The organism is Caballeronia sp. LjRoot29 (assembly GCF_964252755.1).
GTDB lineage: Bacteria > Pseudomonadota > Gammaproteobacteria > Burkholderiales > Burkholderiaceae > Caballeronia.
In genome coordinates, this window is record NZ_CAXUPU020000004.1 from 1 (window position 1) to 56558 (window position 56558).

53 protein-coding genes (1 of these 53 running past the window's edge) are annotated in these 56558 nt (G+C 59.9%); 32 read left to right on the plus strand and 21 right to left on the minus strand.

The window, feature by feature from the left end:
* The first annotated feature begins 742 nt into the window (after window positions 1–742).
* On the plus strand, window positions 743–1252 hold the full coding sequence (locus ACSQ83_RS05790) for a fimbrial protein (RefSeq protein ID WP_414954310.1): 510 nt from the start codon (window positions 743–745) through the stop codon (window positions 1250–1252).
* Window positions 1253–1367: 115 nt separating this feature from the next.
* On the opposite strand, the gene eutC is transcribed toward ACSQ83_RS05790, so the two are convergent.
* The 3 genes from eutC to ACSQ83_RS05805 all read right to left on the minus strand — a co-directional run bounded on the left by eutC (window position 1368) and on the right by ACSQ83_RS05805 (window position 5034).
* Window positions 1368–2120 (minus strand): ethanolamine ammonia-lyase subunit EutC, encoded by a 753-nt coding sequence (eutC, locus tag ACSQ83_RS05795; protein WP_436227496.1) that lies wholly within the window; start codon window positions 2118–2120, stop codon window positions 1368–1370.
* Between the two features lie 74 nt (window positions 2121–2194).
* Window positions 2195–3487 (minus strand): IS701 family transposase, encoded by a 1293-nt coding sequence (locus ACSQ83_RS05800; protein WP_436227497.1) that lies wholly within the window; start codon window positions 3485–3487, stop codon window positions 2195–2197.
* 167 nt (window positions 3488–3654) lie between these two features.
* Window positions 3655–5034 carry an ethanolamine ammonia-lyase subunit EutB gene (locus ACSQ83_RS05805; RefSeq protein WP_436227498.1) on the minus strand — a complete coding sequence of 460 codons (1380 nt, stop codon included), beginning with the start codon at window positions 5032–5034 and terminating at the stop codon, window positions 3655–3657.
* A 334-nt stretch (window positions 5035–5368) separates the two neighbouring features.
* Between ACSQ83_RS05805 and mnmH the strand changes: the two genes are divergently transcribed.
* Window positions 5369–6460 carry a tRNA 2-selenouridine(34) synthase MnmH gene (gene mnmH, locus ACSQ83_RS05810; protein ID WP_414954313.1) on the plus strand — a complete coding sequence of 364 codons (1092 nt, stop codon included), beginning with the start codon at window positions 5369–5371 and terminating at the stop codon, window positions 6458–6460.
* 41 nt (window positions 6461–6501) lie between these two features.
* Window positions 6502–7557: a permease gene (locus ACSQ83_RS05815; protein WP_436227499.1), complete on the plus strand. Its 1056-nt coding sequence runs from the start codon at window positions 6502–6504 to the stop codon at window positions 7555–7557.
* Window positions 7558–7678: 121 nt separating this feature from the next.
* On the opposite strand, the gene ACSQ83_RS05820 is transcribed toward ACSQ83_RS05815, so the two are convergent.
* From ACSQ83_RS05820 to ACSQ83_RS05830, 3 genes are read right to left on the minus strand one after another with little or no spacing between them, the layout of a single operon-like run.
* Window positions 7679–7849 carry a hypothetical protein gene (locus ACSQ83_RS05820; protein WP_414954315.1) on the minus strand — a complete coding sequence of 57 codons (171 nt, stop codon included), beginning with the start codon at window positions 7847–7849 and terminating at the stop codon, window positions 7679–7681.
* The gene (gene cydB, locus ACSQ83_RS05825) at window positions 7827–8828 is read right to left on the minus strand and encodes a cytochrome d ubiquinol oxidase subunit II (RefSeq protein ID WP_436227500.1); all 1002 of its coding nucleotides are present in this window, start codon (window positions 8826–8828) and stop codon (window positions 7827–7829) included. Before cydB ends, ACSQ83_RS05820 begins: the two co-directional genes overlap by 23 nt.
* A 1-nt stretch (window position 8829) precedes the next feature.
* Entirely contained in the window at window positions 8830–10242 is a 1413-nt protein-coding gene (locus tag ACSQ83_RS05830; protein WP_436227501.1) for a cytochrome ubiquinol oxidase subunit I, read from the minus strand.
* A 451-nt stretch (window positions 10243–10693) separates the two neighbouring features.
* Between ACSQ83_RS05830 and ypfJ the strand changes: the two genes are divergently transcribed.
* Both ypfJ and waaC read left to right on the plus strand, forming a co-directional pair.
* Window positions 10694–11605, plus strand: a complete 912-nt coding sequence (ypfJ, locus tag ACSQ83_RS05835) for a KPN_02809 family neutral zinc metallopeptidase (RefSeq protein ID WP_436227502.1) — start codon at window positions 10694–10696, stop codon at window positions 11603–11605.
* Window positions 11606–11964: 359 nt separating this feature from the next.
* Complete coding sequence (waaC, locus tag ACSQ83_RS05840; RefSeq protein ID WP_436227503.1) at window positions 11965–12975, plus strand: lipopolysaccharide heptosyltransferase I; 1011 nt, start codon at window positions 11965–11967, stop codon at window positions 12973–12975.
* Window positions 12976–13005: 30 nt separating this feature from the next.
* Here waaC and ACSQ83_RS05845 read toward each other — a convergent pair whose 3' ends face one another.
* Complete coding sequence (locus ACSQ83_RS05845; RefSeq protein WP_414954320.1) at window positions 13006–13656, minus strand: DsbA family oxidoreductase; 651 nt, start codon at window positions 13654–13656, stop codon at window positions 13006–13008.
* A 150-nt stretch (window positions 13657–13806) separates the two neighbouring features.
* Here ACSQ83_RS05845 and ACSQ83_RS05850 point away from each other — a divergent pair, with 150 nt between their 5' ends.
* A complete protein-coding gene (locus ACSQ83_RS05850; RefSeq protein WP_158934984.1) occupies window positions 13807–14025 on the plus strand; it encodes a hypothetical protein in 219 nt (72 codons plus the stop codon).
* A 227-nt stretch (window positions 14026–14252) separates the two neighbouring features.
* Here ACSQ83_RS05850 and ACSQ83_RS05855 read toward each other — a convergent pair whose 3' ends face one another.
* On the minus strand, window positions 14253–15593 hold the full coding sequence (locus ACSQ83_RS05855; RefSeq protein ID WP_436227504.1) for an NAD(P)/FAD-dependent oxidoreductase: 1341 nt from the start codon (window positions 15591–15593) through the stop codon (window positions 14253–14255).
* A 192-nt stretch (window positions 15594–15785) separates the two neighbouring features.
* Here ACSQ83_RS05855 and ACSQ83_RS05860 point away from each other — a divergent pair, with 192 nt between their 5' ends.
* From ACSQ83_RS05860 to ACSQ83_RS05870, 3 genes are all read left to right on the plus strand, one after another.
* Window positions 15786–16217 (plus strand): OsmC family protein, encoded by a 432-nt coding sequence (locus tag ACSQ83_RS05860; protein WP_436227505.1) that lies wholly within the window; start codon window positions 15786–15788, stop codon window positions 16215–16217.
* A 503-nt stretch (window positions 16218–16720) separates the two neighbouring features.
* On the plus strand, window positions 16721–17812 hold the full coding sequence (locus tag ACSQ83_RS05865) for a calcium:proton antiporter (RefSeq protein WP_414954323.1): 1092 nt from the start codon (window positions 16721–16723) through the stop codon (window positions 17810–17812).
* A 248-nt stretch (window positions 17813–18060) separates the two neighbouring features.
* Complete coding sequence (locus ACSQ83_RS05870) at window positions 18061–18210, plus strand: hypothetical protein (RefSeq protein WP_213762224.1); 150 nt, start codon at window positions 18061–18063, stop codon at window positions 18208–18210.
* Between the two features lie 169 nt (window positions 18211–18379).
* Here the strand turns inward: ACSQ83_RS05870 and ACSQ83_RS05875 are convergent, their stop codons facing one another.
* The 3 genes from ACSQ83_RS05875 to ACSQ83_RS05885 form a co-directional block, all read right to left on the minus strand.
* Window positions 18380–19774, minus strand: coding sequence for an NCS2 family permease (locus ACSQ83_RS05875; RefSeq protein WP_436227506.1), 1395 nt, complete (start codon window positions 19772–19774; stop codon window positions 18380–18382).
* A 339-nt stretch (window positions 19775–20113) separates the two neighbouring features.
* Window positions 20114–21853: a gamma-glutamyltransferase gene (ggt, locus tag ACSQ83_RS05880; RefSeq protein WP_436227686.1), complete on the minus strand. Its 1740-nt coding sequence runs from the start codon at window positions 21851–21853 to the stop codon at window positions 20114–20116.
* 355 nt (window positions 21854–22208) lie between these two features.
* Window positions 22209–23138 carry a LysR substrate-binding domain-containing protein gene (locus ACSQ83_RS05885; RefSeq protein WP_414954325.1) on the minus strand — a complete coding sequence of 310 codons (930 nt, stop codon included), beginning with the start codon at window positions 23136–23138 and terminating at the stop codon, window positions 22209–22211.
* Window positions 23139–23644: 506 nt separating this feature from the next.
* Here ACSQ83_RS05885 and ACSQ83_RS05890 point away from each other — a divergent pair.
* From ACSQ83_RS05890 to ACSQ83_RS05915, 6 genes are all read left to right on the plus strand, one after another.
* On the plus strand, window positions 23645–25345 hold the full coding sequence (locus ACSQ83_RS05890; protein ID WP_436227507.1) for a peptide ABC transporter substrate-binding protein: 1701 nt from the start codon (window positions 23645–23647) through the stop codon (window positions 25343–25345).
* Between the two features lie 92 nt (window positions 25346–25437).
* Complete coding sequence (locus ACSQ83_RS05895; protein WP_299709629.1) at window positions 25438–26358, plus strand: ABC transporter permease subunit; 921 nt, start codon at window positions 25438–25440, stop codon at window positions 26356–26358.
* Window positions 26359–26388: 30 nt separating this feature from the next.
* Window positions 26389–27291 (plus strand): ABC transporter permease subunit, encoded by a 903-nt coding sequence (locus ACSQ83_RS05900; protein WP_299709631.1) that lies wholly within the window; start codon window positions 26389–26391, stop codon window positions 27289–27291.
* Window positions 27292–27296: 5 nt separating this feature from the next.
* Window positions 27297–28295 carry an ABC transporter ATP-binding protein gene (locus ACSQ83_RS05905; protein WP_414966728.1) on the plus strand — a complete coding sequence of 333 codons (999 nt, stop codon included), beginning with the start codon at window positions 27297–27299 and terminating at the stop codon, window positions 28293–28295.
* Window positions 28288–29271 (plus strand): murein tripeptide/oligopeptide ABC transporter ATP binding protein OppF, encoded by a 984-nt coding sequence (oppF, locus tag ACSQ83_RS05910; RefSeq protein WP_436227508.1) that lies wholly within the window; start codon window positions 28288–28290, stop codon window positions 29269–29271. Before ACSQ83_RS05905 ends, oppF begins: the two co-directional genes overlap by 8 nt.
* 300 nt (window positions 29272–29571) lie before the next feature.
* Window positions 29572–30978, plus strand: coding sequence for an OprD family outer membrane porin (locus tag ACSQ83_RS05915; protein WP_436227509.1), 1407 nt, complete (start codon window positions 29572–29574; stop codon window positions 30976–30978).
* A gap of 76 nt (window positions 30979–31054) precedes the next feature.
* Here the strand turns inward: ACSQ83_RS05915 and ACSQ83_RS05920 are convergent, their stop codons facing one another.
* The 5 genes from ACSQ83_RS05920 to ACSQ83_RS05940 all read right to left on the minus strand — a co-directional run bounded on the left by ACSQ83_RS05920 (window position 31055) and on the right by ACSQ83_RS05940 (window position 35881).
* Window positions 31055–31954 (minus strand): ABC transporter permease, encoded by a 900-nt coding sequence (locus ACSQ83_RS05920; RefSeq protein ID WP_414966726.1) that lies wholly within the window; start codon window positions 31952–31954, stop codon window positions 31055–31057.
* Window positions 31951–32781, minus strand: coding sequence for an ABC transporter ATP-binding protein (locus ACSQ83_RS05925; RefSeq protein ID WP_436227510.1), 831 nt, complete (start codon window positions 32779–32781; stop codon window positions 31951–31953). The genes ACSQ83_RS05920 and ACSQ83_RS05925 overlap by 4 nt, the downstream gene beginning before the upstream one ends.
* Before the next feature lie 201 nt (window positions 32782–32982).
* A complete protein-coding gene (locus tag ACSQ83_RS05930) occupies window positions 32983–34044 on the minus strand; it encodes an ABC transporter substrate-binding protein (RefSeq protein ID WP_414966724.1) in 1062 nt (353 codons plus the stop codon).
* 55 nt (window positions 34045–34099) lie between these two features.
* On the minus strand, window positions 34100–34975 hold the full coding sequence (locus ACSQ83_RS05935) for a TauD/TfdA dioxygenase family protein (RefSeq protein WP_436227511.1): 876 nt from the start codon (window positions 34973–34975) through the stop codon (window positions 34100–34102).
* 216 nt (window positions 34976–35191) lie between these two features.
* Window positions 35192–35881, minus strand: a complete 690-nt coding sequence (locus ACSQ83_RS05940) for an HD domain-containing protein (protein ID WP_414954334.1) — start codon at window positions 35879–35881, stop codon at window positions 35192–35194.
* A 275-nt stretch (window positions 35882–36156) separates the two neighbouring features.
* On the opposite strand from ACSQ83_RS05940, the gene ACSQ83_RS05945 reads away from it, so the two are divergent.
* Both ACSQ83_RS05945 and ACSQ83_RS05950 read left to right on the plus strand, forming a co-directional pair.
* Window positions 36157–37128 (plus strand): GlxA family transcriptional regulator, encoded by a 972-nt coding sequence (locus tag ACSQ83_RS05945; RefSeq protein WP_436227512.1) that lies wholly within the window; start codon window positions 36157–36159, stop codon window positions 37126–37128.
* Between the two features lie 147 nt (window positions 37129–37275).
* Window positions 37276–37716 carry a hypothetical protein gene (locus ACSQ83_RS05950; RefSeq protein ID WP_436227513.1) on the plus strand — a complete coding sequence of 147 codons (441 nt, stop codon included), beginning with the start codon at window positions 37276–37278 and terminating at the stop codon, window positions 37714–37716.
* A 17-nt stretch (window positions 37717–37733) separates the two neighbouring features.
* Here ACSQ83_RS05950 and ACSQ83_RS05955 read toward each other — a convergent pair whose 3' ends face one another.
* The 4 genes from ACSQ83_RS05955 to ACSQ83_RS05970 are packed head-to-tail and all read right to left on the minus strand — an operon-like array spanning window position 37734 to window position 40760.
* Window positions 37734–38513 (minus strand): amino acid ABC transporter ATP-binding protein, encoded by a 780-nt coding sequence (locus ACSQ83_RS05955; protein ID WP_414954337.1) that lies wholly within the window; start codon window positions 38511–38513, stop codon window positions 37734–37736.
* A 2-nt stretch (window positions 38514–38515) separates the two neighbouring features.
* On the minus strand, window positions 38516–39181 hold the full coding sequence (locus ACSQ83_RS05960) for an amino acid ABC transporter permease (RefSeq protein ID WP_414954338.1): 666 nt from the start codon (window positions 39179–39181) through the stop codon (window positions 38516–38518).
* A gap of 31 nt (window positions 39182–39212) precedes the next feature.
* On the minus strand, window positions 39213–39959 hold the full coding sequence (locus tag ACSQ83_RS05965; RefSeq protein ID WP_414966721.1) for a transporter substrate-binding domain-containing protein: 747 nt from the start codon (window positions 39957–39959) through the stop codon (window positions 39213–39215).
* A 60-nt stretch (window positions 39960–40019) separates the two neighbouring features.
* Window positions 40020–40760 carry an IclR family transcriptional regulator gene (locus tag ACSQ83_RS05970; RefSeq protein ID WP_436227514.1) on the minus strand — a complete coding sequence of 247 codons (741 nt, stop codon included), beginning with the start codon at window positions 40758–40760 and terminating at the stop codon, window positions 40020–40022.
* A gap of 229 nt (window positions 40761–40989) precedes the next feature.
* On the opposite strand from ACSQ83_RS05970, the gene ACSQ83_RS05975 reads away from it, so the two are divergent.
* The 15 genes from ACSQ83_RS05975 (at window position 40990) to ACSQ83_RS06045 (ending at window position 56116) form a co-directional block, all read left to right on the plus strand.
* Window positions 40990–41886: a LysR family transcriptional regulator gene (locus ACSQ83_RS05975; protein WP_414954341.1), complete on the plus strand. Its 897-nt coding sequence runs from the start codon at window positions 40990–40992 to the stop codon at window positions 41884–41886.
* Between the two features lie 124 nt (window positions 41887–42010).
* Window positions 42011–42433 carry a MarR family winged helix-turn-helix transcriptional regulator gene (locus ACSQ83_RS05980; RefSeq protein ID WP_414954342.1) on the plus strand — a complete coding sequence of 141 codons (423 nt, stop codon included), beginning with the start codon at window positions 42011–42013 and terminating at the stop codon, window positions 42431–42433.
* Window positions 42434–42496: 63 nt separating this feature from the next.
* Window positions 42497–43597 carry an HlyD family secretion protein gene (locus tag ACSQ83_RS05985; RefSeq protein ID WP_436227515.1) on the plus strand — a complete coding sequence of 367 codons (1101 nt, stop codon included), beginning with the start codon at window positions 42497–42499 and terminating at the stop codon, window positions 43595–43597.
* Entirely contained in the window at window positions 43594–45168 is a 1575-nt protein-coding gene (locus ACSQ83_RS05990; RefSeq protein WP_436227516.1) for a DHA2 family efflux MFS transporter permease subunit, read from the plus strand. Before ACSQ83_RS05985 ends, ACSQ83_RS05990 begins: the two co-directional genes overlap by 4 nt.
* Before the next feature lie 8 nt (window positions 45169–45176).
* Entirely contained in the window at window positions 45177–46580 is a 1404-nt protein-coding gene (locus ACSQ83_RS05995) for an efflux transporter outer membrane subunit (protein ID WP_436227517.1), read from the plus strand.
* Window positions 46581–46652: 72 nt separating this feature from the next.
* Window positions 46653–47582 carry a LysR family transcriptional regulator gene (locus ACSQ83_RS06000; protein ID WP_436227518.1) on the plus strand — a complete coding sequence of 310 codons (930 nt, stop codon included), beginning with the start codon at window positions 46653–46655 and terminating at the stop codon, window positions 47580–47582.
* A 104-nt stretch (window positions 47583–47686) separates the two neighbouring features.
* Window positions 47687–48880: a CaiB/BaiF CoA transferase family protein gene (locus ACSQ83_RS06005; protein ID WP_436227519.1), complete on the plus strand. Its 1194-nt coding sequence runs from the start codon at window positions 47687–47689 to the stop codon at window positions 48878–48880.
* A gap of 93 nt (window positions 48881–48973) precedes the next feature.
* Window positions 48974–50323 carry an MFS transporter gene (locus tag ACSQ83_RS06010; protein ID WP_414966716.1) on the plus strand — a complete coding sequence of 450 codons (1350 nt, stop codon included), beginning with the start codon at window positions 48974–48976 and terminating at the stop codon, window positions 50321–50323.
* A gap of 541 nt (window positions 50324–50864) precedes the next feature.
* Window positions 50865–51242: a hypothetical protein gene (locus ACSQ83_RS06015; protein WP_436227520.1), complete on the plus strand. Its 378-nt coding sequence runs from the start codon at window positions 50865–50867 to the stop codon at window positions 51240–51242.
* A gap of 85 nt (window positions 51243–51327) precedes the next feature.
* On the plus strand, window positions 51328–51612 hold the full coding sequence (locus ACSQ83_RS06020; RefSeq protein WP_414952843.1) for a hypothetical protein: 285 nt from the start codon (window positions 51328–51330) through the stop codon (window positions 51610–51612).
* On the plus strand, window positions 51609–51893 hold the full coding sequence (locus ACSQ83_RS06025; RefSeq protein ID WP_436227521.1) for a DUF6723 family protein: 285 nt from the start codon (window positions 51609–51611) through the stop codon (window positions 51891–51893). The genes ACSQ83_RS06020 and ACSQ83_RS06025 overlap by 4 nt, the downstream gene beginning before the upstream one ends.
* Window positions 51894–52194: 301 nt before the next feature.
* Window positions 52195–52398 carry a cold-shock protein gene (locus ACSQ83_RS06030; RefSeq protein ID WP_031362000.1) on the plus strand — a complete coding sequence of 68 codons (204 nt, stop codon included), beginning with the start codon at window positions 52195–52197 and terminating at the stop codon, window positions 52396–52398.
* A gap of 414 nt (window positions 52399–52812) precedes the next feature.
* Window positions 52813–53037, plus strand: a complete 225-nt coding sequence (locus ACSQ83_RS06035) for a hypothetical protein (RefSeq protein ID WP_414952845.1) — start codon at window positions 52813–52815, stop codon at window positions 53035–53037.
* A 606-nt stretch (window positions 53038–53643) separates the two neighbouring features.
* Complete coding sequence (locus ACSQ83_RS06040) at window positions 53644–55350, plus strand: methyl-accepting chemotaxis protein (RefSeq protein WP_414952929.1); 1707 nt, start codon at window positions 53644–53646, stop codon at window positions 55348–55350.
* A 301-nt stretch (window positions 55351–55651) separates the two neighbouring features.
* The gene (locus tag ACSQ83_RS06045; RefSeq protein ID WP_414952846.1) at window positions 55652–56116 is read left to right on the plus strand and encodes a DUF4126 domain-containing protein; all 465 of its coding nucleotides are present in this window, start codon (window positions 55652–55654) and stop codon (window positions 56114–56116) included.
* Between the two features lie 87 nt (window positions 56117–56203).
* Here the strand turns inward: ACSQ83_RS06045 and ACSQ83_RS06050 are convergent, their stop codons facing one another.
* Window positions 56204–56558, minus strand: partial view of a response regulator gene (locus tag ACSQ83_RS06050; RefSeq protein WP_414952847.1) — the 3' portion only. Its footprint extends 107 nt past the window's final position; only the last 355 of its 462 coding nucleotides appear in the window; its start codon lies beyond the right edge, outside the window; the stop codon is at window positions 56204–56206.

The following is a 56558-nucleotide window of genomic DNA, read 5'->3' on the forward strand; positions in this document are numbered from 1 at the left end:
GTGCCGGATTGCTTATACGCTGCCGAAGAAAGATGCGAAGGCTTATAACCCCGGGTATTTATCGTTGCAGTCGCATTGCGTGTTGGGAAGTGAAATGGCGATTTCGAAAAGTACGACGGCGGGTGCAACGATCCCTGTGCATGTGGAGCGTTGAAGTGTGCGATTAGTGGGGGCTGAATTGCCAGGCTAACCGCCTCTCGATTCTCTTTTTAGAAGACTCATCCCATGTTGAAGAAACTCTCGTTACTTGTATTTCTGCTGCTGCAGCTACTGTTCGGCGTAACTGCAGCAAATGCTGCCCCCACTCTATGTACCATCGCGGGCGGCACCAACTATGCGCCAGCCGTCACGGCAAATCTGTTTCCACGTGACACCCGATAGGCACACAAAGCCCGCCTTACTCGACCCTGGTGCAAATCAGCTGCGTCTCCGATGTAACCGCGTACTCGATGAGCGTATATACAAACGCTCCTACCGGCGTAGAGGTGCCTGGATTTACTAACTACTATCAAACGAATATTCCTGGCATTGCGGTTCGATACATCGCGGAAATGGACCAAATACCTCTTGCTCACCTTATTCGGGAGGCTGGCCGTCGCCAATACTAACAATAACTCGAACGATCTCCTGCACGGTGAAAGCGTCAGCGACCGGAGAGATACAAACGTTTGGCTTGAACTACACGGCTTACTTCATAAAGGTCGGCAATGCAGCGGTTGGAAATCTTACGACAATTCCAGCAGTGAGTATTTGGCAATACATTCCGCTCAAAGGTGCTGTGGCTAACGTGTTTTCCGGTTCGGCAACCGGCACATTCGCCGTCGCCGCCTGCACGGTCACGACACCGGCCATCGCCGTAACGATGCCGAAGACCTACACCTACCGATTACCGAAGGTCGGATCCACCGATGGTGAAACGAGCCTGGCAACAGGGCTGAATTGCGACCCGGGCGTCAAGGTGTACACAACGCTAACCGACGTAAGCACGCCCTTGAATACCACGACAACGCTGTCGCTCAGTCCGGATTCGACCGCGCAAGGTATCGGTTATCAAATTCTCTATAACGCTACGCCCGTCAATTTCGGTGTTGACTCGTCGGTACCGGGAAACCCGGGTCAGTTTGTGTTGATGCCCGTGCCGACCACGGGCGGCGTGCTTAGCGTTCCGCTAACGGCCCGATACATCCGCACTGGCAAGATCGGCAGCGGATCGGTGAATGGAAAAGCGACCTTCACCATGTCGTATCAGTGAATGATATAAGCCGACAAGGTCTATCCGCCAGACCGGTGGAGCGAAGCAACGGTATCGCGCAACGACGCCCCTGCATGCGCCGCGTGCGATGACCGCCGCCTCGCTGCCCTTCGCCTTAACGATCCATCATCGAGCCCGATTCCTCCGCTGCAGGCAACAACGCGTCGCTATCGTCTTTGAGCTTCACGCCCGTTAGCTTCAGACGCGTTGCTTCAGTCAGCAAGTAATGCAGCTTGAACGCTGCGGGATCGTAGGCAAGACCTTCGGGGCGCACGTTCGAAATACAGTTACGCTCCGCATCGCTTTTACCAATGCGCGGTTCATACGTCAGGTAGATGCCGAGGCTGTCGGGCGAACTCAAACCCGGCCGTTCTCCAATCAGCATCACCACGATGCGCGCCCGTAAAATCTCGCCAATACCATCGCCGAGCGCGACCCGCGCCTGCCTTGCGACGACGATCGGACCGATGTTCAGGCCCGCCAGCTTCGAGCGCATGCGCTCGAGCAGCGGCAAGGCATGACGCGCAGCGGCGTAGGCAGACAAACCATCGGCGACCACGAACAGGACATCGAACGCCGCGGCCGCTGCGGCCGCGTAATCATGCATTCGCGAGGTACTTTCGTCGTTCAGCTTTCGTCCCAGGTCAGGTCGCCGCAAGTAGTGCTCGCGATCAGGCGCGGCGCTTTCCACGTCGAGCGTTTCAAAACCGGCGGCATTCAGCAATGCATGCAGCGCAGCCACATCGAGCGGTTGATGCACGGCGTCGCGGGCTTGCGCATGCGAAAGATTAAACGCTAGCAGAGGCGCCGTCGGCAGGCTGCTGCCCGCTCGTCCTAATCTTACTGTGTCATAAATGTAACTTAACATCCCAGCAGCATGGACACCGGCTGAGTCTGTGGATGATGGCGCGAGCGATGAGTAGCCGCAGCGTCGAAATCGAGTCAGGCACGTGGCGCTGGACCCGTCCGGCTGCCGCGAGGGAGGTAACCTTCGGGTAGGGAAGCCGCTTCTGGTTGAGCGCGGTTTTTTTTTGCGCCGCCCTGACTGAGCCGCTCGGTGACGAGAAAGGCGTAAGCCGCAATACACAGCGTGGCATGGTGATGGAAGCCGCGCCAGCCGCGGCCCTCGTAATGCGCGAGGCCGAACTCCTGCTTGAGCTCCTGGTAGTCTCGTTCAATACGCCAGCGCATCTTGGTGACGAAGACCAGTTGTTCCAGGGTGGCCTCGGACGGCGCCGTGCAGAGGAAGTATTTCGCCGGCTCGGCTTCTGCCTCGGGCCACTCGATCAGTAGCCACTCCTCGGCGCGCATCTCGGTGCCCAGGTAATCGCGGTGAGCAGGACGAACCCGCACAGCGGCGAAACGCGAGGATAGATCCGTGTTGGTACCTTCGCGCCAGGTGAGCGCGCTATAGGCCTCTTGCGGCAACTCCATGGCCAATGCCTTGATCGACACCGGCTCGTGACCCGGCTCACGGCGCAGCTTCGTCGGCCGTATGCCGCGACCGCTCCAGGGCTTGGGTGGCAAGGGTGCGGTGCCCGGCGCCCATACCGTGGTTGCCGGCCTGATACCGACGGCATACAGCATGCCCAGTTCAGTAATGCCATCGCGAAAGGCGGTTTCATCGCCATACCCGGCATCGGCCAGCACCACGCCCATGGGCACGCCCGAGGCGAGCGCCTCATGCATTTGCGCCAGAGCGATTTCAGGCTTGGTAGCGAACGTCACACCGTCGGGCACCCCGGCTTTCTTCCGGCGCTCGAGGTCAGCCGCCCAGTCCTTGGGCAGATACAGTTGATAGCCAACCGGAAGACTGCCCTGAACGCTGGCCAACGACAGGCTGACGGCCACCTGGCAGTTATCTTGTTTCCCGAGCTGGCCACAATATTGCCGCGCCACCCCGACCGAGTGCTTACCCTTCTTCGGGAATCCTGTGTCATCAACGATCCAGTAGCAGCCACTGTCCAGACCAAGGTGCGGCACAACCCAGTCTCGGATGCGCGTCATCACGGCGCTGTCGGACCATCCGGCCTTGGCCACGAAGTGATGCAGTGACTGATGCTTGGCTGCGACGTGCAGCGGATCGGTATGCGCTGCCAGGGGCTCAACGCTCTTGCGATGGATCGGCAGCATCAACCCGCGACAATAGTCCTGCAATCCGGCGTTTCGATCCTTATGCTCTAACCCTGCGCACAGATGCTCAATGTAGCGATCGAACTTCTCCAGATTTTCCATTGCAGTCCGCCGGTAGATATGGAATCCTTATTATCTACGATAATGCAGACGAATATCGTTATTTTTATGACACAGTAAGACTAACGCAATGCGCGCGTTGGTGAAACGACGCAGCGTGTCCCATGGGTTGGTGCTGACGGAAGAGGGAGGATCGTAGAAATCGGCCATCAGGCACTCATCCATTCGAGCAGCGGTTGTGATGCGGACTGGTTCAGCAAAGCGCCTTGTGGACCGGCAATTCGCATCGCCTCAAGCCACGCCTCGAACTCCGGCGCGCGCCGCAAGCCGAGCACATTGCGAACATACAGCGCGTCGTGGAATGACGTGCTTTGATAGTTCAGCATGACGTCATCGGAGCCGGGAATGCCCATGATGAAATTGACATTGGCCACGCCCAGCAGCGTGAGCAGGTTGTCCATGTCGTCCTGATCGGCCTCAGCGTGATTCGTGTAGCAGATGTCGCAACCCATGGGAACGCCGAGCAGCTTGCCGCAGAAGTGATCTTCCAGTCCCGCGCGAATGATCTGCCGGCCATCGTACAAATACTCGGGGCCGATGAAGCCGACCACCGTGTTGACCAGTAGCGGGCTGAACTTGCGCGCGACCGCGTAAGCGCGGACTTCGCAGGTCTGCTGATCGACACCGTGATGAGCGTCGGCGGACAACTCGCTGCCTTGGCCAGTTTCAAAATACATCAGGTCGCGGCCAACGGTGCCGCGTTTTAGCGACAAACCCGCTTCATGCGCTTCCTGAAGCAGCGCCAGCGAGACACCAAAACTGCTGTTCGCTTTCTCGGTACCCGCAATCGACTGGAACACGAGATCGACGGGCGCACCTTTCTCGATTGCAGCAATCGTGTTGGTCACATGCGTGAGCACGCATGATTGCGTCGGGACTTCATAGCGTTGCCGGAAGTCGTCGATCATCACGAGCAGCGTCGTGATCGCACTCAACGAATCCGATGCCGGATTGATACCGATCATCGCGTCGCCGCAGCCGTACATGAGGCCGTCAAGCATTGACGCGGCAATGCCCTTGACGTCGTCGGTCGGATGGTTCGGCTGCAGGCGCACCGACAAATGTCCGGGCAAGCCGATCGTGTTGCGAAAACGCGTGATGACCGGCCGCTTTTTCGCGACGAGGATCAGGTCCTGGTTGCGCATGAGCTTCGATACGGCCGCGACCATCTCCGGTGTCAGTCCCGCCGTCACGCGGCTTAGCGCGCCGGAATCGGTGGTGTCTGCCAGCAGCCAATTGCGGAAATCGCCCACGGTGAGATGCGAAATCTCGGCGAAAGCTTGGCAAGAATGATCGTCGACGATCAGACGCGTGACCTCGTCAATCTCGTAGGGGATCACGGTTTCGTTGAGGAAGGCGCGCAACGGTACTTGCGCCAGCGCCATCTTAGCCGCCACGCGTTCTTCTTCGGTATGAGCTGTCACGCCTGCCAACTGGTCGCCGGAACGCAGCGGGCTGGCTTTCGCCAGCAGCGTCTTCAGGTCGTCGAAACGGTAAGTCCGCAGACCGATGGTCTCGTTATAGCTCATTGCGTGATCCTTGTTCCAAGGCCCCTCCAGGCACTTACTCCGCGCTCGCTGGCCGGCTCGACGAATCCGGCATCTGGCATCCGGCAGGCGTCTTGCGCGGGTTGAGCCGCGTCCTTCGCTGGCGATCGGCGCCCGCGGTCGATCCGGGCGTTAACCCGAAGTATGCGGCGAAACAATTAACGGTCAAAAATGCGGACGCGGTAATTTAAACGAATCAGACGGAGTGTCCTTGCCGAATATCCGATCTGGGCCGCGCGCCCGGGCGCACCGTTGCCCGATTTCCCGCGTGCGATAATCCCGCTTTCCCAATCCGGGCATTTTCGCGCGCCGCACCTTGAAAAACCTGCTTGTTTCCCTCGATCGCCTGGCGGATTTCGACGAGATCATCGACGTCCGCACGCCGCTCGAATTCGCGGACGATCATATCCCCGGCGCGCTCAATGCCCCCGTGCTGAGCAATGAGGAGCGGGTGCTGGTCGGTACGATGTACAAGCAGGTGTCGCCGTTCGAGGCGTCCCGCGTGGGCGCGGCGCTGGTCGCGCGCAATATCGCGCAGCACCTCGACACGACCTTTGCCGGCCGGCCGCGCAACTGGCGCCCGCTGATTTATTGCTGGCGCGGCGGTACCCGGTCCGGTTCCGTCACCACCGTGTTCAGCATGATCGGCTGGCAGGCGCGGCAGCTGGAAGGCGGGTATAAAACCTATCGGCGCTCAACGCTCGATACGCTCGATAATTTGCCCACCCGGTTCCGGTACATCGTGCTCACTGGCCCCACCGGGAGCGGCAAAACGCGTCTGCTGCACGCATTGCACGAGGCTGGTGCACAGACGCTGGACCTGGAACAACTGGCGGCGCATCGCGGCTCCTTGCTCGGTGCGTTGCCGGGCGAGCAGCAGCCATCGCAGAAATGGTTCGATACGCTGTTGGTCTGCACGCTACGCGGTTTCGATCCGGCCCGGCCGGTGTTCGTCGAGGCGGAGAGCCGGCGGATCGGCGCGATCTCTTTGCCCTTGGCGCTGCTGGAGTCGTTTCACCGCGGCGCATGTGTCGAGGTCGAGGCAAGCCGCGACGATCGCGCCGCGTTCTTGCTGCATGACTACGCGCATCTTTTCCAACATCCGGAATCGTTCAAGCTGCAACTGTCGCGACTGATCGGCCTGCATAGCCGCGAGCGGGTGAGCGGCTGGCATGCGTTGATTGACGCGGGGCGAGAAGCTGAGCTGGCCCGCGAACTGATCGACCTGCATTACGATCCGGCCTATTCACGCAGCAGCCGTCAGAATTTCAGCGAATTGCCGTACGCCACGCACATGCTGTTCCGGCCGAACGACGCCGATGTGGTCGGGCAGGCAAGGGCGCTGCTGGCACGGCTAGATACCACGCGGCAGGTTCAGACTGAAAAGCCGCCCATCGGGTCGGCCTGACGCTGTTTCATTCCAGTACAACAAACAAACTACCCAAGACCATGCAATCCACTCTTCGACAACCACGCGTCACGCTCGGCTGGGTCACGTTCCTGCTGATCGCGGTCGTAGGCCTGTTTTACGTCAAATGGTTTCCTTACTACAACCGCGCCTTCGTGGCGGCCAGTCAACATTCCATCGGTAAATCAATCGTGATGGGTACCGCCGCGAGCGCGCCCGCGCCGTCGTGGCAGGCTGCTATCGACTATGCCGTCGCCTATGGCAAGGCAATCTGGCAGGCGATGGTGTTGGGTCTCCTGCTCGGCTCGGCGGTGCAGGCGCTGATTCCGCCGCAATGGGTGGCGCGCGCGCTCGGCAAGAGCGGCTTTGGCAGCGTGGTGACTGGTGGCCTGATGTCGCTGCCGGGCATGATGTGCACCTGCTGCGCGGCGCCGGTCGTGGCCGGCCTGCGGGCGCGTCAGGCGGCGCCGGGAGCGGCTATCGCATTCTGGCTCGGTAACACGGTGCTGAACCCGGCCACGCTGATTTTCATGGGCTTCGTGCTTGGCTGGCAATGGATGGGACTGCGGCTCGCGCTGGGAATCCTGATGGTGTTCGGCCTGGGTTACGCCGTGAACCGGATGGTGACGCCGAAGGAAGCCGAAGCGTCACGCAGCGAGATGGCGAAGCTGGTCACAGCGGAAGATCCGGGCACGGCGTTCACCCGCTGGATTCGCATTCTCGGACGCATGACGATCCGGCTTGTGCCCGAATATATCGTGCTCGTGCTGGTGCTCGGCGCGGCGCGGGCGTGGTTGTTTCCGCATATTGGTCCGAATATTGACAATAGCGCGCTGTGGATTGCGGGTCTCGCTATTGCCGGCACGTTGTTCGTGATCCCGACAGCGGGCGAAGTGCCGATCATCCAGGCAATGCTCTCGCTCGGCATGTCAGCCGGCCCCGCGGGCGCATTGCTGATGACGCTGCCGCCGGTCAGCTTGCCATCGGTCGCCATGCTCGGCCGTTCTTTTCCGCCGCGCGTGCTGACGTTCGTGGCCCTCGCGGTGGTGGCGTTCGGGATCGTTGCGGGGCTGCTTGCAGTGGCGCTGGGGTTCTAGCCGCCGGTGATGTAACTCGTAGGTCCAACACACGAGAGGCCGGTTACAACGCGAGTTGAAACCGGCCTCTTTTCGTGAGCGTCAGGGGAGGTCGGATTGACCCGATTGCCTCTTCCACGCTTTAACGCGCAGCCGCCTGAATCAGCAGCTTGAACGGCAGCGCAAGCAGCATCGCGCCGCCCACGCCTACACACCAGAGCGCGACGAACCACAACGTGCTCCTGAGCCGCGCACCCCTGCGGCGTTTGATATCGGTCTCTGTACCGGTCTCAGTGATAGTGATGTTCGCCATGGCGCACCTTGCCGCGAAAAACCCAGTAACCCAGCGTCGTGTACGCGATGATCACGGGCAAGATCACCGCCGCGCCAATGAGCGTGAACATCTGGCTAGAGTGCGGAGCCGCGAGTTCCCAGAGCGTCACGCCGGGGAAGATGGCATGGGGCGATATGCTCGCCACCAGGCCGCTATAACCGAGCAGCACGAACGCCAGCGCCATCATGAACGGCCGCGTTTCGTGCCGTGAAAGGATGGACCGGCGCATCAGCCATGCACACGCGACCACAAGCACAGGCACCGGCAGGAATCGATAGAACCAGGGGGTATCGAACCAGCGCGTGGCAATGCCCGCGTCCTGCAGCGGCGTCCAGATGCTGACGACCGCGATAGTCCCAAGCTGCAGCAGCGTCAGCGGCCACACAATGCGGTAAAACCGTCGCTGCAAATCGCCTTCCGTTTTCGCGATCAGCCAGCAGCAGCCGAGCAGTGCATAGGTGACCACCAGCGCGAGTCCGGTGAACATGCTGAAGGGCGTGAACCACGTGAAGGCATCGCCGGAAAAACGGCCGTCCGCGACCGGAATGCCATTGAGAAATGCGCCCAGCGTCACGCCCTGGAAGAACGTCGCGCCCGCCGATCCGCCGATAAACGCAAGATCCCACATGTGCTTCGTGCGAGTTGCCTTCGAGCGGATCTCGAACGTGACGCCGCGAAAGATCAGGCAGACCAGCATGAACATCAACGGCAGATAAAGCCCCGACAGCACGGTCGAATAGATCATGGGGAACGCCGCGAACAGGCCCGCGCCGCCCAGCACGAGCCAGGTTTCGTTACCGTCCCAAACCGGCGCGACGGTGTTCATCATGACGTCGCGATCACGCTCTTCAGGGAAGAACGGAAACAGGATGCCGATGCCAAGATCGAAGCCGTCCAGCACGACATACATCAGCACGCCCAGCGCGATGATCGCGGCCCACGTTAAGGACAAATCCATCTCAGGCTCCTTCGATTGAATGCGTCGCGGCGGACAGCGGCCGGCGCGCGGTATGGTTGTCGTCGTCCATGCTCGGTGCGTGCGTGGTCATGCCGGGCAATGCCGGGCCGGTTCTAAGCAGCTTGAGCAAGTAGTAGATGCCGGTACCGAACACGAGCGTGTAGACGATCACGAAGATCAGCAGCGTCACGCCCACTTGCTGCGCGCTGACCGGCGACACAGCCTGCGCCGTGCGCATCACGCCGTAGACAACCCACGGTTGGCGACCCGCTTCGGTCGTTACCCAACCGGCGAGCAGCGAGATGAAGCCGGTCGGTCCCATCGCGAGCACGAAGCGCTGGAACATCTTCGATTCGAAGAGCTTGTTTTTCCTTCGTAGTACGAAGCCGGCAGCGCTCATCAGGATCATCAGGACACCGAGCCCGGCCATGATCCGGAAGCTCCAGAACACGATGGTTGAATTTGGCCGATCCTCTTTCGGAAACGACTTGAGGCCGCGGATTTCACCGTCCCAGCTATGCGTCAGGATCAGGCTGCCCAGATGCGGAACGGACACGGCGTATTTCGTGGTTTCGGCTTCCATGTCTGGGATGCCAAAGAGGTTCAGTGCAGTGCCGCCTTTCTCGGTGTTCCACAGGCCTTCAATAGCCGCGATCTTCGCCGGCTGATATTCGCGTGTGTTGAGGCCGTGCTGGTCGCCGACTAAAGCCTGAAGCGGAGTGAGCACGAGCAGCAGCCAGAGCGACATCGAAAACATCTTCCTGATGGCTGGATCCTTGCGTCCCTTCAGCAAGTGATAGGCAGCCGTTGCCGCCACCACCAGCGCCGCGACAATAAACGCCGCGATTGCCATATGCGAAAGCCGGTACGGAAACGACGGGTTGAAAATGATCTTGAACCAGCTCACCGGCACAACATGATCACCTTCAATGCGAAATCCCTGCGGCGTCTGCATCCAGCTATTCGATGCGAGAATCCAGAAGGTCGAGATCAGCGTGCCGATGGCGACCATCAGCGTGGCGCCGAAGTGCGCTTTCGATCCGACCTTGTTCCAGCCGAACAGCATGATGCCGAGGAATCCCGCTTCCAGGAAAAACGCGGTCATCACTTCATAGGCGAGCAGCGGACCGGTGATCGGGCCGGCAAAGCTCGAAAACCCTCCCCAGTTGGTGCCGAATTCGTAGCTCATCACGACACCGGACACCACGCCCATGCCGAATGCGACGGCGAACACCTTCGACCAGAACAGGCATAACTCCTTGTAGACCGGCTTACCGGTCTTGAGCCAGGCGCCTTCGAGCACGGCGATAAAACTCGCCAGTCCAATGCTGAGCGCCGGGAAAACGATGTGAAAAGAAACCGTGAAAGCGAACTGGATACGCGCTAGATCGAGCGCTTGCTGAGTGGCATGCATGGCAGGTCGTGCAGCCGTCGCGGGCGCACTCGAAACGAGCTCGCGGGCGGGCGCTGGTTGGTTGGATTGAGTACAACGGAAGTGACTCTAAGCTAGTTTTTAAGATGAATGCTGCGGCGCGGAAGGAAGCGAGAATGTGCGGAAATGTCGCAATTTTTGAGATGATTGATCGGTAACTCACTGTTTACACGTAACTTTATAAAACGATTTCATTAGTGCCCGAAAATGCCGATGCGTTAATTCCGCGACAATCGACCGCACTGCATCAAACAAGGCGGGCCGCATTGAGATGACGCGAGATGCGTTACGTGCGCGACGTTTTATTGGCGAGATTCTTCGCTGGCGTGCTGGCCTGCGCCGGGTACCATGGCGGAACAACATCGCAGACGTTTTCCTGCCCGGAATAACTGCTCTGCAGCAAAGCCAACAACCACCGTGACGGGAGAAAACCATGCGTCTTGACGACGAAGCAGAGAGCCGCAATGTGGAGGACCGGCGTGGGGCCGGCGGCGGGGGCGGCGGATTTCGCATCGGCGGAGGGCGCTCGATTGGTATCGGCACGATTGTTATCGCGCTGGCGGCCGCGTACTTTTTCGGTATCGATCCCATGCTGATCCTGGGCGGGGGTTCCATCGGGCAGGGTGGTTCATACAGCCAGCCGCAAACGCAGCAGCGGCAGATGGATCCGCGCACTCAGCCCCAGGCAAGCGCGAACGATACAGACGCAGTGTTCGTGCGCCGGGTGCTCGGCAACACCGAGCGCACGTGGCAGCAGATTTTCCGGACCCGCTACAGCCAGGATTACCCGGCGCCCAAGCTCGTCCTCTTCTCCGGCGGCACCGCGACCGCGTGCGGCACCGGGCAGTCAGCCATGGGGCCTTTCTACTGCCCGAACGACCGCACGGTGTATATCGATTTATCGTTCTACCAGGAGTTGCGCGATCGCTTCGGCGCGAGTGGAGATTTTGCGCAGGCCTATGTGATCGCGCACGAGGTTGGCCACCATGTGCAGAACGTGCTGGGCATCATGAATAAAGTCGATGCCGCCCGGCAACGGATGTCGCGGGAACAGGCCAACCAGTTGTCGGTGCGCGTGGAGTTGCAGGCCGATTGTTTCGCGGGCGTCTGGGCCAACGTGGCGCAAAAGAACAACGCGAAGCTGATCGAGCCCGGTGACTTCCAGGAAGGGCTGAATGCGGCGGGCGCCATAGGCGACGACCGGCTGCAGAAGGAGACGCAAGGACGCGTGGTTCCTGAGGCGTTTACACATGGCACGAGCGCGCAGCGGCAGCGTTGGTTGAATCGTGGACTGGCGACAGGCGATCTCGGGCAGTGCGACACGTTCGGTGCCAAAACGCTCTGAGTTTTGGTATTTCGCGGCCAGTTGCACGGCCAGTCGATAACGCGGGTTTTAATGCGGATTTCAACATCAAGGCGCCGGCGTGTTCGGCGCCTTGTTCATGAAAGACCGTGAAATAGTAGTGAAAACCGTTAATTCGACGGATAATTCCGGCAGAACGCGCAGTGCAGAACTTACCAATACTGACAGCGCGGCTCTACGCCAATTTATAGAATTCCGGCTATTAAATCGCTCATGATCCGAACGGCTTTCGATCTGTCGAAGCCTTTACGGGTCAAGCGAGCCAGCCGTCCGGCACTGTGGCTTATGCGCTCCCGCCTGAATCAGTGTGCCGATGAAACAAAAGGTCCCATAGCATCCCCATGAAGCGAATCCTGATTGTCAAGGTGACATCGTTGGGCGATATCGTAGAGACGCAGCCGGTTGTCTCCGATCTTCGCCGTGCATTTCCGTCCGCCAAGATCGACTGGGCGGCAGACGCGGCTTTCGCCGACATCATTCGCTGGAATCCGGCGGTCAACCGCGTGTTGAGCGCGCCGCTGCGCAAGTTCAAGAAAGCGCGAAGCTGGGCTGATCTGAAAGACATCGCTGCGTCTATCGGAGAGTTGCGGGCCGAAAAGTACGATGTGATTCTCGATATCCATGGCGTGTACAAGAGCGCGATCATTGCGTTCATCGCTCGCGGGCGGCAGCGGTATGGGTACAAGAACAAGGACCTTGGCGAGCTCGGCGCGGCCTTTGCCTACAACAAGCGCTTTGGGCCACGACCGAGAACCGATGCGTGGCGGGGCATGCGCGTGAGCGTGGCCGACGCGCTCGGCTATACCTTCGATGAAACCCCTGACTTCAATCTTCGTTTGCCGCCGGCAGCCACGCCGCTGCAGCTTCCGCAGGACGCGCCCATCGCGATGCTTTTCCACGCTACATCAGCCGATGAAAAGAAGTGGCCGATCGACCGCTGGGCCGAGACGGGGCGTTCGCTGACGGCGCGCGGTTATCGAATCGCACTGCCGTGGGGAACGGAAGGCGAGCGCCGGGAGGGTGAGCAGATAGCGGCCCTTGTGCCGGGCGCGATCGTCTTGCCGAAGCTGACCGTGACCGAGTGCGCGCAGTGCATCGAGGCGTCGGCGCTCGTTGTGGGCATGGACACCGGCCTGGTCCATCTGGCGTATGCGCTGGGCCGGCCCACGGTGATGATCTTTACGGCAACGTCGCGCGAGCATTTCGGCATTGGATCGTCGACGCATTCGATTTCGGTCGGCGACCAGCATGCGCCGCCGAATGTGGCGTCGGTGCTGGAAGCAATAGAGGGCGTGTTGACGGGATCGACGGCGTCCGCCGCGCGCGATGTCGCGACGGGAATCGTGTCCTGATTCGACCTGCAAGGGCCGCTTAAAACATGCTCAAGCGCCCGGAAACCCATCCGGGAAAAGGCGCTGGACTGCCGCCTCGAAGTGTTCGATAGGCGCCGCGCCGCGCAATGCGATGGGCGGCGGCGGTTCCTCGGTGCCCACGCCGTCGCGCGACAACACGCAGAACGGCACGCCGGTCACACCGAGCTTGGTCGCGAACTCTTCGTCTTCGATAACCGCGTCGGTGAGCTCGTCGCCGAGCAACGCCTCTTCCAGCGATTCCGGATCGATGCCGCACGTGGCGGCAATATCCAGCAGCGCATCCGTGTCGCCGATATCGATGCCATCCTCGAAATATGCCTTGAAGATCGCACGATGCACGACGTCGAAGCGACCCGATTCACGCGCGAAAAATGCGGTCTCGAATGCCTTGCGGCTGCGCGGTTGAACCGGCGGAAGGCGCAACAGCAAACCGCGTTCGTTGGCCATCGGATAAACGGAGTTTTCCCAGGTCTCGTGCAGAAGGTCGCTATCCGGATCGATTAACGCCGTAGGTTCGGGGCGCAGTTCGAACGCGTGCCAGCGCACTTCGACGGCGTCGCCAAAAGCATTCTGAAACTGCTCGATCACCGGCACTTCCAGATAGCAGAATGGGCAGACGAAATCGGACCACACGTCGAGGTACAGCTTGGCGCTTGTCATATAAGGCTCGTTTAGGATTCGTATTCAGCGAAATTCAGTGCGAAATTCTACCCCGCATTCGACTTTCTCTCTGTCCGCATCGGATGCCGCCGAAAAGGATCGGACGCTCGTTCGTGATAGGATCCGCCCACTATTAAACAGGGGGCCTCAATGGCATTCAAAGAAACGAAGGGTAACAAGACCGTCGAGGCACTCGTAATGCCGGCACCGGGCGCAATGTTCAAGGGTTATATCCGTGTTGTTACGGAACACGTAAACGGGCCCATCGGGCAGACAATTGGACGCGGATGTGGACGTCCGGTGAAAACCGAGCAGGCTGCGCTTGAACTCGCAGAGATCGAAGCACGTCGCGTGATCAGCGGCAAGTAATGGTTTGAAGCGGCTTCGAGCGACCGCTCGGAGCTGGCAGTTGACGATACGCTGTACCGTCTTGCAAGAGGTCCTGTGCACATACAACGTGGACCGATGCGCATCGAGACGTTCCAATTGGCGACCACGCCGCCACCATCAATTCAGAGCGTAAGCTCGATCCGCTACAACAATCCACGTTCTGCGCCAAACGCCTACGCGCGATTGCATTCCTGCGCTTTACGCGATTAAAACCCGCCATCCAGTTCGATCTTCGTGCCGTCGCTGAAGCGGCTTAGCCGGAATGCTTGTGGATCTACCAACGGCTTGTCGTTCGCGACGATGTCGGCCATCAGCTTCCCCGCACCCGGCCCGATCCCGAATCCGTGACCCGAAAATCCCGTGGCGATGAACATGCCCGGAACCTGTTGCGCGGCCGAAATCACCGGCACGGCATCCGGCGTGACATCGATATAACCCGCCCATGCCTGCGCCACTTTCACGTCGCCAAGCGCGGGAAAGAGGGCACGGAATGCGTTGATGGCGACATCGTTGAATGTTTGCGTGGGCGCCGGATCGAGCGTGCGAACGGTTTCAAACACGGTTGGCTGATCGAGCCGCCATGTCCGCGGCTGGCGCAATGCCTCGAAAAAGCGTTCACCGAAAGCAAAATCCATCGACCTGAACTGGCTTTTCAGCGCCGGCAGATAGTGCCGAAATAGCCGGAAGCTGTCGGGCGTGATCTCGGCCACGCTGCGAAACGCATTCGCGATCGTGTAGCCGCCATCCAGCCGCTTGCGGTATCCAACGGTCTGGTTGCAAGCACTGACCTCAGGGCCGCCATCGACCGGTTCCGTGCGCATCACCGACGACCTCACGCTCAACTGCGGCACGTCGACGCCAACGCTACCCGCGAACAAACGTGTCCACGCACCGCCCGCAACCACCACGCTCGAGCAGCGGATCATGCCATGTTCGGTCACAACGCCACTGACCGCGCCAGCACTTGTTTCGATGCCGCGCACCGCGCACGGCGTTAGAACCTTCACGCCCTTGGCACGCAGCGCGTGGGCGATGGCCGGTGCCGCGCGCTGTGGCTCCGCGCGGCCGTCGGAAGCCGTGTAGATGCCGCCAGGAAACGCGCGCGCGACGCCCGGCATCAACGCGGCGGTCTCGTCGCGCGACGTGATACGGGAATCGATACCCTCACGGCCTACCAGGCTCACGGCGCGCGCCAGCCAGCTTTCGTGATCGGCGAGGGACTTGGGGTCGTCGGCGGCATAGAGGATGCCGCATTGCCGGAACCCCGTGTCAATGCCGAGCGTCCGGTCCAGCTCGCGCCACAGCTTGAGGCTTTCGATACTGAGTTCCAGTTCGCGCAAGTCGCGATGCGTCGCGCGGCACCAGCCCCAGTTACGGCTCGATTGCTCGCCGGCAATCGCGCCTTTTTCGCAGACCGCTACCGAGAGGCCCTTCGCGGCGAGATAGAGGGCTGTGCTCACGCCAATAATGCCGCCGCCGATAACAACAACATCGACGCGCTCGGGTAAATCACGATCTTCAGAGACTTCAACGACTTGCGGACCCATCTATCCTCCTTTAAGGGGGCGCGCCGGAACGGATCCGGCAACACACCCGCGGTGCTTTCGGGCATCCTGTGTGCTTCTCTTCACTCCGATGGCGCGTCAAAGCCGACAGCCCATGTCAGCCGGCTTGGCGGTCGATTCCATGCTGCGGCTGGTTCGCGCGGCATATCCACCCTGACTTTCTGGAGAACACTCGTGCAAAAGACAGCATCGGCAAAATGGAGTGGTGGCATCAAGGACGGTAAAGGTTACATTTCGACGCAAACCGGTGTGCTGAAAGACGCGCCTTATGGCTTCGCGGCCCGTTTCGAAGGCGGTCCCGGAACGAATCCGGAAGAGCTGATCGGCGCGGCGCATTCAGGATGTTTCACGATGGCGCTGTCCCTGCAGCTCACGCAGGCGGGGCTCACGGCCGAAAGCCTGGAGACGAAGTCTACCGTGACGCTGGACAAGGACGGTGAAGGGTTCTCCATCACCGCCTGTCATCTGGATTTGAAGGGGAAGGTGCCCGGCACCGACAAAGCCACCTTCGAGAAGCTCGCCAACGCGGCGAAAGAGGGTTGCCCGGTGTCAAAGCTGTTCGCTGGAAACGCGAAGATTACGTTGAACACGGAATTCATCGAGTGAGTCTGGTTTTAACAGACTGACTGAGTGACTGAGCAACTCTAGGGCGTGGCCGCGAAACGGGCCGCGCCCTTTCTTTTGTGCGCGGAGTTTTGGGGCCGTTGGTTATCTCACGGCCTTTCAGATCTACCTCGCGCATAGTCATCTGACACACGCCAGCGATTAAAATCCGGAGAGCGACTTATCCACATTTTTTGTGGATAGCCGTGTGGACAACGTGCGTGAGCAGTCGCCAACTCACTGATGCGTAACGGTTTACGGTTCCCCAACGTTTCGGAAGCAGGAACGCTGAGCGCAGCCGGCAATGCATCTTCAGGCGGTTGTTGCAAGCCCCAAGCAAGCCCCAAGCAAGGCCTAATCAAGCCCTGAGCTCGCCCTGCAACGGGCCGCGCGGGCCAAGAACCTGTAATCTGACGGCAGTTCAAGTAATCGGGCCGGACTGAAAACTGGATCCGATCAACCTTCCTGACGTTTCGATCCACACGCAGCACCGCCCTGGAGCATCGATGAAATTCAAGCTGGACTGGACGTGCATCGCGCCATTTGCCGCACTTGTCATCCTCGGACTGACGTTCGCCATGCCGAACGGCTTCCTGTTGATACTCTCCGCCATCGCTCTCGCGTTCGCCGTATTCGCTGCGATCCATCACGCTGAAGTGGTGGCGCATCGCGTTGGCGAGCCGTTTGGCACGCTGGTGCTCGCGATCGCGGTCACGGTGATCGAAGTAGCGTTGATTGTCTCCGTCATGCTGACTGGCGGTCCGGATAAAGCAGCGTTGCCGCGCGACACGGTGTTCGCCACGATCATGATCGTGTGCAATGGGATTGTCGGGCTGTGCCTGCTCGTGGGCGGCATGCGCCATCACGAGCAGAATTTCCAGTTGCAGGGTGCAAGCGCGACGCTCGCGGTTCTCTGTGCACTGTCGGTCCTGACCATGGTTTTGCCGGATTTCACCAGCACGGTGATCGGGCCGGGGCTGTCGACGTCGCAACTGGTGTTCGTGGGCGTGACGTCGCTCGTGCTTTATGTGGTGTTCGTGTTTGTGCAGACGGTGCGCCATCGCGACTATTTCCTGCCGCCCGTGCCTGCACTCGATCCGAACAAAGGCGAATCCGACGATGTTCACGCGCCGCTGCCAACCAACGGATATGCGCTGGCCGCTGGCGGTTTGCTGCTGCTGTCGCTGATTTCGGTGGTCGGGCTGGCGAAATTGCTTTCGCCAGCGGTCGAAGCCGGCGTTGCCCGTGCGGGCGCGCCTGAAGCGGTGGTGGGTGTCGTGATCGCTGCGCTGGTACTGTTGCCAGAAGGCGTCGCCGCAATTCGCGCGGCACGGCTTAACCGCTTGCAGACGAGCTTGAACCTGGCGCTTGGGTCGGCGCTGGCGAGCATTGGACTGACCATTCCGGCCGTGGCGATGGTATCGCTGGCAATCAGCCAGCCGATTGCGCTGGGTCTGGGGCCGAAGGAAATCGTCTTGCTCGCACTGACCTTGATCGTGAGCGTCTTGACGCTTGGAACCGGGCGCTCGACGCTGCTTCAAGGCGTGGTTCACCTGGTCATTTTCGCGACGTTCTTGTTCCTGTCGGTTGTGCCTTGAGCCGATCCGCGATCTCGTTAGGCGCGCGCCCAGTAAGTGGTCCCGCGCGCGTTGTTGGGGCCTGGAATCGGCGGTTGAAACGATGAAAGGGGGCAGTTCAGGCCCGAAAGGACGCGTTGTTGCGTTCACGCTTCACTTGGCGCTTCGCGTCGCCGTCGATCTCAAAAATCTTTTTGCAATGCAGCATCGAATGCGTATAATAAGGGTATTCCCTAACGGTTAATCCCTAGCTTCGCTGAGGTGCTCTCATGAAAACCACTGCTCAAAGTTCGCTCGTCGTTTCGTTCGGTTCCTGGTTCCGCAAGGCCAAGGCCGTCGTTCGCCGCGAAGCCGCTCACGCGCTGAACCTGCATCTGCAAAACTGCGCAGTGCTGGCTGAAGCGTATCGCCGGAAGTAAATCGGCTGCAGGTTGACCAGCCGTTGAGTCGACATACCGATTGAGCCGTTTCATCGCTCTCGAGAGTCGATCAGGCGATCTGGCAGAAGTGAAAAAGGTTGCCGGGAAAATCGCCGGCAACCTATGGCAGCAGAAAGCTGACTGTGCTAAATGCGCGTCAGCCGTCAGGTCAGATTGCCCATCCGCCGAGATAAAACACGGCAAGCACTGCGGCAATCACCACCGTTCCAACGTTGAGCTTCTTGTATTCGCCGGCTACCACGCGCCCGATCACGAGCGTGCAGAAGCCGAGCATGATGCCGGTCACAATATTCGCCGACAGCACGATGAATACGGCGCAGACGAGACCCGACATGGTGTCGACAAGGTCGTCCATGTGAAGCTTGCTCACGCTGGCGAGCATCAGCAGGCCGACATACATCAGGGCCGGCGCCGTAGCGTAAGACGGCACGAGCCCAGCGAGCGGCGAGAAGAACATCACCAACAGGAACATCACGCCAACGGTTGCTGCCGCCAGGCCCGACTTCGCGCCCGCCGCCACGCCCACCGTCGATTCAATATAAGCCGCAGCCGGCGCACCGCCCAGGCAAGCAGCGACAATCGAGCTGACCGAGTCCGCCGTCAACGCACGGCCGCCGTTCACAATCCGGCCTTTATCGTCGATCTGACCGGCTTGTCCCGCAACCGCGCGAATCGTGCCCGTGGCATCGAAGACGGCGGTCATCACCAGCGCGAACACACTAGGCAACACGGCCAGCGACAGCGCGCCGCGAATGTCCATGGCCCCGATCAGCGATGCATGTCCAGGCGCGCTCAGCGCGGGCCATGCGAACACGCCGGTAAAACGGACGGCGGGATCGAAGGCGAGTCCCAACGCCGACAGCCCGACCACCACCAGCAAGATGCCTCCCGGTACGCGCCGGCGTTCCAGCCCGATGATCGCAGCGAGTCCGAGGATCGACATCAAGACGGGAAACGCCGTGATATGGCCAAGCGAAACAGGCAAACCCGCGCCCGGATTCTTGACGATCAGGCCAACATCGTTCGATGCAATCAGCAGCAAGAACAAGCCGATACCGATCCCCGTCCCATGTGCCACGCCTGCCGGAAGATTACGCAGGATCCACGAGCGCACGCCCGTGACGGAGATCGCCGTGAAGGTGACGCCCATCAGGAACACAGCGCCGAGCGCGACCGCCGGCGAGAGCCCTTTGCCTAGTACCAGCCCGAACGCGGTGAACGCGGTGAGCGAGATTGCACAGCCGATCGCAATCGGCAGGCGCGCCCAGATGCCCATCAAGAGCGAGCCGAACGCGGTTGTCAGGCAAACCGCTACGAAGACGGCCCGGGTGTCGAAGCCGGCCTTGCCGAGCATGGCCGGGACGACGAACACGGAATAAACCATCGCCAGGAAAGTAGTCACTCCGGCAATGACTTCGCGCCGCTGCGTACTGCCGCGCGCACTGATTTGAAAGTATCGGTCGATCAATCCACTTGATTGGGACGCGGGTGCGTCATCCTGGATGTCGATGCCGCCAAGCGGCTGGGCGTGGGGTTCCATCATGAGCTGTTCTCCTTTATCAGCAGGCTGAAACAAGCGGGCCGGCAGTCGTTGACAGACCGGGGCACGCCGTCTTCAGGGTCGTCTCGATAGGTTTATTTGTTGTGTTGGCGGGAGCCAACGCATTGGACTGGGGCCAGCACAGAGACTAGGGCAACATTAAGCCGCCTCCAATCTCAAAAATGGGATTCCAGTCATGCCGCGATCCTTATAAGGTCCCTTTCAGGTCGGCTTTAGCGGAACGCGCATACGGAATAAATGCAAAAGGGCCAGGTCTCGAATGACCCTGGCCCTTTTGTCCAACTGGAACTGACCTTGAAGCTGGTGCGCTGATTCGACCCGTTACTGGATCACGCGCGTCACGCCGCGGCCACGCGGATCGGCGACCGGTTCTGGCGTCTTGTCATCGATCTTGATGACCTGGATATCGCCATTGAAGCCCTGTTTTGCGAGCGTATAGCCCTTCGCTTCGAGTTCCTTCGCGAGATCGCCGTCAATGGGTTTGTACGGCTCCCAGAAGATCGTGTTCGGCGGCAGCAACTGGTGATGAAAGCGCATCGCTGCCACGGCGTCGGGCAAGGGCATGGAGAAGTCGTAGACGTTGCTGATCACCTGAAAGATCGATGTAAAGATACGCGAACCGCCCGGCGTCCCGATCACCATCGCAACCTGATCGTCCTTCGTGAGGATGGTCGGTGTCATCGAGGAAAGCGGGCGCTTGCGCGGTTCGATGGCGTTGGCGTCGCTGCCTACGACGCCGAACATGTTCGCCACGCCCGGCTTCGAGGAGAAGTCGTCCATCTCGTCGTTCAGCACGACACCCGTGCCGTCCACCACCACGCCCGAGCCAAAATAGCCGTTGATGGTGTACGTATTCGATACCGCGTTGCCCCACTTGTCGACGACCGAGAAGTGCGTGGTTTCTGCTTTTTCAGGCATCGTCGTGCCCAGGCCCGGAACGACGCTCTTGGTATCCGACGGCGTGTCGGGATTGACCTCGGACGCGCGCTTCAGGATGTAGTCATCGTCGATCAGTTGCGCGACCGGCACCTTGTAGAAGTCAGGGTCGCCAAGATACTGGGCGCGATCCGCGAACACGCGCTTCTCAATTTCCGCGGTCAGGTGAATGTATTGCGCGGAATTGAGCGGGACGTTGGCATATTTGTCCTTGAGATCGGCCTTCATCTTCAGCAACTGAACAAGACCGATACCGCCGGAACTCGGCGGCGGCGCGGTGATGACTCTATAACCGTTCCAGCTCGCGAGCACCGGCTGCCGCCAGACCGCCTTGTATTCCTTCAGGTCCTGCGACGTGATCAAGCCGTGACCCGCCATGGCCGTCGAGATCAAGTCCGCCGTCTGGCCTTCATAAAAACCCTTCGCACCCTTGTCCGAGATACGTTGAAGCGTGGCAGCCAGTTCCGGCTGCTTGAAGTTCACGCCTTTATTCAGGGTTCCGAAATAACTGTCGAAATTGGTCTTGCCGGCGAAGTCCTTCGATGCGGCGTCCTTGCGTTCCTGCAACTGGTCGCTGACTTCAAAGCCGTCTTGCGCGTACTTGATCGCGGGCGCGACGACCTGTTTCCATTTCAGCTTGCCAAAGCGCTTCTGTGCTTCCCACATTCCCGACACCGTGCCCGGCACGCCGACTGCGCGATACCCGTACAGGCTCATGCCCTTGATGACTTCGCCTTTGTCGTCGAGATACATGTTCTTCGTGGCTGCAATCGGGGCGCGCTCACGATAGTCGAGGAAGTACGGACGATGATCCACGTAGAGCGTCATGAAACCGCCGCCACCCAGGTTGCCCGCTTCCGGATACGTCACCGCCAGCGTGAAGGCGATCGCAACGGCTGCATCGACGGCATTGCCGCCTTCCTTGAGGACCTGTTCGGCGGCGTCGGCTGCGAACTTATCGGCGACTGCTACTGCTGAAGCCGTCAGGACTGCGGGTTGGGCTGCGACTTTTGCGTAAGCGGGCGTGCTTTCGACAAACCCGAGCGAGAGCGAAAATGTTGCAGCAGCGAGCGTTCCAAGTGCGAACGGACGTGTCCGATGCAGTGAACTCACGGACTTCTTCATGGACATCTTTGGATCCTCCTGAAAATGGGTGCGCGCGTGGGTAACAGTCTTGCCCCGAGTCTTGCCCCGAGTCTTGCGCCGTCGCCTTTTCGGGCGAAAGGCCTAGGCAGAGTCGCTCCGGGGCTTATACCACGGGCGTAATTGATTCCGAAAGGGTGGGAAGCCCGTGCTTCATCCGGAGCCGGGCCGTGATGGCCCGGCGTGCAGGGAAGCAAATTGCACGATCCATCCGGTTGCGGGATTCGTTCGGCCACGGGAGGTGACCGGGACCTTGATCGATAGTGTCTCGCCGTCAGGCTGACGGCATGAAGCAGACACAAAGCGCTTGCACAAGGCCCAACGCCCGCGTCGTTCGTCAGGCCTCGACGCCCACGGATGCGGGTGCTTCGTCAAGGTCGTACGTTGCCACAACACGCAGTACCGACTCGCGGAACGAAGCGACCAGATCCGAGCGTATACCGCTGCTCGGATACGACAGCACGTATTCATATTCGATCGCGGCATCGAACGGCCGCACGACCACGCCATGCGCGCGCCACACCTTCGCCGCGAACGGTTCGACGATCGAGATACCCAGACCACCCGCGACCATCGCATAACGCGTGTGTGCGGTATCGGTCATCACGGTGTAGTTTGCCCGGTCTTCGCCGGCTGCGAACAACGATTGCTCGGCCGCATAAGGTTGCCTTGAATTCGGCAGCCAGCCGATGATGCGTTCGCCGCGAAGATCCTGTGCGCGCACGGTTTTTTTCTTCGCCAGCCGATGCGAGGCCGGCATTGCGCACTGCGCCCGCGCGTGCAGCAACTTTTCCACCTCGATCCCCGCAACGGTTGCAAACGCCTGGCTGATGGCGACATCGGCCTTATGGTTTTGCAGGATCGTCAGCACCTCCGGGACTTTTACGGAATCGACACGAATGGGCACACCCGGATGGCGTTCGACGAAGTCGGCCAGGATAGGCGGCAACAAGGTGCTTGCAAGCACCGGCAAGCAGGCAACGGTCAGTCCTTCGGACGCCTCGTCGCGAATGATTTCGGCGACTTGCTTCAGGCGTTCAAGTCCCAGGAAGTTCTCTTCGACCGACTTAAAAAAGCGCAACCCGGCGTTTGTCGGATTCAAGCGCCCGCCTATGCGGCTGAACAGGCTAAAACCGAGGTCAGCCTCTAAATCGGCGATCAGGCGGCTGATCGCCGGCTGAGTGACGTGCAGCGCTCGCGCTGCACCTACGCTGGTACCCGTCATGATCAACGAGCGGAAAGCTTCTATCTGGCGAAAACGGATCATTGTATTGAATCACCCTGCATGAATCTCAAGGACGCCGATGGTAGCGCGAACTAAAGGTGCCTGCTGATTTACGGCCACGCGCGCGTAGATAAAGCGTAAGTGGGAAGCGAGCGGCGCGAACCTATACCCAAAACACATGGCCTATAACCACATGTGAGTGGATTCCACTTTATTGCTCTGAAATACTCCCGGCGAACTCGGTTCCGCCGTTGGTTCGTACGATATGTGTAAAGTTTTTTGAAGCTGATTGAAGGTGAGAGGTTAAGAGGGAATCGAATGCGCGAGAGGCGACGCACACAATGCCGATCCTCGAACGGTAGATTCGAAAGTGAAATGTTAGGTGGGCTAAGATGCTGGCCGCCGTTCGTCTGCTTCGGCACGCGAACCGCGGTACATAGCGACAAATAGCTACACATAACGGCACGCATCGCCATGTTGCGCAGGGTCAAAAGCCCTTATGCTCCAGCGCTGAGTGCTTGATGAACAGATAAATAATAAGGATTCCCATGACGTTGTTTGCAGTTCGTGTTGCCCGTAGCACCCGCGTTGACGCGTTTTATCGGCCGGGCGATGCTGTCGATCGCCGCGTTTCCAGCAAGTGGCTCACCGTCATTGCCGCGAGTGTCTGCGTTGCAGCTGCAAGCACCGTTCATCTGGCTCATGCGGCTATCGTGCCGCCCGGCGTGCAGCTCGCGGCCAAGCAGGAACTGGTGCGCAACAACGCGTCCGAGGTCGAGACGCTCGATCCGAACCTGGCCGAGAGCGTGCCGTCCAACAACGTCACGCGCGATCTGTTCGAAGGGCTGACCGCAACCGATGCCGACGGCACCGTCGTGCCGGGCGTAGCGGAAAAATGGGAGCAGAAGGATGCAACCACGTGGATCTTCCATCTGCGAAAGAATGCGAAGTGGTCGAACGGCGAGCCGGTTGTCGCGGGCGATTTCGTGTACGGATGCCAGCGTCTGGTCGACCCGAAGATTGCTTCGCCGTACGCCAATACGTTTGGCATCTTCTTGCTGAACGGTGCTGACATCGTGGCGGGCAAGAAGTCGCCGGACACGCTGGGCGTACGCGCAATCGACCCGTACACAGTCGAGATCAAGACGCCTTATCCGGTGTCGTTCATCCCGGAACTGATGTCGAATACGAACCTGGGTCCGCTGAACAAAGCCACCGTCGACAAGTACGGCAAGGACTGGACCAAGCCCGGCAAGCTCGTAAGCAACGGCGCGTTCATGCTCAAGGACTGGCAGGTGAACAACAAGCTCGTGCTGGCGCGTAACCCGCAATACTGGGACGCAGCCCACGTGCAGTTGTCGCAAGTGACGTACCTTCCGGTCGAAAGCGAGACCACGGACATCAAGCTGTTCCAGTCGGGCGACAACGACTGGGTGTATCAATTACCGTCCGGCATGTACCCGAAATACAAGCAGCAGTTTGCCGCCGACATGAAGATCGCACCCATGCTCGGACTGCGCTACTACTCGTTCAACAACAAGGACCCGTTGCTCAAGGACGTGCGCGTGCGTCAGGCGCTTTCCATGGTGATTGACCGCGATATCCTCGCGCAACGCGTGACCGCGGACGGTCAGATTCCCGCGTATGGGGTTATCGTGAAAGGTGTGAAGGGTGCTGACGTGACGGCCTACGACTGGTCCACATGGCCGATGGACAAGCGCGTCGACGAAGCGAAAAAGCTCCTCGCGCAAGCAGGCGTAAAGCCGGGCACGACGCTGCACTTCGCGCTGAACACCAGCGACTATCACAAGAAAATGGCTATTTTTGCGGCCTCCGAGTGGAAAACGAAGCTCGGTCTTGACACCCAGATCGATGCAATGGAATTCAAGGTGCTGCTGAAGAAGCGTCATACCGGCGACTACCAGATCGCACGTAACGGCTGGGTCGCGGACTATAACGACGCGACCACGTTCCTGCAACTCGTGCAGTGCGGTTCGGACCAGAACGACAGCGGCAATTGCAATCCCAAGGCCGACGCGCTGATCAAAGAAGCGAACGAAACCACGGACCAGGTTAAGCGCACGCAGTTGCAAACGCAGGCCGCGAAGCTGGTGATGGATGACTATCCGATCCTGCCGCTGCTGCAATACACCACGGTCCGGTTGGTAAAAAGCTATGTGGGCGGATATTCGGTGAAGAATCCGATGGACCGTTATCGCAGCAAGGACATGTATATCGTGGCGCATTGAGCACCACGCCGGCCTGCCAAACCTATCCAGCAAACAGCAAGAGGCGGTTGCCGTGACGTGCTTGGTCACGGCGCCGCCAGGAGAGATGTCCCATGTGGTCTTATACGTTGAGGCGCGTGCTGTTGACAGTGCCTACGCTGCTGATTGTTATTACAGTGTGCTATCTGCTGCTGCACGCTACGCCGGGCGGCCCGTTCGACGGTGAACGCAAGGTGTCCGCCGAGGTGCTCGCCAACTTGCAGGCGAAATACCATCTTGGCGAGCCGCTGTGGAAGCAGTATTTGCTGTATCTCAACAGTTTGCTGCACGGCGACCTGGGGGCATCGTTCCGATACGCCGACTGGAGCGTCAACGACCTCGTGCTGCGTGCGTTGCCGGTGTCGCTGACTATTGGCGGTGTATCGATGGTGCTCGCTATTGTGTTCGGTGTGGTGCTCGGCATTGTCGCCGCGCTGTATCGCAACAGCCCGGCGGATTACCTGCTGATGATCATAGGCAACGCGGGGAGTGCGTTCCCTTCGTTCGTGATCGGACCAGTGCTGATCCTCGTGTTCGCCATCCTGCTGAAATGGCTGCCTGCCGGCGGCTGGAACGGCTTTCATGTGCGCTACATGGTGCTGCCCATCGCGCTGCTCACCATCATCAACGTGGCGACCGTGGGGCGCGTGACACGCGGCAGCCTGATCGAAGTGATGAACACCAACTACATTCGAACCGCTTACGCCAAGGGCTTGTCGCGCTGGACGGTCGTGCTGCGCCATGCGCTGCGGCCGACCATGATTCCCGTGGTGTCGGTGATCGGTCCGCTCGCGATCGGCTCTATTACGGCAGCAGTGGTGACCGAGTCCGTGTTTTCGTTGCCGGGAATCGGCAAGCTGATCGTGAACGGTGCGGCCAATCGTGATTACACGCTCGTGCTGGGACTGGTCGTGCTGGTGACGGTGGTCGCGGTCCTGCTCAATCTGCTGGTCGATCTCGCCTATGCGTGGCTCGATCCGAAAATCCGCTACTGAAATAATGAGTCAACCAGCATGAGGTCCGTAATGAAACAAGGAACGCTCGTCCCCGCGCTCGAGAGCGTGCTGGCCGTGCCGGTGGCAGGCCGCAGTCCCTGGCAGGACGCCCGGATGCGCTTTGCGCGCAACAAGGCCGCCGTGGCCAGTCTCGTGATCCTGCTGCTGATCACGCTGGCCTGTGCGATCGGCCCCATGCTGCTGCCGAACGCCTTCGATTCCACCGACTGGAACATGATGAGTTCCACGCCAACGTTTGCCAACTGGCACCTGTTCGGCACCGACGATACCGGCCGCGACCTGCTCGTGCGCTGCCTGATTGGCGGCCGCGTCTCGCTGATGATCGGCGGGCTCGCCACGCTGACGTCCGTCACGCTCGGCATTGTGTGGGGCGCGATTGCGGGCTTCGTCGGCGGCCGCGTGGACAACGCCATGATGCGTATTGTCGACATGATGTACGCAATCCCGTACCTGCTGATCGCCATCCTGATGGTCACGCTGCTCGGTCGCGAGTTTTACCTCGTGGTACTTACGATTACCGTGTTTTCGTGGATGGACATGGCGCGTGTCGTACGTGGCCAGACGCTCGCCATCCGCTCCAAGGAATACATCGAAGCGGCGCGTGCTATTGGCGTTTCTACCAGCGGCATCATCCTGCGGCACATCGTTCCGAACCTGCTCGGCATTGTCGCTATTTACACAACGGTTACGGTTCCTGGCGTTATTCTTACGGAGTCCGTGCTATCGTTTCTTGGACTCGGCGTTCAGGAGCCCATGACCAGTTGGGGCGTGCTGATTCAGGATGGCGTTGGCGTGATGGAAACGGCACCCTGGATCCTCCTGTTCCCGGCGGCGTTGTTGTCGGTAACGCTGTATTGCATCAACTTTGTTGGCGACGGTCTGCGCGACGCGCTCGACCCGAAGGATCGGTAAGCACCATGTCACTGCTCAAGGTAAATAATCTGGAAGTCGCCTTTGACTCGCCCGACGCCGTGGTCCGCGCAGTCAACGGCGTCAGTTTTGACCTGGAGGAAGGCAGCACGCTGGGCATTGTCGGCGAATCGGGTTCGGGCAAGAGCCAGAGCGTGCTCGCCATGCTCGGGCTGCTGGCGACGAACGGCCGTGCAAAGGGCAGTGCGATCTATCAGGGTGAGAACCTGCTGACCATGCCGGCGAAAAAGCTGAACCGCATTCGCGGCAACAAGCTTTCCATGATCTTCCAGGACCCCATGACGTCGCTGAATCCGTATCTGACAATCGAACGCCAGATGACGGAAGTGCTTGAGCTGCACAAGAACATGACGCGCCGCGCCGCGAAGAAGCGCTCAATCGAAATGCTGGAAGCGGTGCGCATTCCCGAAGCCGCGCATCGAATTGATCAATACCCGCATGAACTGTCCGGCGGCATGCGCCAGCGCGTGATGATCGCCATGGCGCTGCTGTGCGAGCCGCAAGTGCTGTTTGCCGACGAACCGACCACCGCGCTCGACGTCACCGTCCAGGCGCAGATCCTTCAGCTCCTGCGCAACCTGCAACACGACTTCGGCACGGCGATCGTGCTGATCACCCATGACCTCGGCGTGGTCGCCGGTCTGTGCGAACAGGTCATGGTCATGTACGGCGGCCGCGTGATGGAACAGTGCAATGCAGACAACCTGTTCGCGCGTCCTTCGCATCCCTATACCATCGGTTTGCTGCGCGCATTGCCGCGGCTCGACCAGAGCGACGCGCCGCTAGTCGGCATTCCGGGCAACCCGCCAAACATGGCGCATCCACCGTCGGGATGTCCGTTCCAGGAGCGCTGCATAGATGCAAGCCAGCGGTGCGCTGAAGCAGTCCCGCCGCTCGAATCGTTCGGCGGCGACACCACCTGGCTGCGCGCCTGCAATCGCCCGGTCGAAGAGATGAAGTCGTTGCACGAGGTGGCCCATGTCTGAGCAAACCATCCTGTCAGTACGTGACGTCCGGGTTCATTTCAACGTCAAGGCGAAGAGCAAGTTGCCGTGGGCGCCGTCGCGCACGCTGAAGGCCGTGGACGGCGTGAGTTTCGATCTGAAGGCCGGTGAGACGCTCGGCGTGGTCGGTGAATCGGGCTGCGGCAAGTCAACGCTGTCACGCGCCATCCTCAATCTCATACCCGCTACGCAGGGTGAAATCGTGTGGATGGGCAAGGATCTCAGCGGCGCCACGACGAAGGAGTGGCACAGCGTGCGCGCCGACATTCAGATGATCTTCCAGGACCCGCTTGCTTCGCTCGATCCACGCATGACGGTTGGGCAGATCATTGCGGAGCCGTTGCGCGAACATCGGCCGGGCATGTCGAAGGACGAAATGAACCAGCGGGTGCGCGCGATGATGGCGAAGGTCGGCTTGCGCGAGCAGATGATCAACCGCTACGCGCACGAATTTTCGGGTGGGCAATGCCAGCGGATCGGGATTGCACGTGCGTTGATCGTGGAGCCGAAGCTGATCGTCTGCGACGAACCGGTGTCGGCGCTCGACGTTTCGATCCAGGCGCAGATCGTCAACTTGCTCAAGTCCTTGCAGCAGGAAATGAAGCTCGCGCTGATTTTTATCGCGCACGATCTGGCCGTGGTCAAACACATCTCGGATCGCGTCATGGTCATGTATCTCGGCCACGTCATGGAGCTCGCCGACAAACGTTCGCTCTATGCGCGTCCGCGGCATCCGTACACGCGCGCGTTGCTATCGGCGGTGCCGGTGCCGAATCCGGCTATCGAACGGACGAAGGTCGTGCAGATCCTGTCCAGCGATATCCCCAGTCCGATCAATCCTCCAACGGGTTGCGTCTTTCACACCCGTTGTCCTATAGCGGAGGCGCGTTGTTCGGTCGAAGTGCCACCGCTGCGCACGCTTGAACAGGGAGTCGCTGCAGCCTGCTTGCTGGCCTGATTTTTTGCTTGATTGTTTCCCGATCAAGCGCCTGATTTAACCGCCGATTCGACACCCCTGGCAGGGCCGATGGCCTCCGTTCTTAACGGAAGCCAGGGAGTCGTTCGGCCAATCGAGAAACTTTCGTCGTCGCCTTAGTCCCTGTAGTACCCGTAGTCCCTGTGTTTCCCGTAGTTCCTGCCGTCACAACCCTCCGGTGAGTCGTTCCGACCTCGGCGTGTGCTCTCGCTCGCGCTGAAAATATATGAGAACGGCCATCGGTCCTTTACTCGCTGCCCATAAGAATTAAGAGACAAGCAAATGAAACAACAAAAGCGCTCGATCGCTCTATCTCTAATTGTTTTCACTGGTTTGATTTCGCCGAGCCTGCCCGCTTTTGCGGACGATGATGATGTTTCAACACGGCATACCGAGGCGCCGCCTAGTTCTCCACCGAATTCCGAAGCGGACGCGCCGATCAGTAATCAGTCGAAGTCTCAGGGGTTTATCGAAGATTCACATTTCAATCTTTTGTTTCGCAGTTATACCGAACACCTCGAAGGAGTAGGCATTCAGAAGAAGGACGCATCGATTCTTGGTAATCAGGCGGTGTTTGAATCGGGGTATACGCGCGGGTTATTTGGTGTAGGTTTCGACGCCTCGCTGTTCAGCGCGTTCAAGCTGAATGGCGGACAAGGTGCCGGTAACCGCGTGCATTTGAATCACGATGGGCAAAGTGGTCAAAATCAGCTCGCCTGGACCTACCCGGGCGTGTGGGACGTGAAAGCGCGGGTATCGAATACAGTTGTTAAATATGGTCAACAGTTATTCGATAATCCCTTTCTCGTTCCCCACGATAACCGCGCATTGCCGCCAACGTACCGGGGTGTTTCTCTTGCGAGCGACGAGATCAAGAACCTGACGCTCAAGGCGGGGAGCGTGGACGCGGTGCTGGCGCGAGGCCAGACCAGCGTCTCGTCGTTGTCGACCGAATACGGCGGGACTCACTTCAGCCGCTTCACGTTCGCAGGCGGTGACTACACGCCCAATGACGATACGGCCGTGTCGTTATACGGCAGCCGCGCGGAAAATGTGTGGGATCAATATTATCTTTCGCTCTCGCACAGTATTGGAGATCCATCGCAGATTCGCTGGACAGGCGGGCTGACCTATTACTACACGCATGACGTGGGGCAGAGTCGCGAAGGGTCCATCAATAATCACGCGTATAGCTTGATGCTCTCGGGTACGCACAACGCGCATACGGTAGCGGTCGGATTCCAGCAGATCGCGAGCAATCAGTTCTTCGATTATGTCGGGCAATCGGCGGGTGATTATCTGGCGAATTCGCTCGACGTTGATTACAACGCGCCGCACGAAAAATCCCTTTCGCTCAGCTATACGGTCAACATGAGCCGTTACGGTGTTCCGGGTTTGAAAGTGACCGCGTGGACGGCGTATGGCTGGGGTGCGGATGCGTCGGACATGGCGAATCGATACGCCGATCCGTCGAACTCACTGCATGATCTCTACTGGAAGAATGGTGAGCCGGTCCATGGCACCCATTACGAATTTGGTGTGATCCCGTCTTATACGTTCGGCTCTGGAAAGCTGAAGGGAACGACTGCAAAGTTCTATTACATGCATCATCACGGCGGTACGTACTACTCGGATTCCAGTAGCGACGTTTATCGTTTGATGGTGAATGTCCCGGTTAATATATTCTAGAAGCGTGTTTTGAATTCAGCCCGCCAAGGTTCGCCCCGGCGGGCTTTTTTTGAGCTCGTTCGCAGCCCAAGCCCCTCTAACGCTGCACACCCCATCGACGAACCGTAAGCCGTTCGAAGGTATCGAAGACAAGGTGCTCGACGACCAGACCGATCACGATCACCGCTGCCAATCCCGCAAATACGCGATCCGTATATAGCTCGTTACGGTTCTGAAAGATGTACCAGCCGAGACCGCCATTTCCGGAGCTGGCGCCGAATACCAGTTCCGCGGCGATCAACGTTCGCCATGCAAACGCCCAGCCCACGCGAAGCCCGGCGAGGATCGAAGGCAAGGCTGCGGGGACCAGGATCAGCAGTACATGCCGAAGCCCCTTCAGTCCGTAGTTGCGGCCGGTCATGCGCAGCGTTTCCGGTACCGATTGAAAGCCGGAATAGGTGTTCAACGCGAGCGGCCACAGCACCGAATGCACCAGCACGAACAGCAGGCTGCCTGTGCCCAGGCCGAACCACAACAACGCCAGTGGCAGCAGCGCAATGGACGGCAACGGGTTGAACATGGCGGTCAACATGGACAGCAGGTCGCGGCCAAAGCGCGTGGACACAGCAAGCGATGTCAACACGAATGCGAGCGCCACGCCGAGCAGATACCCTCGCAACAGCACGGACAGGGAGATCGCCGTTTTGGCGATGAGTTCGCCCGACCAGATGCCCTGCACGAACGCGATCAATGTGTCGGTGAAGGTAGGCAGCAGCAGGTCGTTGCCAACCGCACGCGCGGCCACTTCCCAGATTCCGATCAGCACCAGGGCGATCAACGTCTTGCGCAACCACGTCTGATTTGAGAGCCGCTTGCCGAACGGTAACGGCGCCTCCACGGCGACATCCTGCAGCGGTTCGGGAATGCGTTCGTATTCTTCGCGAACCGGTGGCGAGAGCGCGGCAGCGTCGAACGAGGGAATGGTCGGCGTGCTCATTGAGCCACCTCCGTGTCTTCAAACAGCAGCCGATGAATGCGCGCAACGCTTTGCTGAAAGTCGTTGCGCCCCGAGCTGTCCTTGGTGAATTGATGGCTGTTCAATTCGGCGCGCACGCGGCCGGGATGCGGCGTCAACAGCAATATCCGGTTGCCGACAATCAACGCTTCTTCAATCGAGTGCGTGACGAACAGCAGCGTGAAACTCGCCTCTTCCCACAAGCGCAGCAGTTCCTCCTGCATCTTGCGGCGCGTGAGCGCATCGAGCGCGGCGAACGGCTCGTCCATCAGCAGCACGCGGGGTTGCGTCGCGAGTGCGCGAGCGATCGCCACGCGCTGTTTCATGCCACCGGAAAGTGTGTGCGGGTAAGCATCGGCGAAAGCGGTGAGGCCCACTTTATCCAGGAAGTGCAGGGCCCGTTCGCGGGCTTCCGCACGGCTCAGTTTCTTCGCGACACGCAATGGAAAGGTCACGTTTTGCAGCACGGTTTTCCATGGCGGCAACTGATCGAATTCCTGGAATACGACAATGCGATCAGTGCCGGGACCTCGCACGATTTTGTCGTCGATACGGATGGTGCCAGCAGTCGGTTCGATAAAACCCGCGACCGCTTTCAGCAGCGTCGACTTGCCGCAACCCGATGGGCCGAGCAGCACGAAGCGGTCGCCGCCGTACACGTCGAAGCTGACTTCATGCGTCGCGCGCACGATGCGCTCGCGGGTGCGGTACTCGAGGCTGACGTTATCGACGGTGAGAAGCTTCGCGCTAGTCGCGGGAGCATTGCGGCTCCCGGGCGGCGGATATAGAACGGTAGGGTTGGCGGCCATGGCTGTGCATTCGTGCATAAAACACGACCATAGCGGGGCGGCACGCGCGCGTGAACCAATCATTGGGCATATTCAAAACACGCCGACGCATAAGCGGCGGTTTTGCCGTTTGATTGCCGCAATCGGATGTTGGAGCGAGGGTCAAAAAAACGCCTGCTGCGTCGCGGGCGTTCATGACACGCAGCCATGCAGCAGGCGGATTCAGCTACCGTTCCCAAGGGCCGGATCGGCGAAGAAATAGTCTTGCCATGTCTTCGGCTGATTCTTGATCGCGCCGACCCGGTACATGAACTGGGCAAGCCCAAGGGTGTTTTGCGGCGTGATCTTGAACTGCGTATCCGGGTTCTTGATGATCCCGATCAGCAGCTTGCGGTCGATCCTGGCGTTGTTCACGCGGATATAGATATCGGCAGCCGCTTCTGGATTCGCTGCGACGAAACGCGCGGCATCGGCAAGCGCCGCGATGAACGCGTGATACGTCTTAGGATTGTTATCGTGGAATTTTTCTGTCGCGTAGAGCACGGTGGACGAGCCGGGACCGCCGAGGACATCGTAGGAATTCAGCACGATATGGGCTTTCGGATTGCCCGCCAGTTCCTGTTCCTGGAACGGCGGATTGCCGAAGTGCCCGGTGATTTCCGTCCCGCCGGCAATGATCGCGGCGGCGGCATCGGGGTGCGGCACTGCTTGCGTCAGCTTGTCGAGACGATCGTAGTCCTTGTCGCCCCAACGCTTCGCAGCAGCGAATTGCAGCACGCGCGATTGCACCGACACCGATACCGCCGGCACTGCAATGCGGTCCTTCTCCGTGAAATCCGCGATGGTTTTCACGTTCGGATTATTCGATATCAGGAAGTACGGCAGATTGCCCAGCGAGGCTACGCCCTTCACATTCTGCTTGCCGTGCGTCCGGTCCCAGATCGTCATCAACGGGCCGACGCCTGCAGCCGCGATGTCGATGGAATTGGACAACAGCGCGTCGTTGATTGCCGCGCCACCCGATAACTTCAGCCAGTCCACCTTGATATCGACACCGGCTTTCTTGCCTTCCTGTTCGATCAATTTTTGGTCACGCGCAACGTTCAGCAGCAGATACACCACGCCGAACTGCTCCGCGATACGGAGCGTGCCCTCGGCGCGCGCGGGCGCGGGTGCCGCAAACGACGAGAGGGCAACGGAGACGGAGAGGAACGCGGCAGTGAACGAGCGCAGCGATGAACGGGAACCCCCGGGTCCCCGCCGAAAGAAGAGCGAAAGCGGCATTGAAAGTCCGAAGAGATTTTTTTGGAGTTTGATTTAAGACAGGGCGCTTGACCCCTCAGAACGGCGTATCGCCTTCAATCGTCGTTCGATACATCTTTCTGCGCAGATGATCCGGCGTGCCCGCTGCAAGGTGCATGAGCGAGCGGTTGTCCCAGAACACGAGGTCGTGTTCGCGCCAGACATGGCGGTAGATGTGTTCATCGCGAACGCTGTGTTCGAAGAGGGCCTGCAGCAGGTCGCGGCTCTCGTCTTCCGGCAAGCCGATCACGTGCGTGGTGAAGTGCTCACTGACGAACAGCGCCTTGCGGCCCGTTTCCGGATGCGTGCGCACGATCGGATGTACAACCGGTTTTACTTCCGCGATCTGTTCGGCTGACAGGTTGGGGCGCCACGGGCTGCGCTTTTGCAGTTCAGCGTATTTCGCCAGATAGGTGTGCTCGGCCGAGCGTCCCTTCACGGCATCGCGCAGTGCTTGCGGCAGCGTGTCCCATGCCAGATGCATGTTGGCGAACAGCGTGTCGCCGCCTTCGGCCGGCAATTCCTGCGCATGCAGCAAGGAACCGAGGCTCGGTGTTTCCTTGTATGAAAGATCCGAATGCCAGAAATGCCCGGCGTCGCCGAGACCGATCGGTTTGCCGTCTTCGAGCACGTTCGAGACAATCAGAATCTCCGGGTGACCGGTCAACTGGAACTGGCGCAGCACGTGGATTTGCAGCGGACCGAAACGGCGGCTGAAGCTGATTTGCTGGTCGGGCGTGATGCGCTGGTCGCGGAACACGACCACGTGATGATCGAGATGGGCTTGATGAATGCGCTTGAAATCGTCGTCGGCAAGGGGCTGACTCAGGTCGAGACCTGTCACTTCAGCGCCCAGCGGCGCGCCTTCAAACGGTGTGATTTCGATGGTCTGGTGCGGGGATAAGGTTGTCACGCGGGACTCGTCAATTCAATTCGGGGCGGGAACGCTGAGGTGAAGCGGCAAGACGTACCAAGAGAATACGCCGCAAAAGCCCTGCTTAGACCCCGAATCTAGAATCCCCTGACAACAACGTCAACGAACCAAATCCCATACGCTTATCTGTTTTAGCGATAAACAGGCCGCTCCAGTAGAGGCGCGGCCACTCAGGCTCCATTCAGACTCGCCGAATCACTGGTGGTTATGCGCCGGATCGCTGCAATGAGCGCAGCCGGCCGCGCTGTCATTCCACGACGAACTCAGGATCAGGCTGCAGAAATTCAGGCGCTTGTACGTGGGGTCCTTGAGCGCGAGGACATCCGCTTTCACGTTGCCGAACGTGGTCTCGGGCTTTTTGATCGTGCCGTGAGCGAACGCATCGATGATCCCTTCCTTGAAATTCACCTCACGCGGATGCACGGCAATAACCTGCTTGCGCTGCGACTCCGTGAATTCATCGTAGGCGAGTCCTAGCACGTCCATCTCCACGCCCGCCGTAACCAGCGCGACCACCGGCTTCTTGTGCTGCGGAATGCCCGGCGTCGTGTGCAATGCGATCGAATCCCACACTTGTTCTATGTCGTGCTCGTTAATGCCGTAACCCTTCAGGAAGTCGCGTGCGGCGTTTGCACCGTCCACTTCGAAGCGATCAGTCGTGCTGCTGTACGCATCGATCAGGCCCATGTCATGGAACATCGCGCCGATGTAAAGCAATTCCGCGTCGTAGGCGAGTTTGCGACGCTCGCCGGTCAGCGCGCCGAACAGGAACACGCGGCGCGAGTGGTTATAGAGCAGGTCCGGCTCGGTATCGCGGACGAGTTCGGTTGCGGCGCGCGCCATGGCGCTGTCGGGAATGTGGATGCCGGCGATGGTCGTGGTCATGTTGAATGCTCCTTGAATGTTGGGCTGTCCTCGATGTCGCGCTTGTTGTCGCGAACAGCTTGCTAAAATGCGCTGTCCGACGCGGGTCATCGGGAGAAACGAAAGGGTGTTGACGACGAATTCAGTGTCGCCGGACGTCGCCGCGGCCGCAATGCAATGGGTCCGTCGAAGTCTGCCAACCGCACGGCGTCTCCTGCCAAGTGCGTGAAATGCTTGAAAAATTGGCCCTTTCGCATGGGATCGCAATCAAATGCCTGGAACTGGAGAAAGACGTAATGCGTAGCGTCGCCATCGCGATTTTTCCGCAAGTGCAGGCGCTCGATGTCGCCGGTCCACTCGATGTATTCGCCGAAGCGAATGGTTTCGTCGAGCCGGGCGAAGGCTACGCAATCACAGTGGTCAGCGCGGAAAACGTGCCCGTGCGCGCGTCCAACGGCACGCGAATGCTGGCGGACGTTACTTGTGAAGCGCCGCAGCAGCATTACGACGTCGCCCTCGTGGCGGGCGGTCCCGGGCTGCCTTTCGATCCCCCCGATTTGCGCCTGAGCACGTGGCTGCGTGACGTGGCTTCTCGTTGCGAGCGCTACGGTTCTATCTGCACCGGCGCGTTCGCGCTGGGTCACGCCGGTCTGATCGATGGCCGTTATGTCACGACGCACTGGCAAAATGCGCCACAACTCGCACGGCAATTTCCGCTGGCCCGCGTTGAGCTCGACCGTATTCATATTCGCGACGGCAGCCTGGTGACATCGGCGGGCGTGACGGCGGGGATCGATGTTGCTCTCTCGCTGGTCGCTGAAGACCACGGGCCGCGGATCGCGCTCGCTGTCGCCAAACGTCTGGTGGTATTTGCGCAGCGCCGCGGCGGTCAGTCGCAATTCAGCCCGTATTTGAGTGCGCCCGCCGATGAAACCTCGCCGGCCGCGAAGGTGCAAGCCTACGTGATGGAGCATATCGGCGAACGGATGACGGTTGAAAAACTTGCGCAGATCGTGGGCATGAGCGAGCGCAATTTCGCGCGGGCGTTTGTTGAGGCAACGAGCGTGACGCCACATGATTTCGTGGAGCAAGCACGTATTGATGCAGCACGAAACGCATTGGAAAGCAGCGCGACGCCATTGAAAACGATCGCGTATGAGTGCGGTTTCGGCACGGCGGACCGCATGCGAATTGTGTTCAGGCAACGCCTGGGCGTGTCGCCGAATGATTATCGCCTGAGCTTTCAGAAGCTCGGAGCGGACGGTTGACGATGTAGGTACGAACGGTCGTGACCGTATGCTGGACCGCTTCATGCTCTCTTCGTACTGACGAATGACACAAGCGTCCGCGAGTGAGCCGATATCTTTGGTTTGTTCTCGAATGGATCGGCGCGGACCAATGAATCTGGAGATGTTATGAAAGATGCTTATGAACGACGTGCGCTATTGCTGCATCTGGGCGATGTGCTGGAGGCGCTGTCGTGCTTGTCGCGTGGCGGCCAGCGATACGCCGCACTCGGCGATGCAATAGCGCGCGAGGACTCGCTTGCCACTTTCACGTGGCTCGGATATCTCGATGCCGCCATGACCCCGCAACAGGTGAACGAACGCGCGACCGCCGCGTTTTTCCTGTGGCCGAAAACGCTCCTCGATCAAGACCTCAACCGGGCATTGCTGGCATCGACGGTGCAGCACGATCTTTTTGCAGGAAACGCGGAAGGGTGGGCGCGTTATGTCAGTGAGCGTAGAGCCGAGGTCGCGTGGTTTGCCGAAGGGCTGCCCGCACCGTCAGACGAACCTACGCCGGAATCGCGCTTTAGCCGGTGGCCCTGGCCGGCCGAGTCCGGCGCATCCTGAGGCCTTGGCGCTTCCGCTCAAGCCGCTTGTTCGCGCGACAAGACCGCTTGCAAGAAGCTGCGTGTGCGAGCTTCGCGCGGCGCCCCGAAAATCTGTTCCGGCGGTCCCGCCTCGATCACGCTGCCATGGTCCATCACCACGATCGTGTCCGCCACATCGCGCGCAAAGTTCATCTCATGCGTGACGATCAGCATGGTCATGCCTTCGCTCGCCAGCGCCTGCATGACCTGCAGTACTTCACCGACCAGTTCGGGATCGAGCGCGGATGTGGGTTCATCGAAGAGCATGACTTGCGGATGCATTGCAAGCGCCCGTGCAATCGCCACGCGCTGCTTTTGTCCACCAGACAAAGTGCCCGGATATACATCGGCCTTATGACCGAGCCCGACCTTCGCCAGCAGCGCGCGCGCTTCTGCGTCAGCTTCCGCCGCGCTCACGCGAGCTAGCGAACGCGGCGCGAGCGTGACGTTCTGCAGCACGGTCAGGTGCGGGAACAGGTTGAACGATTGAAACACCATGCCGACGTCCTTTCGGATCCGGTTCAGGCCGTTTTCATCGATCATCCGGCCGTTGTCAACTAGCGCATGGCCGCAGATCCGGACCGTGCCCTCTTCGGCCGTTTCCAGTCCATTCAAACAGCGCAGGAACGTGCTCTTTCCCGAACCGCTTGGCCCGATCACCACGATCACCTGAGAGGGCTGGACGTCCATATCGATACCGTTCAACACACGGTTGGACCCGAACGACTTCGCCAGTTGCCTGACTGAAACAATAGGCTCTTTGAGGGTTGTGCTCATGATCAGACTCTCCCGTCGGCACGCAGCGTTTTTTCTGTCTTGCGCAATGCCAGTGACGTCGCGCTCGTCAGAATCAGGTAGATAAACGCGATTACGATATACACCTCCAGCGACCGGTACGACACGCTGATGATCTTCTCGCCCTCGTGCATCAGGTCGTTGATCGTCAGCAAGGAGACCAGCGCCGAGTTCTTGATCAATGCAATAAACTCATTGCCAAGCGGCGGAATCATGCGCACGAACGCTTGCGGCAAGATCACCTTGCGCATCGACATTCGATAAGGCATCCCAAGCGATCTTGCGGCTTCCATCTGCCCGCGATCCACCGATTGAATCGAACCGCGCACGATCTCCGACACATACGCGCCGCTATAAACGCCGAGTCCGAGCACGCCGCAAGCAAACGCGGGCAGCATGATGCCGAACTGCGGCAGCCCGAAGAACAGGATGAAAAGCTGCACGAGCAAGGGCGTACCGCGTATGAACGTGAGATAGGCGGTGCAGATGCCATAGACCACGCGGCGCTGCGGCGCGAGCCTGCCAATTCCGACTAACAGGCCCAGCACGCAGCCCAGTACGAGCGAACAAGCCGTGACTTCGATAGTCGTCGCAGCGCCGGTTGCGAGTGCTTCCCAGCCTGCCCACACGGGCGAAAAATCGAGCGTCATCGGTTACTCCTCTCCGGTAAGATCTGTCGCGTTACTGCTTGCCGAACCACTTCGTCGCGAGCGCGTCGTAGGTGCCGTTAGCGCGCAGTGTCTGCAACGCCTTGTTCATCTGCGCGGTCAGCGCGGTTTCGTCCTTGCGCAACGCGAAGCCGTACAGCTCGGTCGTCAGCCCCTTATCAAGAACACGCACGTTGGGCTGTACCTTCGCGTATTCGACAGCGGCAGGGCGGCCGGTCACCGCGGCATCGGCGCGGCCGATGTTCACGAGATCAAACATCTCCTGGTTCTTCTCGACCTCCACGCGTTGCACCTTCGGAAAGTTGTCTTTCAGGAAGGCGACCGACTTCGTGCCGACCTGCACGGTGACTTTCTTGCCGTCGAGATCGGCGGGTGTCTTGATCGATGTGTCGTTCTTGCGCACCAGCACGACAAGACCACCCTTGTAGTACGGATCGGTGAAATCGACGACCTTGCGGCGCTCGTCCGTCATGTAGATACCCGACGCCGCAACGTCGAAGCGATTCGCGATCAGCCCCGGAATCAGCCCCTTGAAGTCGATATCCACCCATTGCACTTTCTTGCCCATGGTCTTCGCCAACGCTTCGATCAGCTCGATATCGAAGCCCGTGCGCTTGCCGTCCTTGACGAATTCGAGCGGCGGGAAAGTCGCGTCGGTTGCCACGCGAATGGTGTCATCGGCGGCGCGGGCGGCGGGCGCGGCGGCCACGCTGACTACAACGGCGAGCGCGAGGGCGGAAAGTATCTGGGTCAGTTTCATATTGGTTTCCTTGAGTGGCGTGGATAGTTTGGACTACGCGCGAAGTGAGAATTAAGGGGTTTAAAGTTTGTAGCTGATACGGTCTGCTGCCGCGCGCGTGAGCTGCGCCAGTTCGGCTTCACGTCCTGCAATGCGAGCAACGGGCGCCATCAAGGTGATGGTTCCTTCCAGTCGTCCCGCATCCGATATAAGCGGAGCGCTCACGCCCCAAACGCCTATATCGACTTCACTCTCGCTCGTTGCAAATCGCCGGCGGCGGATATCTTCCAGCTGCAGATGCAGCGCAGCGGCGCTTTCAGGGTCGTCGAGCGTGTTGCCGGCGATCACGGCATCGGCTTCTGCTTCAGGCAGGAAGGCGAGCAGCGCTTTCGCCGACGCGCCGCGTGTCAGCGGATGCGTGCGGCCGCGCGCGAACGAGCATCGCAGCGGCTGGTCGCTTTCGACCATCGAGAGGCAGACGACTGTGTCGTTGATCGGCACGAGCAAGCCGACACTCTCGCCGGTCCGCTGCACGAGCGCCCTGATTTCGTCGCGGCTTTGGGTTACGAGCTGCGCGTTCTGATCGAAACCCCACGCGAGTTGCACGCTGGACGGACCCGGTTCGAACAAGCCGGAATTCGCATGTTCCTGCAAGAGGCCCCATGCTTTAAGCGAGCCCAGCAGCCGGTACACCGTGGACAACGGCGCACCAATATCCTCTGCGATCTGCTTCGCGCCGATAGGCCTTCCCGCCCGGGCGACGCTGGTCAGCGCGTGGAGGACGCGGTCGATGACGGAGGACGATTTGACCGGCGGTTTCATGGCGAAAGTTTCTCTCGCCAATTCTCAAAGAAAGAAATCAATTCTCATTGGATGGGAAAATAGTTTGGAAGCGCCGCTTGTTTCCTCATTAGCGCGACGCGATGATCGGCAAAAAAGTCCGGCTTGCAGGAGAATCTGGGCGTTGCGATACAACATTGCCTGGCGACACAAGGCAAATTGCAAATCCCAGCGCAACACGCCAAGGACCGAGAACAATGGATTCAGAGACATGGACTATGTGACAAGCCTCAAAGTGTTCCGCGCGGTCGTGGAGGCGAAAAGCTTCACGCGCGCCGCTGACCTGCTTGGCGTGTCGCCTCCGGTGGTGTCGCGCGCCATCGCCACGCTCGAGCAGCGGCTGGGCAACCGGCTCTTTCATCGCACCACGCGCCACATCTCGCTGACCGAGACCGCCGAGCAATTCTTCCCGGGCTGCTCCCGCGTGCTGGATGAGCTTGACGCGCTGGAGGCGCAGGCGTCGGATCGCATGAGCGGTCCGACCGGCATGCTGCGGCTGGTCGCGCACACGACGGCAACGGTGAACCGGCTGGTCCCGCTGATCGCCACTTTCCGCCGGCGATACCCGCTGATCGGACTCGACGTCACCCTGACCGAGCGTCCGGTGGATCTGGTGGCGGACGGCTACGACCTTGGTGTCGTGCTGCCCTTCATGTTAACCAGTGACACCACCGTCACACGCCTGCTCGAACGCATTCCGCTCGTCATTGTGGTGACGCCTGGGTATCTGCAAGGCAAGCAGCGGCCGACGCATCCGTCCGAGCTTGCGGACCTTGAATTCGTCGCCATGCACGCGTCGATCCGCAAGCCCGTGCTCACGTTCCGCCTGAATGACGGCGAACAGATCACGGTGCCGCTGAAAGCCGACGTGACATCGAACAACGCGGTGCTCAACCGCGAACTCGTGCTGGAAGGTTTCGGCCTCGGCGTGTTGCCGGCCGCGCTGGTTCGCGACGAACTGGCATCGGGCGAACTGGTGTCGCTGCTGGACGACTTCGAGATCGTCGATGGCGCAATCGAAATCCGCCTGGCTTACAGCAGCCGCACCTTGCTGCCGGCGAAGGTCCGGGCGTTCATCGAACACGCTGCGGAATTCTTTGAAACCTGAGCGGGGCGGAAAAATTTTCAACTTCATTTCGCATCGATTTCGTTTCGATTGTTAACGGATTCGACATTAATTGATGCGCACAATAGCGGTTGACTACGTGCATATGCACACATAATCTGTGCACATGCACACACGCCCTCCACGACACGACGATTGTTTTGCGGTTCGCCAAGCCGCGCGTCATATCTCGCAGTTATACGAGCGGCATTTATCGGCGGTACAGATCACGCCGACGCAATTCAGCATCGTCTCCGCGCTTGATCGCGTGGCCGACATGACGATGGCGGAACTCGCGCAGGCCATGGTGATGGAGCGCACGACCCTGGTCCGCGTGCTGCAGCCGTTGCTGCGCAACGGGCTTGTCATGTCGACGATGGGCGGACCTTGCCAGCGCCGTTTGCAGTTGACGCTGACCGAAAGCGGCCGGACCAAGCTGGCCGACGCGCTGCGGCACTGGCAGGCAGCGCAAGAAGAATTCGAGGCGAAGTTCGGGCGCCGGCAGGCGGCACGCCTGCGGCGCGAACTATTTCGCCTGACCAGCGAGTGACCCGTCAGAAAAGAAAGCCACGCACCCGCATAACCCATTCGATGCAACCAACAGGACTCACCGATGACCACACCTTCCACGCCGCTTGCCTCCACTGCCGCGCCGACGGCTGAGCGCGAAGCACGGCGGCCTTTCCGACTCGGCTGGATGCCGCTCGCGATTATCGCGGTGGTGGTCGTGATCGCCGCTGCAACCACCTACTGGTTCACCGTGTTGCGTTTCGTTCAAAGCACGGACGACGCGTATGTCGGCGGCAACGTCACGGTGATGGCGCCGAAGGTCAACGGTTTCGTCACCGAACTGCTCGTCTCCGATAACCAGCGCGTGAAGGCGAACCAGGTGCTGATCCGGCTCGACTCACGCGATTACGACGCACGGCTCGCGCAGGCCAATGCCGACGTGCAGGGCGCGCGCGCCGCCGTCGCGGAACTTGAAGCGAAGCAGCAGTTGCAGGGCGCCGTGATCAACCAGAGCCAGGCGCAGGTGCGGGCATCGGCTGCAGAAGTCACGCGCAGTGCGTCGGACCAGGCGCGTTACCGGCAGCTCGTCAAGGACGAAGCGGTATCGAACCAGGTGGTCGAACGCGCCGATGCGGATTTCCTGAAGGCTCGCGCCACGCTCGATAACAGCAACGCAGCGGCGCTCGCTTCGCAGCGGCAACTCGCCGTGCTTGCCGCACAAATAGACGACGCCCGTGCACGTGTTGCGACCGCTGAAGCGTTGCGGCGCATTGCCGAACTGAACGTGGAGTACACGACCATCCGCTCGCCCGTGGATGGATACGTCGGCAACCGGACGGCGCGGGTGGGCATGCTCGCCAACACTGGAGCGTCGCTGCTGACAATCGTGCCGACTGATGGCTTATGGGTCGATGCAAACTTCAAGGAAGACCAGCTCAAGAAGATGCATGTGGGCGATCGCGTCGATGTTGAACTCGATGCCGCCAGCGGGACCTTCCCGGGTCATGTGGAGAGCCTCGCGCCGGCGACCGGTGCGACCTTCAGCGTCTTGCCGCCTGAGAACGCGACCGGCAACTTCACGAAGATCGTGCAGCGCGTGCCAGTGCGGATTCGCCTCGACGTACCGAAGGACAAGCAGGACGTCCTGCGCGCCGGCCTCTCTGCGACCGTGAAGGTACACCTCGACAGCGCGAGCCGTTCATGAGCCCCGCCGTTCCACTGAATCCCGCCGATCAGCCCACCAGGCAGCGTGTTTTTGCGTTCGCGCTGATGTGCCTGGGCTTCTTCATGGCGACGCTGGACATCCAGATCGTGGCGTCGTCGCTGAAGGATATTGGCGGCGGTTTGTCGGCTAGCCAGGACGAACTTTCGTGGGTGCAGACGTCCTACCTGATCGCGGAAATCCTCGTGATCCCGATGTCCGGCTGGCTCTCCAAAGTGTTCTCCACGCGCTGGCTGTTCGTGGCCTCCGCGGTCGGCTTCACCATCACGAGCATGCTGTGCGGCCTCGCGTGGGACATCAATTCGATGATCATTTTCCGCGGACTGCAAGGCGCGCTCGGTGCAGCAATGATCCCGACCGTCTTCACCACGGCGTTCGTGCTGTTTCCCGGCAAGCAGCGGCTGATTGCATCGACGACGATCGGTGCGCTCGCGTCGCTTGCGCCTGCGATCGGTCCGGTGATCGGCGGATGGATCACGTCGCAATGGTCATGGCACTGGCTGTTTTATCTGAACCTCGTGCCGGGACTGGTGGTGGCGATCATGGTGCCGAAGTTCGTGCATATCGACGAACCCGACTTGTCGTTATTGAAGAAGGGCGACTATCTGGGTATCGCGTTGATGTCGGGGTTCCTCGGCTGCCTTGAATATGTGCTGGAGGAAGGGCCGCGCAAGAACTGGTTCGGCGACGATGTAATCGTCACCTGTACGTGGATTTCCGCCATCTGCGGCTTCCTGTTTTTCGTGCACGCGTTCACTGCAAAAGATCCCGTTGTCGATCTGCGCGCGCTCGCGGTCAGGAACTTCGCGATCGGCTGTTTGCTGTCGTTCGTGACGGGTATCGGTATCTTCGTTGCAGTGTTTCTCACGCCGCTGTTCCTGAGCCGCGTGCGTGAACTGGATTCGCTGCAGATCGGGATTGCGTTGTTGTCGGTGGGCGTGTTTCAGTTGCTTGCGCTGGGCGCTTATGCATTCGCCTCGCGTCTCGTCGACATGCGCTGGTGTCTGCTCTTCGGCCTCGTGTGTTTCGGTGCGGGATGTTATTTCTACGTGCCGCTCACGAACGACTGGGGCTGGCAGCAACTGCTGCTGCCACAGGCGCTGCGGGGGATTGGCCAGCAGTTCGCCGTGCCGCCAATCGTAACCATGGCGCTGGGCTCGCTGCCGCAATCGCGCCTGAAGTCCGCGAGCGGCCTGTTCAACCTGATGCGTAATCTTGGTGGCGCGATCGGCATTGCGGTTAGCGCGACCATGCTCAACGACCGGCTGAATTTCCACTATCTGCGCATCAGCGAACGCGTCACTACAGGTAGTCCGGAGACCGAAGCGTTCTTGTCCAGGCAATTCGCGCACTGGGGATCGGTGGCCGGCGATGCGCTCAACGCGACTAACGCGGGCCTCGCCAACCTGCACGCGCTGGTGTTCCGGGAAGCACTCGTGATGACCTTCTCCGACACCTTCTACGTACTCGCGATGTGCTTTGCCGTCGGCATCGTCAGCGTGCTTTTCGTGCGGCCTATCGGCGCTGCGCCGCCTTCTCCTGACGCTCATTGAGATCGACCATGTATAAGATTTTATTGGCACTGGCAGCGAGCATGACGCTCGCGGCGTGCGCGGTGCAACCCGCGAGCCATGCGGATTTACCATCGACTGTCCAGTCAATAGCGCCCGCAAACTGGAGCGCCGACGCTCCCCAAGACACCGTGGATGCCGCCGCGTGGTGGGAGCAATTCGGCGATCCCGTGTTGCATGAGCTGGTGAGTTCGGTGCTGAGCCAGAACCTGGATGTGCAGGCAGCACTGGAGCGGGTAAATCAGGCACAGGCCGTGACGACGCAGCGTCGCGCGGCGCTTTTGCCGGAGCTTGACGCGAACGCGACCGCAGCGGATGAGCGCCAGAACACGCCGCCGCCGCTGGGCTATGTTCGTCAGGCAGGTTTTGGCCTGACGCTCGGCTGGACGCCCGACGTATTCGGCGGCGAGCGCCTTGAACTGCTGGCGGCCCAGGCGCAATTGACGGGCCGTCAACACGATGTCGATGCGCTGCGTCTCGCGCTCGCGGCTAATACGGCGTCGGCGTATGTGGATCTGCGCTGGGCGCAAAGTGAACAGAAGATCCTGCGGGACAATATCGCGATCCGGGAACGTGCACTCCGGCTGACGCAGGAACGCATGCAATACGGGCTTTCGCCGCGACTTGACGTCACTCGCGCACAGAACCAGTTGAGCGAGTTGCAAGCGCGCTTGCCGCGTGCCGACGCTACCGTGCAGCATCAGCTCAGCCTGATCGCGGTGTACTCGGGGCGCACGCCTGAATCCGTCGATACCCTCGTGCTCGCCACGCCCGGGACCATCCCGACGCCGTCAAACGCCGTGCCGCAGATGCTGCCTTCGGAGGCGTTGCTGCGCCGTCCCGATGTCCGCAGTGCCTACGCCGAGCTCACGCAACGCGCGGCGGAAGTGGGCGTCGCGCAAGCGGATCGCTATCCGAAGTTCTCGCTGCAACTGACCGACGGTTTGCTGGCATCGTCGTATCTTGGCTTGCCCACGCTCACCGATAACCTCTTTAGCGCGGCACTCAATGCGACCAGCCCGATCTTCAACGCCGGGCGCATTACAGCGGGCATCGAGCAGAGCCAGAGCCGCATGCGCGAGTCCGATCTGCGCTTGCGCCAGACCATGCTGCAAGCGCTTAAAGACGTGGAAGACACACGTACCGATCTCGTCAGCACATCGGAGCAGGCGGACCGTTTGAAGGACGCATTGCAATCCTCTGACCAGTCGCTGCGCCTCTCCACGCAACTTTATAAGGGCGGTGCGAGTGGTTTCCTCGATGTCCTCGCGGCGCAGGAAGCGTATCTGGAGGACTCGGATGCGCTGAACCAGGCGAAGCGTAAGCACGCGCTGGCAGCGGTCGCGCTGTACCGTTCTCTCGGCGGCGGGTGGAGCGAAGCAAAGCAAGAATAAGGCGTGGTGCGGGCCTCGGGTAACATCGGGCATCTTTTGTGTTCACCTTGCTTACCCGTCCGAACCCACCCGATGGCACTCAAAAACCTCTTGAGACGGCTTGACCTGACCACGCTGCAGCTGTTCCTCGCGGTCTACGAGGAGGGCACGCTTACCCGGGCGGCCGAGCGCGAGGCAATCGCTGTATCGGCTGCGAGCAAGCGCTTGCTCGAACTCGAACAGGCCGTGGGAGCATCGCTGTTCGTGCGCCGGGCACGCGGCATGGAGCTCACGCCCGCAGGCGAAACGCTGCTGCATCATGCGCGCCGCGTGCTGCGCGATGTCGAGAACATTGGCATTGAATTAGCCGAGCACGCGGCCGGCGTGCGCGGTTATGTCCGCATGATGGCGAACCTTTCTGCCATCGTCGAATTCCTTCCCGAAGACTTGCGCGCATTCTTCTCGATGAACGAGCGCATCAAGCTCGACCTGGAAGAGCGCCCGAGCAGCGGCGTGGTGCAGGGCATTGCCGACAGCCTCGCCGATGTCGGCATCTGCTCGGGCGAAGCCGATACACGCGGCCTCGATGTCTCGCATTACCGGCATGATTCGCTGGTCGTGGTGATGCGCGAAGATCATGCACTCGCGGGCCGCGAGCAGGTCACGTTCATCGAAACGCTGGATAGCGACTATGTCGGTCTCCATGCGGCCAGCTCGATCAATTTGCGTACGCAAACGGCCGCGCGGCAGGCGGGTAAACCATTGCGGTTGCGCATCCAGGTGCCGGGTTTCGATGGCGTCTGCCGCATGGTGCAGACGGGGCTAGGCATCAGCGTGCTGCCGCTGAAGGTCTTCAATACAGTAGGCCGCCCGCTCGGGCTGACGGCCGTTACGCTCGATGAAACCTGGAGCCGGCGCGACCTGATCGTCGTGGTACGCGATGTTGCCGGGCTCCCGCCAGTCAGCCGGATGCTGTTCGATCATCTGTGCGCCGTAGAGCACCAGGAACAGAACGAAGCCTGAGCGTTCGCCGTTCGCGAACGGTCATTGGCGAAATGCGGTTGGACGCAGCGCGTTGCCCGCTCCTAAGCTGTCTTCCAGACTAGAAATTTTGGGAGACAAGCATCATGGCTGGACCGCTCGCAGGCATTCGCGTCATAGAAATCGGCACTCTGATAGCGGCGCCGTTCGCCGCCCGGATGCTCGGGGAGTTCGGTGCCGACGTCATCAAGATTGAAGCGCCGGATAACGGCGACCCGCTTCGTAAATGGCGAAAGCTGCACGAGGGCACGTCGCTCTGGTGGTATCTGCAGTCGCGCAACAAGAAATCCGTGTGCGTCAACCTGAAGTCCCCGGACGGTGTCGATGTCGTCAAGCGTCTCGCCGCGGACGCCGACGTCGTGATCGAAAACCTCCGTCCCGGCGCGCTCGAAAAACTCGGCCTTGGCTGGGACGTGCTGCACGCAATCAATCCCAAACTCACGATGGTCCGCATCTCCGGATACGGACAGTCGGGCCCGTATCGCGATCGTCCAGGTTTCGGCGCGATCGGCGAGGCGATGGGCGGCATCCGCTATACGACCGGCGACGTCGATGGCGCACCGGCACGCGCGGGCGTGTCGCTCGGTGACTCGCTGGCTTCGTTGCACGGGGTGATCGGTGCGTTGATGTCGATCCTGCGCGTAAAGACCGGGCAGGGCGACGGCCAAGTCGTGGACGTGTCGCTTGTCGAAAGCGTCTTTAACCTGATGGAAAGCCTGATTCCCGAATACGACTTGCTCGGACACGTGCGCGAGCGCAGCGGCGGTGCGTTGCCTGGCATTGCGCCGTCGAATACGTATCGCACCGAAGACGGCGCTTTTGTTGTGATCGCGGGCAACAGCGATCCGATCTTCAAGCGCCTGATGCACGTAATAGGCCGCGCCGATCTCGCCGATGACCCCGCGCTTGCCCGCAACGACGGCCGCGCCGCACAAAGCGCAATGCTGGACGCTGCGATCGCCGCGTGGACCACCCATCATCCGATTGACGATGTGCTCGCCGCGCTCGATAAAGCGGAAGTGCCGTCCGGCAGGATCTATTCGGTCGCCGATATTGTTGCGGACCCGCATTACCAGGCGCGTGACATGCTGCTTGACGCCGCGTTACCCGGCGGGGTGTCGGTGAAGATGCCCGGCATTGTTCCGAAGCTCTCCGACACCCCCGGCGAAGTCCGTTGGCAAGGACCGACGCTGGGCGAACATACGGACTCCGTACTGTCGGATCTCGGCTTCAATGCGAGCGACGTCGAACGGTTACGCAGCGAGGGCGCTGTGCAATAAGTTCGGGCACTGCGACTGACACACCCCTTCTTTCACCATCAAAGAACACATATGACCGGACGGCGCCAAGGCCAGTCCGGCAAGGAGACAATCATGAGCGATCTCGACGCCACGGCTGCCGTACCGCAGGCACACAGCGAAAACGACTTGAAAGCGGTGATCAGCAAGGTCGCGTGGCGACTCATGCCGCTGATCATGATCTGCTATTTGTTCGCATTTTTCGATCGCATCAACATCAGCTTTGCGAAGTTTCAACTGCAAAGCGATCTCGGTTTCTCCGACACCGCCTACGGTCTCGGCGCCAGCCTCTTCGTGATCGGCTACGTATTGTTCGAAGTCCCGAGCAACTTGCTGCTTTACAAGGTCGGCGCGCGCCGCTGGATCGCGCGCATCATGATTTCGTGGGGAATTGCCACCAGCGCCATGGTGCTGGTCGGCAACGAATGGCAGTTCTATGGGCTGCGCTTTATCATCGGCGCAATGGAAGCGGGCTTCGCCCCCGGCGTGCTGTACTACCTCACGCTGTGGTTTCCGGCGAGCTATCGCGGCCGCATCACGTCGATGCTGTTTCTTGCCTCGGCTTTCTCCGGGCTGGTGGGCGCGCCGTTGTCGGGACTGGTCCTCGGACACATGGACGGCGTGCTTGGCATCCGCGGATGGCACTGGTTATTCCTGCTTGGCGGCTTGCCGTGCGTGGTCCTCGGCCTGCTGGTACTCAAGGTGCTGAAGGACCGGATTGAAGATGCGGGTTGGCTCAGCGCCTCCGAAAAGTCACTGCTGGCGAGCCGTATTCAGCGACACGCGCCGCACTCGGGCGCCGGCAGCTCGTTACTCGATGCAATCAGGACACGTGGTTTCCTGATGCTCGGACTGATCTATTTCCTGATCCAGGTGGCGTCGTATGGGCTCAATTTCTGGGCGCCGCAACTCATTCGAAGCGCTGGCACACGCAACCCGACCACCATCGGTTTCCTGACGGCCGTGCCCTACATTTGCGGCGCGATCGCGATGGTCGTGGTGGGCCGTCTCTCCGACGCGTCGGGCGAGCGCCGCAAGTTTGTTTGCGGCCTGCTGGTGATGGCGGCGATCGGTTTTTTCGCGGCAGGAATCTTCGATAAACAGACTGGCTTCCTGATCGTGGCGCTCGGCGTGATGGGAGCGGGTGTGGTGGCTTCAATTCCCGCGTTCTGGGCGTTGCCGCCAAAGCTCCTCACGGGGGCGGGCGCGGCAGGCGGCATCGCGCTGATCAACACCATTGGACAACTTGGCGGCATTGTGAGTCCGGTGATGGTTGGACGGGTTCGCGACCTGACCGGCAGCACGACACCCGCGCTCTACGCAATTGGCGCGATGAGTCTCGCCTGCGCATTGCTTTTGCTGTTCGGTTTGCCGGCTATATTGCGCGAGAAAGATGCGTCGGAGACCCGCATTTCCCGGGGCTAACCTGGTTATATCTCCGGGGCATGTGATGTCCGATAAGACCAAAACCGCTGATCGCAGCCTGGAATAATCCAGTTGCGATCCGATACGTTGTCAAATATGGACAAGGTTTGTTGCAATGGGCCAATATAAGTAAGTCAACAAGCCCTCGACAAATAATCCTGGCCGCTTTTATTCAGCGGATTAGCGCGCCGGGAAAGTTGCCCCGAGCGTCTGTTTCGTCATATGTTTTGACAATGTAAATCCACCTCGATCCGTTATTCAGATCTGGATTTGGCTAAAACTACCGTCTAGGCCGGATTTTGCCCAAATGCCGGAAAAAGCGACCGACGCACTTCAACTATTGCTTTAAAAATCGTCGCGACACCTCCGCTGGTCAAGCACCTCCGCCATCCTTTCAATGCCGGGCAAATGCCGATTTGCCTTGCCTCAAACAACGATTCGGGGCATTCTTAATCGTTCCGATGCCGATGACCGTCGGTTTGCATATCGGTCTTTAGCAGATTTTCACGACGGTCAGCGCAGTGTGTCCAGCGAGTGCGTTATGACCATCCATACCATCGAATATCGCGGCTATGCATTGCGCGCTTATTCGCAGCAGATTTTCCCGCCGCATGGCGATCCGTTTGCAAAAGGTCCCAAGCGTTTTTCCGCCATTGTCCAGATAGACGCTGTACCGTCAGACAGCGCAACGTCAAAACGCTATTCACCGGCGCTCAAAGGTACGGAGCCGGCCAGTGCCGACGACGCCATCGAATTGGCCATGCAATACGGTCGAGACATCATCGACGGCAAGGTTCAGGCCGGTGCACTGTATAACGCACGAAGCGGGCGGTTTTCGCGCTCGGTCCGGCGGTTCCAGCCATCCGCGGCGGTGCCGGCTGCACCGTTACAGCCAGGCGGGGCGGACAACGCGACATGAGCGGCAACGCTCGCAGTCAAAAGTAGTATGCAGCAGCCATGCGCGACAAGACCTCGGGGCGTCGTGCAATAACCGAAGAAACATCATGAACGACACTGTAAGAAGCTACCGCGGCCTCGAAATAATGCCGCTGATCTACCCGCACAAGCCGCGCGGCGCGGACGGTTCCCGCCATTACGACTCGGGATTCGACGCAGCCGTGAAGATTTCGCGGCGCGGCGTTGACGACAGCACGACCACCAGCCGCGTATATCGGGTGCCGGGCACCGGTCCGTTCAGCGGGTCGGGTGAAGCACGGCTGGCGTCCACACGTTATGCAGAAAGTCTGATTGACGGCAACGTCGCGGGCGAATCGATTGCCGATCTATGAGTTATTCGCTCGATCACCCGCCCATGACCTCCTCGCTCGATATCCGAACGGCCGACAAGCCGGCCGGATGGGCCAATTACAACGTGGCGGCCTCGTCAAGGCGCGCAACGGGCGGAACCATGCCCACGCTACGGGTGACGCGAATCAGCGACAAGCGCGTGATCTATCCGTTTGTCGGCTGCGCGGACATGCCGCTGTTCCCGGACGCACAAGGCGCACGCGATTACGCCGAGCAATATGGCGCAAGCCTGGTGGATGGTGATATCGCGGTGCCTGAGTGATACCGGGCCGTACTGCGGAGCCTGCGCGGCTTGCAGACTGAGCCGGTGCCTAGCGCAAAACCTGACGCAAATTATGGCAATAGAGTTGTGAACGTTTCATTGTGTGACTAAGCGGGGTCCGAAATAGCTTGACACAGTGTCCCGCGCCACGTAATCTGTAAGTCGAAGTATTCAAGAAGCTCGATTGCTGTTCATCATTCTGCCTCGTTATCTCCGCGGTATTTGTTGTCCTCTCACTTCCTTGAAGCTTCTCTCGCCTCAATACGGGGTTGCATCATCTTTATATTTTCAAGGATTTAATATGGATACCGGTATCGTTAAGTGGTTCAACGACAGCAAGGGCTTCGGCTTCATTACGCCTGACGCAGGCGGCGACGACCTCTTCGCCCACTTTTCGGAAATTCGTAGCGACGGCTTCAAGACGCTCGCCGAAAACCAAAAGGTTAGCTTCGAAACCAAGCAAGGCCCGAAGGGTCTGCAAGCTTCGAACATTACCCCGCTGTAATTGGTGGTGTAATTGAAATATCGCGTAAATTGGCTCACGCCATTTTACGCGAGTAGTAAATGTTTTCGCGGAGCTTCGGTTCCCGGTCGCGGCAGTCGCTCTTGTTATATTCATTGAACGGCTGCGCCACCACCAGCATTGCACCTGTCTGCCTTTGCTTGCATCTGTTTGCACTTCCACTTTAGTCCGCTTTAGTTAGTCTGCTTTAGTCCCTCTGCAATCTCCTGCAACTCGCTGCCACATGTCGCGATCTAAATCGAACGTTATTTGTTCGTTAGCGCGCTTGTGAATTCGGCTGCTGTCTGCTGTTTTTTCTGCTGCTTCCTCTGCGAATTTTTAAGGCCTCGTGCCTGTTATCACCGCGTCCTGACAATCAATGTATGTCGGACACGCGTTTGTTCGTGTGTATCACTAATGCATAATTCTAATATTTATTTGTACAACGGCTACAAAGTCGTTCCCTCTGCGCATCGTTTGCCGGATGGATCATTTGCGTCGAACCTTTTGCTCGAGCGCCATAGTGGCACCGAGAAGGGCAACCGCTATCAATTCCATGTTCTCGACTATTTCAAGAACGAGGCCCAAGCAATCGGTCACTCGCGCAAGTGGGCGCGCGAATGGGTCGATACCCGCGGCTGATAGTTGCGGCGGGTCCGGGTGCATTTGCCGTGGTGCGCGGTTAATCATTCCTTGGTCCCGTTGAAACGGCTTGCTGTCAAAAGCACGCTCCAGACATTCGTTGATTCAAACCTGTTGTTTGAAGCTTGAAATCGCAAGTCCGATCCAGTCGGCTTGCTCTTATCGTTCCTTGGCACACGCAACAACAGCGTCTGTCCCGTCGGCGCACCGCCCAGGTGCGCTGTTTTAGTTTCAAGCCTATCGATCGAGCGATTTGCGCCCTGCAGGTGCTATTGCGCTTGTCCTGCATCAGCCTATAAAACCCGGCTAAAAATACTTGTAGAATCTTTGCATCTTTACCCTCAAGCAACCTCGCTGCGCGGTCGTTAAAGCGGTTGCCTGGGTCGACAAATGTGTGACGGAGCATCAGAAAAGCTAGCGCGTTCGAGGGGTGAGAGCCTCGCCGTCAATAAACGCTTTGCGACAGGCACGGCGCGCGGACACACAGATCGATTTTCCCGCGCCGGATTCATACCGCTGCCGGCGCTTGGGGGTCAAGAACGGCAGCGGCTATTTAGCCGTCAAGAGCCCGTTCGGGGCAGGAGTCACCACGTGAACCTCAAACACATGACCATCAAGAGCAAACTTATTGCTGGATTCGGCGTGCTCTCAACCATTGTGCTCGTTGTATCGGCGATGTCGCTGCAGGCGCTGAGCAGTTCCACCGACGGTTTTTCTAACTACGTCCACGGTCCTGGCGCGCGAGCAGACATGGCAGCGCAGGTTCGCACAGCAGTGGACCGCCGTGCCATTGCGGCTCGCAATCTTGTGCTGGTGACGAAATCGACGGACCTGGAAATCGAGAAGGCCGATGTCACGCGTGCGTCGGAAGACGTGCAAGCGAGGCTGAAACTGCTGAACACCATGGTTGCGAGCGGACCCGGCAGCAGTGATGCCGCACGCAGTCTGGTGGGTGAAATCAATCGGGTGGAGACGCTGTACGGACCGGTCGCCAACGACATCGTGGGGCTCGCGCTGGCCGGCAAGCACGACGAGGCTATCGTCAAGATGGATGACGAATGCCGCCCGCTCCTGGCCGCGCTCGTGAAAGCGACGGACGCCTACGCCGATTTCACGCGCAACCGCCAGGAGCAACTGGTGCGCGACGCTGAAGATCAATATCAAGTGCAGCGCAACCTGCTGATCGCCATGTGCGTGGCCGCGATCGCCATGGCATTGGCAGCGGGCGTGTTCATCACGCGCTCAATCACGGTGCCGATCCGGCGCGCTGTCGATGTCGCCGGCACGGTGGCGCGCGGCGATCTTCGCAGCCGTATTGTGGTCACGCAGAACGACGAGACTGGCCAGTTGCTCGGCGCGCTCGCCGACATGAACGCGCGGCTGATCGAAACGGTGAGCCGCGTGCGGGAGAGCAGCGGCAGCATTGCGAGTGCATCGTCGGAGATCGCGACGGGGAACACCGACCTCAGCCAGCGCACGGAGCAACAGGCCGCGTCGCTGGAGGAAACCGCAGCGAGCATGGAAGAGCTGACATCAACGGTCAAGCAGAACACCGAAAACGCGCAGCAAGCCAGTGCACTGGCGACCAGCGCTTCGGATGTCGCCCAGCGTGGCAGCAAGGTGGTCGGGCAAGTGGTCGATACCATGCATGGCATCAGCGAAAGCTCGGCGAAGATTGCGGAGATTACCGGGATCATTGAAGGGATCGCGTTCCAGACCAATATCCTGGCGTTGAACGCGGCGGTTGAAGCGGCACGGGCCGGAGAACAAGGCCGTGGTTTTGCGGTGGTCGCGAGCGAAGTGCGCAGTCTCGCGCAACGGTCTTCAAGCGCGGCGAAAGAGATCAAGGACCTGATTGCGAACTCGGTGCTGCAGGTCCAGAACGGATCGGCGCTTGCTGGCCAAGCCGGTGAGACGATGTCGGAGGTGACCCAGGCCGTCGCGCGAGTGACTGACATCATGGAGGAGATTGCGGCAGCGTCGATCGAGCAGGGTCGAGGCATAGAACAGGTGAACCAGGCCATCACGCAAATGGACGAAGTCACGCAGCAGAACGCCGCGCTGGTGGAAGAAGCGGCGGCGGCATCCCAGTCGCTGCAGGATCAAGGACGGCAGTTGACGCAGGCCGTGGCGTTCTTCCAGATGGAAGGCACGGCGGTTGCATCACGTCCTGCGATTGCGCCGACAGCTAAGCCTGCGGTCCGCGCTGCGGCCTTGCCGGTTGCCAAGCGAGCCGTCAAACGTTCGCCCACTGCGCTGGGTGCATCGCTTAAAACGTCGGCTGCCGCCGAGGAGGGTTGGAGCACGTTCTGAGTCACCGCTGCAGCGTCCGGCAGGTGAGTAAAGCAGCGCGACTGCAGTCGCGCCGCTTTTTGCGTTTCTAGTGCCGGCGATGTTGTTAATCAAACTATGCTTCGTTATCCAGATAATTATTTTAAGGCTGGTCTCTTCGCGCTGTTGTCGAACTTTCCCACGAACTTTCCCACGAACATCTCGCTGCATCGAACGATTTTGATCGCTTTCTAATGCTGCGAATCTGCGGTATTCCTGTCGGGCGGGCGCGTGCACCCCTGCATCGCGCACATCCCAAATCGTTCAAGCACCGGAGCCGTCGATGTCCTTATATCTACTTGCCCTGTTGATAGGCGTTGTCGCCGGACTCCGCGCGATGACAGCGCCCGCCGCTGCAAGCTGGGCTGCGCATCTTGGCTGGTTGCCCGTCCAGCACACGCCGCTCGCGTTCCTCGGCGCGACTATCACGCCTTATATCCTGACCGTGCTCGCCATTGGCGAGCTGATTACCGATCAACTTCCGAAAACCCCCAGCCGCAAGGTGCCCATGCAATTCGGCGCGCGGCTCGTGACCGGTGCGGTGAGCGGAGCCGCGCTGGGTGCGGCGGCGGGCTCGATGATTGGCGGCGCGGTGGCGGGGCTGATCGGAGCAATTATTGGCACCCTGGGCGGCGCGAGCGCCCGCGGTGCGCTGGCTCGGGCAATCAGGCGCGATTTACCGGCGGCGCTGATAGAAGACGTGGTAGCAGTCGGCGGCGCGGTGTTGATCGTCATTTCGCTTGCTTGAATTTCGTCCGGGTGAGACCGGTGTAGTTCGGCATGAATGGCGTCGACGTCGGCATCGGCGCTGTTTCGGCTTGAATTCCGCACGGTCTCAATATCGGCACCGCTTCGGTATCGAGAAATAGGTGGCGAGCATCTCTGCCAGGCGCCAGGTAGCGCAGGGGCGCCGGCAATGGGCGTCGAAGCCTGCGTCTTTCAGGGTTTCGACCGGATCAGCCGGCCAGACATTGCTGATTGCGACCAGCAGGCGGCCGGTGATGTCGGCGTCGGGGCGCAGCGCGCTAATGAAGGCATAACCGGATTCGCTGTCGAGCCGCGTATCGAGTATCAATGCCTGGGGTTTCCAGTTCTGCAGCAGCGAACGTGCCGTTTTGAGGCTCTGGGTATGCATGACCTGCAGCCCGGTCAGCCGCAGCAGCGCGGCCAGTGACTCCCCGATCAGTTTG

What these genes read in the sequence shown, in the direction of transcription:
- ACSQ83_RS05905 (WP_414966728.1), top strand. Translation starts at nt 27,297, where the DNA reads ATGTCACTGCTCAAGGTAAATAATCTGGAAGTCGCCTTTGACTCGCCC.
- ACSQ83_RS05865 (WP_414954323.1), top strand. Translation starts at nt 16,721, where the DNA reads ATGAAATTCAAGCTGGACTGGACGTGCATCGCGCCATTTGCCGCACTT.
- ACSQ83_RS05975 (WP_414954341.1), top strand. Translation starts at nt 40,990, where the DNA reads ATGGACTATGTGACAAGCCTCAAAGTGTTCCGCGCGGTCGTGGAGGCG.
- ACSQ83_RS05985 (WP_436227515.1), top strand. Translation starts at nt 42,497, where the DNA reads ATGACCACACCTTCCACGCCGCTTGCCTCCACTGCCGCGCCGACGGCT.
- ACSQ83_RS06010 (WP_414966716.1), top strand. Translation starts at nt 48,974, where the DNA reads ATGAGCGATCTCGACGCCACGGCTGCCGTACCGCAGGCACACAGCGAA.
- ACSQ83_RS05805 (WP_436227498.1), bottom strand. Translation starts at nt 5,034, where the DNA reads ATGAGCTATAACGAGACCATCGGTCTGCGGACTTACCGTTTCGACGAC.
- ACSQ83_RS05870 (WP_213762224.1), top strand. Translation starts at nt 18,061, where the DNA reads ATGAAAACCACTGCTCAAAGTTCGCTCGTCGTTTCGTTCGGTTCCTGG.
- ggt (WP_436227686.1), bottom strand. Translation starts at nt 21,853, where the DNA reads ATGAAGAAGTCCGTGAGTTCACTGCATCGGACACGTCCGTTCGCACTT.
- ACSQ83_RS06020 (WP_414952843.1), top strand. Translation starts at nt 51,328, where the DNA reads ATGAACGACACTGTAAGAAGCTACCGCGGCCTCGAAATAATGCCGCTG.
- ACSQ83_RS06035 (WP_414952845.1), top strand. Translation starts at nt 52,813, where the DNA reads ATGCATAATTCTAATATTTATTTGTACAACGGCTACAAAGTCGTTCCC.
- ACSQ83_RS05850 (WP_158934984.1), top strand. Translation starts at nt 13,807, where the DNA reads ATGGCATTCAAAGAAACGAAGGGTAACAAGACCGTCGAGGCACTCGTA.
- ACSQ83_RS05990 (WP_436227516.1), top strand. Translation starts at nt 43,594, where the DNA reads ATGAGCCCCGCCGTTCCACTGAATCCCGCCGATCAGCCCACCAGGCAG.
- ACSQ83_RS05960 (WP_414954338.1), bottom strand. Translation starts at nt 39,181, where the DNA reads ATGACGCTCGATTTTTCGCCCGTGTGGGCAGGCTGGGAAGCACTCGCA.
- ACSQ83_RS05970 (WP_436227514.1), bottom strand. Translation starts at nt 40,760, where the DNA reads ATGAAACCGCCGGTCAAATCGTCCTCCGTCATCGACCGCGTCCTCCAC.
- ACSQ83_RS06000 (WP_436227518.1), top strand. Translation starts at nt 46,653, where the DNA reads ATGGCACTCAAAAACCTCTTGAGACGGCTTGACCTGACCACGCTGCAG.
- ACSQ83_RS05945 (WP_436227512.1), top strand. Translation starts at nt 36,157, where the DNA reads ATGCGTAGCGTCGCCATCGCGATTTTTCCGCAAGTGCAGGCGCTCGAT.
- ACSQ83_RS05915 (WP_436227509.1), top strand. Translation starts at nt 29,572, where the DNA reads ATGAAACAACAAAAGCGCTCGATCGCTCTATCTCTAATTGTTTTCACT.
- ACSQ83_RS05920 (WP_414966726.1), bottom strand. Translation starts at nt 31,954, where the DNA reads ATGAGCACGCCGACCATTCCCTCGTTCGACGCTGCCGCGCTCTCGCCA.
- ACSQ83_RS05800 (WP_436227497.1), bottom strand. Translation starts at nt 3,487, where the DNA reads ATGGAAAATCTGGAGAAGTTCGATCGCTACATTGAGCATCTGTGCGCA.
- ACSQ83_RS06025 (WP_436227521.1), top strand. Translation starts at nt 51,609, where the DNA reads ATGAGTTATTCGCTCGATCACCCGCCCATGACCTCCTCGCTCGATATC.
- ACSQ83_RS06040 (WP_414952929.1), top strand. Translation starts at nt 53,644, where the DNA reads ATGACCATCAAGAGCAAACTTATTGCTGGATTCGGCGTGCTCTCAACC.
- oppF (WP_436227508.1), top strand. Translation starts at nt 28,288, where the DNA reads ATGTCTGAGCAAACCATCCTGTCAGTACGTGACGTCCGGGTTCATTTC.
- ACSQ83_RS06015 (WP_436227520.1), top strand. Translation starts at nt 50,865, where the DNA reads ATGACCATCCATACCATCGAATATCGCGGCTATGCATTGCGCGCTTAT.
- ACSQ83_RS06030 (WP_031362000.1), top strand. Translation starts at nt 52,195, where the DNA reads ATGGATACCGGTATCGTTAAGTGGTTCAACGACAGCAAGGGCTTCGGC.
- ACSQ83_RS05950 (WP_436227513.1), top strand. Translation starts at nt 37,276, where the DNA reads ATGAAAGATGCTTATGAACGACGTGCGCTATTGCTGCATCTGGGCGAT.
- ACSQ83_RS05980 (WP_414954342.1), top strand. Translation starts at nt 42,011, where the DNA reads ATGCACACACGCCCTCCACGACACGACGATTGTTTTGCGGTTCGCCAA.
- ACSQ83_RS05885 (WP_414954325.1), bottom strand. Translation starts at nt 23,138, where the DNA reads ATGATCCGTTTTCGCCAGATAGAAGCTTTCCGCTCGTTGATCATGACG.
- ACSQ83_RS06005 (WP_436227519.1), top strand. Translation starts at nt 47,687, where the DNA reads ATGGCTGGACCGCTCGCAGGCATTCGCGTCATAGAAATCGGCACTCTG.
- eutC (WP_436227496.1), bottom strand. Translation starts at nt 2,120, where the DNA reads ATGTTAAGTTACATTTATGACACAGTAAGATTAGGACGAGCGGGCAGC.
- waaC (WP_436227503.1), top strand. Translation starts at nt 11,965, where the DNA reads ATGAAGCGAATCCTGATTGTCAAGGTGACATCGTTGGGCGATATCGTA.
- ACSQ83_RS05965 (WP_414966721.1), bottom strand. Translation starts at nt 39,959, where the DNA reads ATGAAACTGACCCAGATACTTTCCGCCCTCGCGCTCGCCGTTGTAGTC.
- ACSQ83_RS05855 (WP_436227504.1), bottom strand. Translation starts at nt 15,593, where the DNA reads ATGGGTCCGCAAGTCGTTGAAGTCTCTGAAGATCGTGATTTACCCGAG.
- ACSQ83_RS05875 (WP_436227506.1), bottom strand. Translation starts at nt 19,774, where the DNA reads ATGATGGAACCCCACGCCCAGCCGCTTGGCGGCATCGACATCCAGGAT.
- ACSQ83_RS05890 (WP_436227507.1), top strand. Translation starts at nt 23,645, where the DNA reads ATGACGTTGTTTGCAGTTCGTGTTGCCCGTAGCACCCGCGTTGACGCG.
- ypfJ (WP_436227502.1), top strand. Translation starts at nt 10,694, where the DNA reads ATGCGTCTTGACGACGAAGCAGAGAGCCGCAATGTGGAGGACCGGCGT.
- ACSQ83_RS05820 (WP_414954315.1), bottom strand. Translation starts at nt 7,849, where the DNA reads ATGGCGAACATCACTATCACTGAGACCGGTACAGAGACCGATATCAAA.
- ACSQ83_RS05930 (WP_414966724.1), bottom strand. Translation starts at nt 34,044, where the DNA reads ATGCCGCTTTCGCTCTTCTTTCGGCGGGGACCCGGGGGTTCCCGTTCA.
- ACSQ83_RS06045 (WP_414952846.1), top strand. Translation starts at nt 55,652, where the DNA reads ATGTCCTTATATCTACTTGCCCTGTTGATAGGCGTTGTCGCCGGACTC.
- ACSQ83_RS05995 (WP_436227517.1), top strand. Translation starts at nt 45,177, where the DNA reads ATGTATAAGATTTTATTGGCACTGGCAGCGAGCATGACGCTCGCGGCG.
- ACSQ83_RS05955 (WP_414954337.1), bottom strand. Translation starts at nt 38,513, where the DNA reads ATGAGCACAACCCTCAAAGAGCCTATTGTTTCAGTCAGGCAACTGGCG.
- cydB (WP_436227500.1), bottom strand. Translation starts at nt 8,828, where the DNA reads ATGGATTTGTCCTTAACGTGGGCCGCGATCATCGCGCTGGGCGTGCTG.
- ACSQ83_RS05925 (WP_436227510.1), bottom strand. Translation starts at nt 32,781, where the DNA reads ATGGCCGCCAACCCTACCGTTCTATATCCGCCGCCCGGGAGCCGCAAT.
- ACSQ83_RS05845 (WP_414954320.1), bottom strand. Translation starts at nt 13,656, where the DNA reads ATGACAAGCGCCAAGCTGTACCTCGACGTGTGGTCCGATTTCGTCTGC.
- ACSQ83_RS05900 (WP_299709631.1), top strand. Translation starts at nt 26,389, where the DNA reads ATGAAACAAGGAACGCTCGTCCCCGCGCTCGAGAGCGTGCTGGCCGTG.
- ACSQ83_RS05940 (WP_414954334.1), bottom strand. Translation starts at nt 35,881, where the DNA reads ATGACCACGACCATCGCCGGCATCCACATTCCCGACAGCGCCATGGCG.
- ACSQ83_RS05815 (WP_436227499.1), top strand. Translation starts at nt 6,502, where the DNA reads ATGCAATCCACTCTTCGACAACCACGCGTCACGCTCGGCTGGGTCACG.
- ACSQ83_RS05830 (WP_436227501.1), bottom strand. Translation starts at nt 10,242, where the DNA reads ATGCATGCCACTCAGCAAGCGCTCGATCTAGCGCGTATCCAGTTCGCT.
- ACSQ83_RS05895 (WP_299709629.1), top strand. Translation starts at nt 25,438, where the DNA reads ATGTGGTCTTATACGTTGAGGCGCGTGCTGTTGACAGTGCCTACGCTG.